Here is a 57,671-nt window from a genome sequence, read left to right on the forward strand (position 1 = left end):
ACACAGCCACAGGCCGGAGGATGACGCAGATTCGCAGATCAGCAGATGCGGGGCAGCGGCTCGTTATACGGAAGATCCAACAGCCTGGTCGCGCCGAAAATCCCCTGCACTTTCACCTGTTTTGCTTCTGTTACCTGCCCGATGGTACAGGCGTCCTGACCCAGAGGGCTGTTACGGAGGGCTGCCAGCACGGCGGCTTCGGCTTCCGGGGCTGTGACAATCACCACTTTACCTTCATTGGCAAAATTGAGTGCCTCCAGCCCCAACAGCTCGCACACACCACGTACTGCAGTTTTCAGCGGCAGTTTCTGTTCTTCGATATTCATACCGCATTGTGAAGCATCGGCAAACTCATGCAGGATAGCGGTGACGCCGCCACGGGTGGCATCACGGACAGCTCTGATGCCGTCAATCGCCCGCAAAGGTGCAAGCATCGGCTCCAGAACCGCACAGTCGCTGCGCAGATCAGCATCCAGCCCGAGGTTCTCGCGCAGATTGAGGATCGCCGCACCATGATCACCCAGTGTGCCGCTGACAATAATTTTATCCCCCGGACGGCATTGTGCTGCTGCCCAGTTCAACTGATGCGGGATCACACCGATACCGGCGGTATTGATAAACACTTTGTCTGCCGCACCGCGCGGCACCACTTTGGTGTCACCGGTCACAATCTGAATACCGTTGGCTTTTGCGGCTTCCGCCATACTGCTGACCAGCTGAGAGAGAATGTCAAACGACAACCCCTCCTCAAGGATAAATCCACAGGAGAGGTAGCGCGGGATTGCGCCACCGACAGACAGATCATTCGCTGTGCCGCACACGGCCAGTTTGCCGATATTGCCGCCGGGAAAAATAATCGGATCAATGACATAGCTGTCGGTGCTGAACGCCAGACGATCACCGGCGGCCTGTAATTCCGCCAGCGGTATTCGTGCCTGATCTTCTTTTTCATTCAGATACGGATTGGAAAATGCCTGCAAAAACAGGGAGTCAATCAGTTGCTGCATCCCCTGTCCGCCGTTGCCCTGGGCCAGGGTGATTTCAGTAATAGGTTTCATGTTATTCTCCGCGCCGATACTGATAATAAGCTGCGCAAGCCCCTTCAGAGGAGACCATCAGTGCGCCGAGTGCCGTTTCCGGTGTGCATGCGTTGCTGAACAGCGGACAGTCCGCCGGTTTGCAGCGGCCTGTTAATACATCCCCGCATCGCGCCTGCGGGTTATCGGCAACAGACTGCGGCTGCGGCCGGAAGCGGCGTTCAGCATCAAATTCATAGTAAGCCGGTGTCAGCTGAATACCGGAGTCCGCGATATTACCCAGTCCGCGCCACTCACTGCTGGCTTTCAGTTCAAAGACTTCCGCCAGTGCTTTCTGTGCCAGCAGATTTCCCTGCTCCGGCACAATGCGGCTGTACTGATTTTCCACCGCCATCGGCGCGTGTTTGTCCTGTGCCTGCTTTTTCAGCTGGCGGATAACCATCAGAATAGCTGTCAGCAGATCCAGCGGCTCAAAGCCGGTCACCACAAACGGTTTGGCGAATTCATCACACAGCGGCTGATACGGCGTGCAGCCAATCACCATACTGACGTGCCCCGGCGCGATAAAGCCGTCGATAAACACATCTTTCTGCTCCAGCAGTGTGCGCAGCGTCGGGATAATGGTGATGTGCTGACAAAAAACGGTGAAATTTATCAGTCCGCTTTTTTTCGCCAGCTGTAACGTGGCCGCCGTACCCGGCATGGTGGTTTCAAAACCAAGGGCGAAGAAGACGACCTCTTTATCCGGATTATCGCGGGCAATAGTCAGTGCATCCAGCGGGGAATAGACAATGCGGATGTCGCTGCCGTGACGGCGGGCATCCAGCAGCGAACCGCCGCGACCGGGAACACGCATGGCATCCCCGAAAGTGCAGAAAATCACCCCCGGGCAGGCCGCGATTTCCAGACAGGCATCAATACGCCCCATCGGCAGCACACAGACCGGGCAGCCCGGCCCGTGAACAAATTCCACGGAATCGGGCAGCAGTTTATCCAGCCCGAACTTAAAGATGGCGTGAGTATGACCGCCGCACACCTCCATAATCTGCAAAGGCTGTTTCAGCGGATGCGGCCACGAAGCCATCTCTTCCCGGATCTGCGCCAGCAGTTTTTCTGCCAGTGCCGGATCACGGAACTCATCAACAAAACGCATAGAAATCCCTTATTCCGCCGCACCGCGCTGCTGATTCACCTTGCTCAGGCGCTCCTGTAACCAGGCAACCCATTCATCCATTCCTTCACCGGTAGTGGCAGACAGAACAATGACATCGATATCCGGATTCACACGGCGTGCCGCATTCACACAGGCTTCAATATTGACATTCACATACGGCAGCAGGTCGATTTTGTTAATCAGCATCAGGTCTGCGGCAGCAAACATATGCGGGTATTTCAGTGGCTTATCTTCACCTTCTGTCACTGACAGAATTGCCACCTTATGCTGTTCACCCAGATCAAAACCGGCCGGGCAGACCAGGTTACCGACGTTTTCGATAAATAACAGGCTGTTATCTTTCAGTCCGAGGTGATGCATGGCGTCATGCACCATCTGCGCATCCAGGTGACACCCTTTGCCGGTATTGACCTGAATCGCCGGTACGCCGGTTGCGCGGATCCGCTCAGCATCATTGGTGGTTTGCTGGTCGCCTTCAATCACAGCACATGGAACTTTGTCTTTCAGGTAATTGAGTGTGCGGGTCAGTAATGTGGTTTTGCCGGAGCCGGGACTGGATACCAGGTTCAGCGCCAGAATGCCCTGCTCCTGTAAATGTTCGCGGTTATGGACGGCGATTTGGTTGTTTTTATCCAGCACCCCCATCTCAATCTGCACCATCCGTTTCTGGGTCAGGCCCGGCGCGTGTGTGCCCGCTTCGCCCATCCCGTAATGCATATTGTCTTTATCAATTACCGGCGCAAAAGCCGCTGCATGGTCATGACCGTGGTCGTGTTCATGTGAATGATGATGGTCGTGAGCATGTTCGTGCTCATGAGAATGGCTGTGGCCGTGCCCGTGATCATGAGTGTGTTCATGTCCGTGGCTGTGCTCATGACTGTGTCCGTGAGCATGCTCTTCACCGGCTTCACGGCCGTCATAATAATAGTGATTCACATCACCGTTATGATGATAGTGGTGGTGATGAATGATGACGGGGCGGGAATGGTTGTCATGTTCATGATGATGGTGATCATGGCCGTGGTGGTCGTGGCTGTGACCTTCAATCTGCACGTTTCCTTCGCTGCAACCGCATGTGCTGCACATAATCCTGACTCCTGCTCGATTTATTGGCTCCGGCGCGGCATTGTGGTCAGACTCGTGACAGGTGCGGAGCATCTGATCACGCTGTGTCGGGCAGTCAACATAAATAAAATATTACACATAAAAGCCGGTAAACCATTACCAGCTTTTATGTATCCGTTATTAATTATATTAGTAGCAAATCTGCGGAGTGCCCGCTTTGACTTTGCGCAGGTCAGATGGATTTTCCCTGCGCAAAGAGTGATGTGTTTACGCGAAACTCAGTGGACAAACACCACGTAAACGGCAGCAGCCACAATAAAGCGGTAGATAGCAAACGGGATAAAGGAGATACGTTTAATCAGTGACAGGAAGGTTTTCATGGCAATCAGCGCCACAATAAACGCAGCCAGGAAACCGACCGCAAACATCGGAATATCCGAGTTGCTCAGGAAATGCCAGCTCTTGTATAAATCCAGTGCTGTCGCGCCCATCATCATCGGTACGGCCAGAATAAAGGAAAACTCTGATGCAGTGTAACGGTTGATCCCCATCAGCATACCGCCGGAGATGGTGGCACCCGAACGGGAGAATCCCGGCCACAGAGCCAGGCACTGGAAACAGCCGATGGCAAACGCCTGACGGTAGCTGATATCATCAAGACCAGTAGCCTGCACCTTCTTCGGCTTAAAGACTTCAGCCACAATCAGCAGGATACCGCCCGCAACCAGCGCGTACATCACATTCACCGGATTAAACAGAGACTTAATCTGATCCCGCAGCAGTAAACCGAGAACCACCGCCGGTAACATAGCAATAATAATGTGGAGTAAATTCAGTTTTCCCTGAGTCTGTCCTTCATGGGGAACCCGGCCGAAGTGAATACCGATAAGGGCAAACATCCGCCGCCAGAACAGGAAAACCACCGCCAGGATGGAACCGAGCTGGATAACCACTTCAAACGTTTTTGCTTTATCGCCGGTAAAGCCGATAAGCTCAGCAACAATAATCATATGACCGGTTGATGACACCGGCAGAAATTCGGTTAATCCTTCAACAACCCCGAGAATCAATGCATGCAGTAAACTTGTGATATCGCCCATATAACGCCCTGTATGGCAGATAAAATAAGGCACTCCCGGACGCGGGAATGCCGGATACGGAGAACAGCATATGACGCAAGTGTGACAATTTCATGACACCCTCAGCGCTTTTATGACAGTTCCGCTGACGGCATTATGACAACATCAGGCCGCACTTCGTTCAATAATGACACCCACTTCTTCCGCCTGTGCCACCGCACCCGGTTTGGCCACGCGGATACGAACCCAAGGGGTGCCGAACTCAGTCAGTAATAATGACGCCACTTCTTCCGCCACACGTTCCACCAGAGCGAACTGTCTTGTCTGCACATAATCCAGAATTGCAGTGCTGACGCTGGCATAATCGAGACAATGTTCCACATCGTCACTCTCAGATGCGCGTTTGTTATCCCAGTGCATTTCGATATCGAGCACTAATTTCTGCGTAATATCCTTTTCCCAGTCGTAAGCACCAATCGTTGTAAAAACAACAAGTTTCTTAATAAAAACAACATCCATCCGCATTTACCTCGTTTTTTTATGCTCATCGGATATCACTTCCCATGAAATATGCGTATTATCCATGGAGGCCAATAACTGTAATTTACCGTCTGTCAGGAGAGAAGCATGAGTGGAATCGCGCTTGGTATGATCATCTTCGCTTATCTGCTGGGATCAATTTCCAGTGCGATCCTGATCTGCCGTCTTGCGGGACTGCCGGATCCGCGGCATCACGGCTCCGGAAACCCGGGGGCGACCAACGTGCTGCGCATCGGCGGCAAACTGGCGGCTGCCGGTGTCCTTATCTGCGACGTACTCAAGGGTATGCTGCCGGTCTGGCTCGCTTACCTCCTGCAAATACCGTATTTTTACCTCGGCATTATCGCCATTGCCGCCTGTTTAGGCCATATTTATCCGGTATTTTTCCACTTTAAAGGCGGAAAAGGCGTGGCAACGGCATTTGGTTCGATTGCCGCCATCGGCTGGGATCTGACCGGACTGGTTGCCGGAACCTGGCTGCTGACCGTGCTGCTGAGTGGTTACTCATCATTAGGCGCGATTGTCAGTGCGCTGGTGGCACCGTTTTATGTCTGGTGGTTCAAACCGGAGTTTACCTTCCCGGTTGCCATGCTCTCCTGCCTGGTGCTTATCCGCCATCATGACAATATTCAGCGGTTGTGGCGCGGACAGGAAAGCCGTATCTGGCAGAAGCTGAAGAAAAAGCGGGCCAAAACGGATAAAGAGATAATCCAGGAAGCGAAAGAGCAGGAAAAAGAGGATTAAAAAAGGCGCTGAAGCGCCTTTTTTGTGTCCGGAAATTATTTGTCCAGCGGCGGTAACTCAGCCAGCGGCCACCGCGGACGGACAGTCACGCCTAATTCACTGCGCATACCGCCTTTGAAGCGGATCATCCCGGCCAGCGCGATCATCGCACCGTTATCCGTACACAGTTCAGGGCGGGCATAGAACGCTTCTCCGCCCAGTTTTTGCAGTGTCTGCGCCATGCGTTCGCGCAGTGTGCGGTTTGCACTCACGCCGCCTGCCATCACCAGCCGTTTAAAGCCGGTCTGCTCCAGCGCGCGTTTGCATTTGATCACCAGCGTATCGACCACCGCGTCTTCAAAAGCACGGGCGATATCCGCCTTTGTCTGGTCTGAATCATCATTCTGATGAATGGTATTAGCGGCAAAGGTTTTCAGCCCGGAGAAGCTGAAATCCAGCCCCGGCCGGTCAGTCATCGGACGCGGGAAAGTAAAACGTCCCGGCGTGCCCTGTGCTGCCATGCGTGACAGTGCAGGCCCGCCAGGATAATCCAGACCCAGTAATTTGGCTGTTTTATCAAAGGCTTCACCGGCTGCATCATCGATAGATTCACCCAGCAGCGTGTATTCACCGATACCGGTCACACTGATTAACTGCGTATGACCGCCGGATACCAGCAGCGCGACAAACGGAAACTCCGGCTGATGTTCTTCCAGCATCGGTGCCAGCAGATGGCCTTCCATATGGTGAACCGGCACCGCCGGGACATTCCAGGAAAACGCCAGCGCACGGCCGACTGTCGCCCCGACCATCAGCGCCCCGACCAGCCCCGGTCCTGCGGTATAGGCCACCGCATCAATATCCTGTGCCGTCAGACCGGCTTCTTTCAGCGCAGCCTGAATCAGCGGCACTGTTTTCCGGATATGGTCACGGGATGCCAGTTCCGGCACCACGCCGCCGTAATCTGCGTGGACTTTGATCTGGCTGTATAACTGATTAGCCAGCAAACCGGCTTCATCATCATAAATTGCGATTCCGGTTTCATCGCAGGACGTTTCAATGCCTAACACTCGCATGGGACTTAACTCGCTGGAACAAAAACTGACGGGACTGGCGGCGGACAGCAGGAAGCAAATCCGTCTCCGCAAAGAGAACAGTGTATCACCATAATGGCGTGCTGACAGGTATTAAGGTGAAATACGGGGCTTTTCTGCCGTATTTTTATTCAGCAAAAACCGCTTATTCACAGGATGAACACAGTTATCCACATACTTTTCCCCTGCATAACGGATTTCTGTTGCTGACAAATCGCCGCGTATCCGCTATAATCTGCACCCTCTGTAAAACCCCTGTCGGGTGTGCGGATCCGGTCTTGGCGGTAACACCTGACCATATCCGGGGTATTTCTCTGTCTGATTATCCACAGCACTTTACAACGTGGGTCACATTGAAGTAAAATTCCGCACCATTTTAAAGACAACTGGCATAACGCCAGTACAGACCTATTTATTGAGGTGAGAGGCACATGCCGGTAATTAAAGTACGTGAAAACGAGCCATTTGACGTTGCACTGCGTCGTTTCAAACGTTCCTGCGAAAAAGCAGGCGTATTAGCTGAAGTACGTCGTCGTGAGTTTTATGAAAAACCAACGACTGTACGTAAACGCGCTAAAGCATCTGCTGTTAAGCGTCACGCTAAGAAACTGGCTCGCGAAAACGCACGTCGCACTCGTCTGTACTAATCGCTGCGGCCGCGCCGCAACTTAGTCAGACCGCAGTAGTTGCAGTTAATGGCCGTGTTTCCGGAAGGAAGCGCGGCTTATTATCGTTATCAGACAGGCGAAAAAGGGGTTATGGCCGGGCGCATTCCACGCACATTTATCAACGACTTATTAGCGAGAACCGATATCATCGATCTTATCGATGTCAGGGTGCCGCTGAAAAAACACGGTAAAAATCACCAGGCGTGTTGTCCTTTCCACAACGAAAAAACTCCCTCTTTTACAGTCAGCAGCGATAAACAGTTTTACCACTGCTTCGGCTGTGGTGCCCACGGCAATGCTATTGATTTTTTAATTAATTATGACCGGCTCGAGTTTGTCGAGGCGATCGAAGAATTAGCAGCAATGCACGGGCTGGATGTTCCTTATGAAACCGGAAGCGGCAGCAGCCAGATAGAAAAACATCAGCGCCAGAACCTGTATCAGCTGATGGAAAAACTGGACAGCTTTTACCGCCATGCATTACAGGCCGATAACGCCGGTCATGCCCGTGAGTATCTGAACCGCCGGGGTCTGAGTCAGGAAATTATCAGCCGGTTTGCAATCGGCTATGCCCCCGCCGGATGGGACAACGTTCTCAAACGCTTTGCCCGCAGTGAGGATGATCGTCAGCAGTTGCTGGATGCCGGCATGTTAGTGGTCAATGATAACGGCCGCTGCTATGACCGTTTCCGGGAACGTGTGATGTTTCCTATCCGCGACCGGCGCGGCCGGGTAATTGCCTTCGGCGGACGTGTTCTTGATGACGCACTGCCGAAATACCTGAATTCACCGGAAACCGATATTTTTCATAAGGGCCGCCAGTTATTCGGGCTGTATGAAGCGCAGCAGAATAACCGCGAACTGTCCCGCATCCTTGTGGTGGAAGGCTATATGGATGTGGTTGCCCTGGCACAGTTCGGTATTGATTATGCGGTGGCCTCACTCGGGACATCGACAACGGCAGAGCACATACAGTTGCTCTATCGGACATCTGATACCATAATTTGTTGTTATGACGGAGACCGCGCCGGACGTGAAGCCGCCTGGCGGGCACTCGAAACTGCTCTTCCCCATCTTAATGACGGGCGGCAGCTTCGTTTTATGTTTTTACCGGACGGCGACGATCCGGATTCACTGGTGCGCCGCGAAGGCCGTGAAGCCTTCGAGCAGCGGCAGAATGAGGCACACAGTCTGTCTCAGTTTCTGTTCGATACCCTGCTGCGCCAGGTGGATATGAGCACCCCGGAGGGGCGCAGCAAGCTGAATGCCCTCGCCATGCCGCTGATAAGCCGCGTGCCGGGTGAAGCCCAACAGGCGTTTTTATTGCAGGATCTGGGCAATTTACTCGGATTACCGGATATCACGCAGCTCAAACAGGCGGTCCGCCAGAGTGAAAACAGTCCCGGTTATCAGGCTCCGAAACTGAAACCGACTACCATGCGGATCCTGATTGCCCTGCTGGTGCAGAATCCGCAGTTTGCACAATTAGTGCCGCCGCTGGAATCCATTGATACCAGCCGTATTGCCGGTTTTTCATTATTCAGGGAGCTGATTGATACCTGTTTATCACAGCCCGGGCTGACCACCGGTCAGTTACTGGAACACTACCGTGATAATAAATTAGCGCCACAGCTTGAAAAACTGGCCGGATGGAACGATATAGAGATAGATGAGATAGCAGAAAAAACCTTCAAAGATGCCTTAAATCATCTGGTGGTATCTGCTCTCAATGACAGATTTAACTTCCTGATCGCCAAAGAGCGGACAGAAGGTCTGACCCCTGAAGAGCGCAATGAAGTGAGTCTTCTCGTGCGGGTCCGGCAATAAGTATTATTATTAAACTATGATGAATATAACGGCTTAAGTGCCGCAGACAGCAGGAACAGCCCTGCATGCCATGTCACCAAGGTTCATGGCCGAAGAAAAGAAATCCTTGATTGTTATTGTTGCTGGCTAAGTTGTTTTGCCGACCAACACAAACCTAAATACTCAGAAGTGTGGATACCGTCTTATGGAGCAAAACCCGCAGTCACAGCTGAAACTTCTTGTCACCCGTGGTAAGGAGCAAGGCTATCTGACCTATGCTGAAGTCAATGACCATCTGCCTGAAGATATCGTCGATTCTGATCAGATCGAAGATATTATCCAGATGATCAATGACATGGGCATTCAGGTAATGGAAGAAGCACCTGATGCTGATGATCTGATGCTGGCAGAGAATTCAACAGACACCGATGATGATGCAGCCGAAGCTGCAGCACAAGTCCTCTCAAGTGTAGAATCGGAAATTGGCCGGACCACTGACCCTGTACGTATGTATATGCGTGAAATGGGGACGGTAGAACTGTTGACCCGCGAAGGCGAAATTGACATTGCCAAGCGCATCGAAGATGGCATCAATCAGGTTCAGTGTTCCGTTGCTGAATATCCTGAGGCAATCACGTATTTACTCGATCAGTACGACCGCGTTGAAGCAGGCGAAGTCCGTCTTTCTGACCTGATTACCGGCTTTGTTGACCCGAACGCGGAAGAAGATCTGGCACCAACCGCAACCAACATCGGTTCTGAGCTGCCGGCCGAAGAATTAAACAAAGATGACGACGACGAAGACGAAGAAGAAGAGGATGACAGTGACAGCGATGACGATAACAGCATCGATCCTGAACTGGCTCGTCAGAAATTCGAAGCGCTGCGTGTGCAGCATGAAAAAGCGCGTCAGCAGATTAAAATTCACGGCCGCGACCACCCGAACACCAATGCGGAAATCCAGCAGCTCTCTGAAGTTTTCAAAGAGTTCCGTTTAGTTCCGAAGCAGTTTGACCATCTGGTCAACAACATGCGTGAAATGATGGATCGTGTCCGTCAGCAGGAACGCTACATCATGAAACTCTGCGTTGAGCAGAGCAAAATGCCGAAGAAAAACTTCATCACCCTGTTCACCGGCAATGAAACCAGTGATTCCTGGTTTACTGCTGCTGTCGCGATGAACAAACCGTGGTCTGAAAAACTGCAGGATGTCGCGGAAGAAGTTGAACGCAGCCTGCAACGTCTGCGTCAGATTGAAGAAGAAACCGGCCTGACCATTGAACAGGTCAAAGATATTAACCGCCGCATGTCTATCGGTGAAGCGAAAGCCCGCCGTGCGAAAAAAGAGATGGTTGAGGCGAACTTACGTCTGGTTATCTCTATCGCGAAAAAATACACCAACCGTGGCCTGCAGTTCCTGGATCTGATTCAGGAAGGTAACATCGGTCTGATGAAAGCGGTTGATAAATTTGAATACCGTCGTGGTTATAAGTTCTCAACCTATGCCACCTGGTGGATCCGTCAGGCGATTACCCGCTCTATCGCGGACCAGGCGCGTACTATCCGTATCCCGGTGCATATGATTGAGACTATCAACAAACTCAACCGTATCTCCCGTCAGATGCTTCAGGAGATGGGCCGTGAGCCGTCACCGGAAGAACTGGCAGAGCGGATGCTGATGCCGGAAGATAAAATCCGCAAAGTGCTGAAAATCGCCAAAGAGCCAATCTCAATGGAAACACCGATTGGTGATGATGAAGATTCGCACTTAGGGGATTTCATCGAGGATACTACCCTCGAACTGCCGCTGGATTCCGCCACCTCAGAGAGCCTGCGTTCCGCGACTCACGAAGTGCTGGCCGGCCTGACCCCGCGTGAAGCGAAAGTTCTGCGTATGCGTTTCGGTATTGATATGAATACTGACCACACGCTGGAAGAAGTAGGTAAACAGTTTGACGTTACCCGCGAACGTATCCGTCAGATTGAAGCGAAGGCACTGCGCAAACTGCGCCACCCGAGCCGTTCTGAAGTGTTACGCAGCTTCCTGGACGAATAATCCGCTTCAGGATCAGAGCATTATCAGGCGCCGTTTAACGGCGCCTTTTTTTATGCTTATTCATTGCCGGACAAGAAGTAATTCACTTACACAATTGATATTCAGAAATCATTTTTGACAGGCAATATTCCGCTCATAAAACAGTCAGATAGACAAGAAACGCTAGACCCCGCAGACAACTGGCAGTATAATCTCACCCACTTCGGCCCCTTAGCTCAGTTGGTTAGAGCACGCGACTCATAATCGCTTGGTCACTGGTTCAAGTCCAGTAGGGGCCACCAAATTTTTACTGATTTATCAGTGTATTAAGCCACTCTTCACAGGGTGGCTTTTTTACATCAGGTGCTGAGTGTCGCAAAAGTGATCCACCAATTTTTTGATTTGTGTGCCAATATCAGGCAGGTAATGCAAATATCCCTGCAAACCTTACTAATGATATTCATAAATCTCAGGGATATTGTTATTCTGAATATCTCTCGGAAACGAATGCAATATATTAAATCTTCTTTGTCAGGTTAATTTTCCGCCCAAACTTCGCTTCTTTGTATCATCTCCCGTTTGTTATTCAGATAACGATTTTTCCGCATCAAAAAACCGATTACACCGGATATTCTCCGATAATAACAGGCTGTTTTCATTTATTTTTCTGTTGGCCGGATAACATTGAATTACTTCTTTATTCCGTTACACTAAGTCAAATTTTTATTTTCTGTCTTCCTGTTTATTTAAGATTAATCCGTATAAGGACTGATATGACAAAGCAACGTAAACTGGGGCTTGCTCTGCTTATTGCTATTGCATTGTCCGGCGGGGCCTGGCTGACGTATTCTGTGACGTCCGGCAGCACCCCGGCAGATAAAGGCTATGAGCTGTATTTATCCGGGGATACTGACGGGGCATTCCGTTATTTTTCCGCAGAAGCGGAAAAGGATCCGCAGGCAGCCTATGCATTGTCTGTGATGTATCTCAACGGCTACGATGCACCGGCCAATGCGTTACTCGGTTATCAGTGGCTGGAACGGGCCGCGAATGCCGGTAATAAAAGTGCCTTATACAACCTCGGTTATTACCGCTATCACGGTATAACACAGGATACCGCGCGGGATCAGTACGGTATTACCTCCCTGAAAGCCGCGGCACAGGCCGGTGTCCATGAGGCTCAGGAATTACTGGGCACTATTTATCTTCTCGATAAATACGGCAATATTCCGTCAGATGCAGAACAGGCGCGGAAATATATGACAGCAGCCGCAGATCAGGGGTCGTTTTTTGCAAAATTCGCGCTGGGCTATATCGCGTATGAATATGATAAAGATTATAAAAAAGCGGTCGGTATTCTGACACCGTTGCTCAGCGAGCAATTTACCCTGCCTGCTATGCTGCTTTCCGGAATATATGAAAAAGGCGGTCACGGAATAGAAGCCGATCCCGGACAGGCAAAAAAATACCGCTATATGGCATTTTCACAAATCAGCTCACTCAGTGAAGATGATTTGATGCCGAAAGCATTATCCCTTTTTGGCTCAGAAACGGCAGATGAAATAACCGCCCGGCTGGCAAAACTGGAGAAAATGGCGGAGAACGGCAATCAGTATGCCCGTTATGCCCTCTATGACACTTATATGCAGGGAGCGGGTGTTATCGCAGATAAAGAAAAAGCCCTCCGCTATTTACAGCCGCTGATTAATCAAAAAGATCCGAAAGCCCTTTATACCTGGTATCTTGATACCAAAACAAACCCTGAATATCTGACAGCCGCAGCTGATGCCGGATATCCCGATGCCCTTTATCTCCTTTATCAAATCCACCGTAATATCCGTTTTGATGATGCCTTCGGTTATGACCGGGAACGTGCGGCGAAATACCTGAAACAGGCTGCGAATACCGGACATCACGATGCATTAATCGATATTATTGAGGATATTACCAGCAGCTATCAGTTTCCGGATAACGACACCAACGCACAGGTATCTGCCTATTTAGCCAAATTACTGGAAAAATATCCGGATGACCCGGAGGCGCTGATGCTGGCTTCCGCACGTTACGGTGATCAGGAAGGGAATATTTATGATCCGGTTCGCGCCTTTGAACTGAATAAAAAATCGGCTGAATTATCTCCCCTGCCGGATTCACAGGATCAACTGGCCTATAAGTACGCCAGAGGTATCGGTATTGAGCAGGATATGAAAAAAGCAATCGGGATCTATAAATCCCTGCTGAGAGATCCCTATTTTCAGGATAAGGCTTACCGGCGTTTAACAGATCTCTATTTTTCCTTTGATACCGGCGGTGAAATTGATGAAAAAGAGATTATCGCGTTCCTGAAAAAAGATATCGAAGAAAATGATAACTACCGCCAGGCGTATTTTTATGCCGATTATCTGTTGCAGGAAGATCCGGTAAAAAACCGTAAACAGGCTATGGAACTGTATCTGAAAGCCGGCGAATATACCCCCAGTGCCGATGTTCACCTGGCAAAATCGCTTATTTCTCTCAATACCGGCAATAATGAACAGGCTTTAAAGCTGGCGCTGGAAATAATGAAAAGCGGATATGCCCGCTCCCTGCTGACGGAAAAAGAATGGCATGATGTCACGCAGATTGTATTCTCCGAAGGCAAAAACAACCTCCTTGCCAGACAATTCTGGGTCCTGCTTGCCCTGCGGGATAATAACGCTGAAGCGCAGAAACTGATTGAACCGCTGCTGGGTCAGGATCCGGTTGTCACGTATTACTATGCGAAGCTGAAACTGGAAGATGCAGAAGATAAACCGGATATGACCGATGAGATCCTGCGTCCGGATATTGAGCTGATGATGAAAGCGGCAGCGCTGGGCAACACGGACGCCGGTGAATACATGGTAAATCGTCTGAAGAGCGCGACCCGCTCCGGTACACAGAGTAACCTGAATCAGACGTTTCTGCGGGTAACCGGACTGACGGAACGCGATATTGTGCCCCGGCTGACACAGTGTGCCGATGCCGGAGGATGGGCCTGTATGTATGAATTGGGCGAGATCTATTATGAGGGTAAATACGGTGTAAAAGCTGACCTGAATACCTCCGTCGCCTGGTACGAAAAAATTCCTGATCGCGATTACCGTTTCACAGAATCACGCCTGAGCAAAGTCAAAAAGAGCCGTGACACCCTGGCAGACCTGAATGCCCGTGTACAGAAAGGGGATGCTGAAGCCGCCTATGAATTATCTTATGCATGGAGAAACGGCAACCACGGCCTGATTCAGGATCCGGAAAAATCACGGTATTACCTGAAAATGGCAGCGAAAGGCGGTAATGAAGATGCCATCACCACACTGATTGATGACTACAAAAGCGCAGACACACTCAGCCCGGAGGATAAAAAACTGCTGCTGTCGCTGTACGACAAACTCCCGGGAACCGGCAATAACAGCTATCTGCGTGATCTGGGTACACAGTACCTGCAGGGCAGCAATCTTGTCAGCGCAGATCGTCAGAAAGCCCGTTATTATTTCAGCAAAGCCGGTGATTACGGTGCTCACGAGCTGAAAGCAATGGATCAGTTTGAAATAAATGTAAAACTGGCGGATGAAAGCCCGAATGCTGCTTATGAAACCGGTTATGCTTATTTTCTCGGACGCGGCACACAAAAAGATCTGCAGCAAGCCCTGCCATACTTGCAAAAGGCAGCAGATGCCGGTCATAACTATGCCACAATCCTGCTGGCAGATACCTATGAAAAGGGAGAGTACGATAAAGAGACACAGCGCCGGATTATCACACCGGACTGGGAAAAAGCCATTGTCCTGATACGTGCCTACAAAGGGCCGCGTGATGTATCAGAAAATATTGCATTCTATGAGGGTACGATAAAACCGGCACTGGCCGGAGACAGCAGCGCCATGAACGCCGCCGGGGAACACTATAAGAGCAGCGGCTATTATGATACCGCCCGCTACTGGTTTGAAAAAAGCGCGGAAAGCGGTTATCTGCCTGCATTCTGCGCTCTGGCCGGGGCGACTGAAACCAATGACGGTAAAATGGCGGTATTACGCCGCGGTGCGGAGAAAGGTGACAGTTGCTGCGATACCATGCTGGCCATCATGCAACTCAGAGAGAACAGCATTACACAGGATTCACCGGAGTGGACCGGTATTATCACCCGGGTGGAAAACGGTCTGAAAAACAGTGATGAAGAGGTGTCAAAAGCCGCGTTTGAAGCACTGACTCAGCTGTATCGCGGCACTCTCAGCGATGACAACGGCAGCTCTCTGTATAAGGCAGACAACAAAAAATATCTCACACTGCTGGAATCGGAGGCAGATAAACGGGCCGATGCACAAATCGACCTGTTCTATTATTACCGGCAGAATAATGACATGGATAAAGCACTGTCTTATCTGCAAAAAGGCCATGATAGCGGCGATATCGCTGCGACAGAAACACTCTACGAATACTATATGTCGCCGGAATATTGCCGCCGTGACGATGCCGATCCCGCTAAAGCGGAGCAGTATCTGACGGAGTGGCTGAAAAAATCGGACTATCCGGAAAATACCGATAACCATATGCTGATGCCGCCGGAAGAGCGGACCAAAGCCATGGGTGATGCGTGGCTTGAAGGCTTCTGTAACCGGGCACCGGATCCTGACAAAGCTATCGCGTGGTATACCCGCTCATTGACGTATAACAACACACATGCCCTGAAAGGTATGTATGACGCGCAGATAGTGAAGAAGAATGCTCCGGAAACCTATTACTACGGTTCACTCGCCGGTGTCAGCTCCCGGGAGGGGGACGACCTTATCGCCACACTGACGGATGCAGAACGCAACACCGTGCTGCAGCGTATTAAGAAAAAGCAGGTGTATGAGCAATACGGTCGTTATGAACAGGAAATTGAAGCGAAGCGGCAAAAAGCAGAAAGCGGTGACGGCCCGGCCGCATTCTCGCTGGGGGTAAACTATGCCCGTGGCGAACGCGTTCCGGAAGATACGGAAAAAATGATCTATTACTATGAGCTGGCCGGTAAAAACGGGTACGCCAGAGCCTACAACGTGCTGGGTAATCTCTACCGTAAACCGAATGAGCGCGGGATCCCGGTCGACGGTAAAAAAGCCCTCGCGTATTTTGATGCGGGGGCCAAACTGGGCGACAGCAATACCGCACACCTCGCCGGGGATATGCTCTATTTCGGTCAGGCCGGGCTGGAAAAAGATTATCCGCAGGCTGCCCGCTATTATGAAATGACCTCTCTTGAACAGGGCAGTCATCATGAAATGGCGAAATACAAAGTCGCGTGGATGTACTATCACAAAATGGCCGGTACCGGCAGCGATGATGATCTGCGAAAAGCACGGGATAACCTGATATTGTCGGCAAAATACGGCAATAAAGATGCCGAAGAAGCTTTAAAAGAGTGGGATTTCTCACGTATCAGCGATAAAAATAAATAAGCGGTTTTATTATCAGCGCTCTCCCGGAATGTGATTTGTTCCGGGAGGGTGTTTACAATTCACCTCTCCCTCACCCCCAGAATATCCACCTGAATCATCCGTGAATCGGCACGGCCGTGGTCATCCACGGCGCGGATACGGTAGCGTCCGGCGGCTTCCGGTTTCCATTCCAGCGGGCGGCGGCTGGTGCTGTTACCGAGGTATGCATCACCGGCAAACCAGTAAATCACACTGCTGTCATTATCGGCGGTGGCGGTAAAAAACAGGGAGGATGGCTGGTTTGCTGTCCGCCGCAGTGTGTAAGTGGTGTTGCGCAGCGGAGAGGTAATTTGTGGCGGAGTACTGCCGATCAGGCTGTTGCCGCCTTTGCAGTGTGCGACAGACGGCGGGGTTTTCTTCGGCAGACCGGCCAGGGCAAACACCCGCGCCAGGTCAGACGGCCAGTATTCATAGATATCAATATTCACCTGGTCAGGATCATAAGGCGGACAGACCACATCGCCGGTGATTTTATCCGTCGCCACCGGGCGGTAGATGGTATCAACCGCAATGGGGGATTTACCCGGGATAAACCAGGTTTTGCCCCGCCGCTGACACCACTGCGTCGGCAGGTTGCCGCTGGCCAGACAAACCTCCACCTGACGGAGATTTTCCGGCAGCGGAAAGTCAGGCTCCCGCAGTGCCGGGTACTCCGCCATAATGTTGTCGATAATATTGAAAAACAGCGGTGCGGCAGCTTCCGCACCAATCAGCGCACTGTTTCCGGTGCCGTCAAAGTTCCCGAGCCAGACCACCAGCACATACGGGCCGGTGATACCGCTGCTCCAGGCATCACGGAATCCCCAGGAAGTGCCGGTTTTCCAGTACACCGGCAGTGTCATCGGTTTTTGTGCGAGGGTGTTACCGGGGCGGCGGTGCTGCCCCAGCATATCCAGGGTGATAAATGCCGCTTCATCACTCAGCAAACGGACCGGCGCAGCCGGCTGTTCGGATTCAATCATCCGCAGCGGGCGCAGAACGCCCCGGTTTGCGAGGATCGCATAGAGTTTTGCCAGCTCCTGCGCGGTCACTTCACCGCCGCCCAGGACCAGCGACAGTCCGTAGTGCTTTTCCCCCGCCATCCCGGAGAGCCCGGCCAGACGGAGAAACTGATAGAGATTCGGTTTGCTGAGTTTTGCCGCGATATCCACCGCCGGAATATTACGGCTGTAGTTCAGTGCCTGTGTTGCCGGCAGCGGCCCCATAAAGCGCAGGTCAAAGTTCTCCGGCGCGTAGCTGCCGAAGGTGGACGGCACATCTTTAAGAATGGTCAGCGGATGCAGCACGCCCTGCTCCAGCCCGAGGGCGTAAATAAAGGGTTTCAGTGCCGAGCCGGGAGAGCGTTTGGCGTTGGTGCCGTTCACCTGGCCGTGGATCTCCGTGTTGTAATAATCCGCCGAACCCACCAGCGCCCGCACGCCCATATCACGGGTATCAACAAGAAGCACCGCCGCGTTGTGCAATCCCGCCTGCTGACGGCGGGCGATAAAAGCAGCCACCTGTTTTTCGGCAATACGCTGAAGATTCACATCCAGCGTGGTAACCACTGTCTGTGGTTTTTCAGCACTGAACCGGTTCTGCCGGGCTATCTGCTCAATCAGATGCGGGGCGATGTAAGGCATCTGTTCCGGCTGGCGCAGCATCAGCGGCAGTTCAAACAGTGCCGCCATATTTTCATCGTCCGGATGCTCTTCCCGCCAGTGCTGCCAGAGCCGGTTGCGTGCCTGCATCAGCGGCTGGCTGATATCCGCGCCTCCCGGTGTGACACGATATCCCGGCGACTGCGGCAGTACCGCCAGCGTCAGGGCTTCCGGCAGCGTTAAATCCGCCGGTTTTTTATTGAAATAGACCAGTGAGGCTGCCCCGGCGCTCTCAATATTCCGGCCATAGGGGGCATAGTTAAGATAGGCTTCCAGAATGTCGTGTTTGGAATAGCTCAGTTCCAGCTGCACAGCCCGCAGGATCTGTTCGGTTTTCCCCCGCAGGGTGCGGGTGTTGAGATGCCAGCGCATCCGTGCCAGCTGCATGGTGATGGTTGAGCCGCCCTGAAGCCGCTCCCCGCTGATATAACTGACAAAAAAACCGCGCGTGAGGCTGTACGGATTAAACCCGGGATGGAGATAAAACCAGCGATCCTCATAACGCAGCGTCCCCTCTGTCAGCAGGGGGGACATCTCTTCCAGCGGTGTCCACAGCCGGTAGCGGTCATCGTTTGCCAGCGTCAGGCGCAGCAGTGTGCCGTTGCGGTCATAATAGGCAACCGACAGAGGCACACCTTCTGACAACGGCGGATGCGGCCAGAGGCGGAATCCGGTCAGAAACAGCGCCAGCAGGATAATCACTGCCGCCAGGTTCTGTAAAATACGCCGGATGCCATTCATTCTGACCGATACCGCCCGTGTATTCAGGGTTTATCTGCAACAGGCGGCAGAACCGTAAAGACCCCGGCTGCCGCAGACTGCGCCTGAATCTCCCGGTCGTACATGGCTTCGCCGAACGCCGGCGGAATGATAAAGCGCCCTGTATTCACCGGTTTTATCTGATAGATAAATTCCTGACTATCCGCCGCAGCACTGCCGTAGATAAGCACTCTGTCCTCACGGGCATCCGTGAAGTCCGGCACCCAGCGGCGGCCGGTGCTGAACGGGAGCTGTGACAGTTGCAGGCTGTCCGTCGCTTCCGGATCCTGGCGCACCACCTCAAACCCGCCCGGCAGCAAATCCGCCACCACAATATTATTCAGCCCCTGTTTGGCATTGGCGCGGATATGCAGGCGAACGTAGACTTTTTCACCCTGCGCCGCTCTGGTTATCACCTCACCTTTTTCATTCAGATAATCACGGCTGATTTCCAGCCCTTTCGCCACTGCAGCCTGCGGCGGTGTGCGGTCAAAACCGAATTCTGTCACCACATACCAGGCCGGGTTATCCGACGGATTATCAAAGCGGATTTCACTGACACCGTCGCTGAATTTTCCGGTCGCGGAGGCATTTTTCATCACCGAAATCACTTCAGGCGCTTCTGTGCCTTTCAGAACGCTGATAGTGAGTTCACCGGCTTGTGCCCCGCTCTGCTGCATATGACGGCTGTAGTATTCCATTGCCAGAATACTCATGGCCGCTGAATAGGTGGTGTAACGCTCCTCTTTAAAGCGCAGCACCATGTTTTCCAGCAGTTGCGGCGGGATAGCAGACACTTTTTCCGGGAAGTGACGGACGATCAGATAGAGCCGTGTGCTGTCCTGCACCAGCGGATCGAGGTAGCTCCGTGTCCACCATGCTTTGCTGTAAGCCGTGTTCAGGGCTTTCCAGGTCGGCGCCAGCATCATATCCGCCTGTTTATCCATCTTCAGCATTTTGTAGGATGCCGCGAGATACAGCGCGCCAGGATCTGCCTGCCACGAATCCGGATAACTGCTCTGCATCCGTGTCTGCACCTCAGCCAGCAGCCCGGTGGTGACTTCGCCCTGACGGGTCAGCAGGTAGACAGCAAAGGCGCGCATCCGCAGATCATCCTGCGTATTGAGCATCGGGTTCGCCGCCACTTTCTTCAGGTAAATATTGGCGGAGCCGAGCAGCGATTCCTGCACCGGATACCCCGCGTCCTGTGCTTCCAGCAGGAACTGCACCACATACAGCGTGACAAACGGATCGGTTTCCGGCATCGCCTGCCATTCGCCGATACCCCCCTGGCCGTTCTGCCGCGTCAGCAGTGTGGTCATGGTCTGTTGCAGTTGTTTGCGGATCTCCGTCTGTGACTGCAGTGTGCTGATTTCCGGATTCCGCTGACTGAACAGCAGCGGAATGGCGCGGCTGGTGATCTGCTCCGAGCAGTTATACGGATAGTTATCCAGATACTGCGACAGCGCCTCACTCATCACCATCGGCGAGTATGACACCCGCGCATCCCGTTTGGCGTAGTTATCAAACATCTGCCGCAGCGCCGTCACCCGTTGCTGTTTACCGTCCATCCGTCCGAGAGACGAGCGGGTGCGGTAAGCCGAGGCCGGACGGACTGACAGGTTCTGCGTGCGGACCGCCGATTTGTCCCCGGAAGTGACACGGAAAGTGATATCCGCCGTACCCGGCAGCGCATTGGCTTTCAGGCGGAACGACAGTACCGTTTCTTTTTTCTCACCGAGCGTGATCTGCTCACGGTTGCTGCCGGTGATTTCCAGTGCCGGATCGGCGCTGACGGTGACATCCAGCGGCACCGCTTCGCCGTTCAGGCCGGTCAGGTTATTGACGATACCGAGAGAGACATCAAACTCATCCCCCGGAGAGACCATGGCCGGAATATTCGGTGTCAGCACAAAATCATCCCGTACCGTGGTGCTGCTCTGTGTGTGGCCGATGCGGTCAGGTGAAACCGATACTGCCATCACGCGGATCTTACCGTTGAAATAATCCGGCACCTGATAATTAAAGACCGCGTCGCCATCAACGGTGGTGATCCCCGACCAGTAGGCCACCGGTTCATCCCGCTTGCGTTTGAACGGATTAAGGTGCAGATCGATGCCCTCTCCGGCATCCCCGCCCGGTGCTGCGGTCAGCGCCATCATTTTGCTGAATTCCGGCAGGATCAGGTCAAGGATCTGGGTGCTTTTCACTTCCAGCGCCCGTTTGCGGAAGAAATAGTCGAGCGGATCTTTCAGGCGGTAACGCGCCACCTGCAATATGCCCTCATCAATGGCAAAGACCACCACATTCTGCGGCGAGGTGGTTTTCACATGAACCGCCAGGTTTTCACCCGGTTTCATCACATCCGGCGATGTCAGCGTGATCCCCGCGTTAAACGCCTCATGGCTGACGCGGAACGGCTGTACACCGAAGCTCAGCGGACTCATAAAGATTTCATCGGAGTTAATATCACGGACAAACTGCACGTTAACATAGCCGTTGCCGGTCAGTTCTGCCGGTACGCGGATTTTCTGCACCGAGTTGGTGGTGTCCGCACGGAACCACACCCACTGATACACTTTGTCGCGCTCAATGGTGATAATGCCGCTGCCGGTGTACGGTGCGCTGACGGCAATTTCAATCTCTTCGCCCGGTTTGAATTCCTCTTTATTCAGCGTCAGCTGCAGTTCCGCATTGCGATCCAGCGAGCGGGTGATGTTCGCGTTACCGGCGACGGTGTAGTCGGTTCTGTTCAGCACATTACCGTCCGCATCTTCCGCCTGTAAGATAAAGTGGCCGGGTTTCGAGGTGTTCAGTGTGATATCAGTGCCGGCGCTGCTGATGGTCAGCGGTTGCTCATCAATCCGGGTTTCTTTCAGTCCGGACTGATATTTGAAGACCCCGGACGGCTGGCGCATCAGCACGGAAATGTATTTCTGCTCCAGAAGTACCAGTTTCAGATTGCTTTTTTCAATACGGGTCAGTGACGGATCCACCGCAATCAGATTCAGCATCCGCACCGCATCCTTATTGATGTAATCCGTGTCACCGTCCGCTTTGATACCCACCAGCGAATCATGCGGAGAGACCAGTACCCGCGCCGCTGCCGTGACTGAACGGCCGCTGCCCGGCTCAAATGCTTCGGTGAACAGCTGTAACTGATAGGTCGCTTCCGCGTAGTTTTCCAGCCCTAACGCCAGCGGGGCGGCACCGTTTTCATCGGTGGTGCGCTCTTCCAGCTGCGTTTCAAAGTTATCCGTACTGCGGCTGTTTTCATAGAAACGGTAATCCGGATACTGCGTGAATGACGGATAAACCGGCCGCATGGTCATTTTTGTCGCAATACGGCGATTCTGCGCCGGGGTGCCGAACAGGTTCTGCACATCAACCGCCGCCTGTAATTCCTCCGGTTTCACCCAGCCCTGCTGACGATCCGGTGTCAGTTTCAGCGCCACTTTCATGCTGTCCGGCTCAAACTCTTTCACCACCACGGTGGTGGTGCCGAGCAGGCGCAGATCATCTTCATCTTTACCTTCCAGATAGAGATAGATATTCCAGTCGCCGGTCGGAGAGTTTTCCGATGTGGTGTAGCTCAGTTCGCTGAAACCGGTGGCATCCAGAATAATCTGCTGTGAATGCATCAGAGTATCACGCGGGTCGCGGATCTCCGCCCGCAGCGGGATGCCGGTCAGCGGGGTTTTCCAGTCATAGGTGCGGGTGATAAGACCTGCATGAAAGGTTTCCCCCGGCCGGTAAATACCGCGATCAGAGAAGAGATAGCTGCTGAGGGTGCGCGGATCTTCCGGGGTTTCGTCGCCGTAAATATCAAAGCGCGAGAAATCCGGCTGGCGGTCATACCAGGCGTTGACCGGCAGGAAGGAAACATCCCCCTCTTTTTCCGCCAGGAACATCACCGCCATCTGCTCATTGCGGAAATCATGCAGCGGCGGGAATGCGGCGTGGCCGTCACTGCCGGTTGTACGGCTCAGCAGTGTGGTGCCGTTTTTGGCCACTACAGAGACTTTCGCACCACTGACCGGCTCGCCGGTATACACGGACTGTACGAACACATCCCGCGAGCCGTCGGGGGAGGATTTCGCGATGATCCCCATATCAGTGACCACCACAAAGCGCGAGTCGAGAACCGCATCCTCTTCGTAATCCTCATCCCCTTCGTCATGGCTTTCCGCTTCCGGGGTTTCCGCCGGTTTAGCCGGATCCCATGCCCGCAGGCTCAGCAGGAATATGCCGCGTTTTGCGGACGGGTCGGCTGAGAGGTATTTGCTCAGGTCGATACCTTTGTACTGAATATCACCGGGGTTGGCGGCAGACAGCGCCGTCTGGTAAGTAAAGTGCTCTGTAAAGTATTCATCACTCAGACGGTTAAAATCCGTTGAGGTAAAGTTTTTATCCTTAAAGGAGACGATATGCTGTAACTGGCCCGGGATCACCCGTTTCACATCCAGCTGCAGGCCCGGGAAGTTACGTGCCGCGACGGTGATCTGTTTTTCACCTTTCATCGACAGCAGTGCCCCGTCAGACATAAAACGCAGTGTTTTCGGGTAATCCGGGATGCGTACCGGCAGATAGCGTGATGTTTTCAGGTAATAACCGCCCGCCGAACTCATACCGCCGGTGATTTCCACCAGCAGCCAGCGGTTGGCCGGGGCGTTATAACTGAAGCTGAATGCCGCCTGATTCTCCTGCTCGCTGTCATCCGGAGTCAGCGTCACCGGCTCTGATAAGGCAATGACTTTTTCGCTGATATCATCTGATTTCCAGTCGTCGTAAATCCCCTCAGAATTATAATCAGGGTGTTTTTCCGGCAGCAGACGGGCACGAACCGCTTTTGTGATCTGTTTTTCATTCACCGGGTCAGAGAATGACACAATCAGGGCGCGGCGATCTTTTCCGTCATCTGATTCCACCAGCTGACTATCGATGCCCGTCACATCCAGACTGTAGCGGTTCGGCACGATCACGCGGAAGGTTTCATCTTTGTCCGTGGTATTGGCCGGAACGGCCGCCCCGACACCGGCTCTGACTGTCAGCAACACTTCGCTGTCTGTATCATTGAGTGCCAGCTGCCCGGAGTGGATCCAGGCTTTGAGTTTTTTATCATCATAAGTGACGGTATACGGCACCGGCTTGCCGTCACGGGTCATAGACAGACGCGATTCCAGATTTTTGACATCAGCGGGGGCATTGAAGGTCAGGCCGATGATGGCGTGTTTTTTCATCGGATCTTGCGGATCCTGATAGAACTCCGCCCGGCCGCCACGATAATAAAACTCAGGGGTGGTAAAGGTTTTTTGTTTCTCTGTTAACGCCACCTGCGGAGCCAGCAGTGTTTTGGCATCCATATCGACGGTGTAGGTTTTCCCCATCGGGAAGGTTTTTTTCGCCGTGAATACCAGCTTGCGGTCATTACGCCACTGCCATTCACCTTCCGTTGCCGGGGTCAGGGTAATACCGGCGGTGACCGGTTTGCCGATCAGCGTTACCGGTGCGGCAGAGCGGGAGAATGTCACCACAACAATCTGCGCTGAATTATCATCACGGTTATAATTAACCGCCGAAGGGCGCTGCACAGACGCGGAAATATCCTGCACCACCAGCGGCGCAACATCCACCGGCTTCGGTTTGTTCTGATACCAGTGCCAGGTGTAATAACTGCCCGCTGCCACCGCAGCAGTCAGCAATAATAAGGCAGATATGGTTTTCGGATAGCGGTTTACACCCCGCTCCAGCCGGGCAAGCTGATTACCGGCAAAGGTCACCCAGCCCGGCACCGCCCAGCGGATCCGTCCGGTGAACGGGCGCAGCAGAAAACCCAGCAGAGTAAAGAGATAAACAAGACTGCGAGCCGCCAGACGCAGCAAAATAAAAGGTAAGCGGAGGATAAAACGCAGAACGTCCATGACAACATTTTCCTCTGTGTGTTGAGACTGACATCAGTTTGCCGCAGCACACAGTGAAATCCGGTTCAGCCGGAAGCTGTCAGTACCCGATACTCTCATCCTCCATAAAACAGCCCATAAAGCAAATTATTGTATAAGGAATAATCTTAAATTACGGCCCCGGCGTATCCGCAGGGGCCTGTTCAGGGAAAAAATTATTCCAGTGCACTCAAAATAGCCTGTGCGGCTTTGACTCTTTCGGTATTCGGGTAGTTTTTATTCGCCAGAATCACAATCGCCACCTGTTTTTCCGGAATAAAGGCCACATAGGCGCCGAAACCAGTTGTTGCCCCCGTTTTATGCACCCAGGAAGCACGGTTATACGGCTGAACCTGGTTGTCTGTTACCGGGTGCGGCTGCAATGCGACCTCGTTGGTCACGCCGTTAATGATCATATCTTTCTGCTGCGGCCAGTCATACATTTCCCAGCCCAGCCCCTGGTTAATCGCGGCGGTTTTATAGTAGCGGGTCTGTGCAAGATACATTGCCATTTCCAGATCCGCATTACCGGCCCGTGACGGCTCCATATTCATTTCCGCCCAGCGCAGCATATCTTTTGAGGCGGATTTCACGCCGTAAGATTCCGCATCAAGCTGTCCCGGCGACACGCGGACCGGTTTTTTGTTTTTATAACCGTACGCATACTGGCTTTGCGCACTTTCCGGCACAGTAATAAAGGTGTGAGATAACCCCAGCGGTGCCAGGATCCGTGCAGTCAGCAACTGCTCATACGGCATCCCCGCCGCGTTTGCGGTCAGAGCACCAAACAGGCCGATACTGCTGTTTGCATACAGACGCATATCGCCCGGTTTCCGGGACGGCTGCCACTGCTGATAGAAATTCAGCAGATCCGCACGGCTTTTTACCGCATCCGGCACCTGTAACGGCAGTCCGCCTGCGGTATAGGTAGCCAGATCCAGCAATGTGATCCCCTTCCACTGCGGCAGAGCCAGCTCCGGCTGGTATTTTGCCGCCGGATCATTCAGCGCCGTCTCTTTTTTCGCCACAGAAACCGCACCCAGCACACCTGTGAAAGTTTTACTTACAGATCCGAGCTCAAATAGTGTATTTTCAGTGACCGGCTGTTTTGCCTGAATATCGGCAAAACCATAATTGAAATAATAGGGCTTACCCTTTACGGAGACGGCAACCGCCATCCCGGGAATATCCTGCTGTGCCATCAGCGGTTTAATGGTGCTGTCCACCACCGCCGCGACATTATCAGCGGCAGAAAACCCCGGGGCGGAAAACGCCAGCAGAGCGGAAATCAGTGTTGCAGATAACGATTTTTTCATCAGAATTAACCTTCCGTGTGTGAGTGACGGCGGCAAGTATCGTCAGATTCACCAGACAGAACAAACGGTTAATTATAACAAGAGCCTAAAGAAAAACTTACAGGTGGATTATGGTCAGACGTTATCTCCCCCTTAACCCGCTGCGCGCCTTTGAGGCCGCCGCCCGTCATCTCAGTTTTACCCGTGCGGCGATTGAGCTGAATGTCACCCATGCCGCCGTCAGCCAGCAGGTCAGGGCTCTGGAAGAACAACTCGGCTGTGTGCTGTTTACCCGCGTCTCACGCGGACTGGTGCTGACCCATGAAGGTGAGGGATTACTGCCGGTGCTCAATGAGGCGTTTGACCGGATTGCGGATACTCTGGAGTGTTTTTCTCACGGGCAGTTCCGTGAGCGGATGAAAGTCGGTGCGGTGGGAACATTTGCCGCAGGCTGGCTGCTGCCGCGTCTGACCGGATTTTATGACAGCCATCCGCATATTGATCTGCATATTTCCACCCATAATAACCATGTGGATCCGGCGGCGGAAGGGCATGATTATACGATCCGTTTCGGTAACGGCGCGTGGCATGAGTCAGATGCGGAACTGATTTTCAGTGCACCACACGCTCCGCTGTGCTCACCGGCCATTGCAGAACAGTTACAGCAGCCGGATGATGTTCACCGCTTTACCCTGCTGCGCTCATTCCGCCGGGATGAATGGAGCCGCTGGCTGGATTGTGCGGGCGGCACACCGCCTTCCCCGTCACAACCGGTAATGGTGTTCGATACCTCACTGGCCATGGCCGAGGCGGCACAACTGGGTGCCGGGGTAGCGATCGCACCGGTATGTATGTTCAGCCGCCTGTTACAGTCAGGCGCACTGGTACAGCCGTTTGCCGCAGAAATCACCCTCGGCGGCTACTGGCTGACCCGGTTACAGTCCCGTACGGAAACCCCGGCCATGCAGCAATTCGCCCGCTGGCTGCTGAATACGGCGGCGGAGTAAAACTCACTCACCTTCCAGGCTTTTTACCCGTAAATCATCACCTTCACTGATGCGCAGCCGTTCACTGCCGCAGTGCGGACAGCATCCGGCGTGCTGCATGATTTCGGCCTCACGGCTGCAATCCCAGCACCATGCCTGTGCCGGGATAACATCAATATGCAGTGTGCAGCCCTGCGCCACGGTATCACGGCAGGCGATATCAAAACAGAAATGCAGTGCACTCTCCTCAACATCCGCCAGTGCGCCGACTTCCAGCCAGACATCCGTTACCCGCGCAATGCCGTGCTGTTCAGCCTGTTCGCGGATAATGTCCGCCGCACTCATGCACAGGGATAACTCATGCATGCCGGGGTACCGGTTTTCCGGTAAACAGCGCCCTGCGCCCGGCCATCGCCGGAGCATCCGGGTCCGTAACCGGCAGTGAAAGCAGCATACGCGCACTGTCATCCGCCAGCCGCATCCCTTCCTGCGGTGACAGTGTATGCGGAAGCGGCGACAGCAGCGAACACGCCAGATACTGAGATACGCCCTCCAGCTCACCGACGGTGAATGTCATGATGCCGTACGGCAGCCGCAGGCCGATTTTTTCACTGACTTTACGCTGCGGCCAGAGCTGCTCCGGCCCCGGAAAAATCACGGCACTGAACATCCACGGCGTGATCACACAACCCGTCCACTGCCCTTCAAACAGCGTCAGTTCCGTGACATAAACCGGCATTGACGGGTGCAGGAAGGTGAGATCGTGCATAGTATCCGCCGCTACTTTTTCAAACGCGTTGCGGATCTGCTCTGCCGGGCTGTGCATAACGCCCTGAATATCCTCAGACATCTGCCGTCTCCTTCTTCACCGCCTCAACACCTGATTCACGCAGTACAGCCAGCACCTGCTGCAGTACCGGTTCAACGGCAGCCTGCAGTTGCGGGGTCAGACCGATATCCGGCTCCAGCGAGGCCGGAACCACGCCCACCAGCGTCAGTTTGGCGGGGAATTCCCCGGTAAACCGCAGCGCGGACAAGACATCGGATAACCCCAGCTGATGCGGGGAGATTTTATTAGTGAACAGCGCCGGAACCTCCTCATCCCGCAGAATGCGGATGGTGCCCGGGGCGCTTTTCGCCGTCACAATAGCGTCAGTGATAATCAGATGATCCCGCCCGGCCATGCTGTCGAGCAGTTCCATCCCCGCCGTGCCGCCGTCCATCACTTCCACATAATCCGGCAGGATATAGCGCTCCGCCAGTGCTTCCGCGATATGCACGCCGATGGCTTCGTCAGTCAGCAGAATATTGCCGACACCTAATACCAGAATCCGCATTACAGCACCTTCACTGATACCGTTTCACGGCCATCAACATCAACAATATGAACCGCACATGCCATACACGGGTCGAATGAGTGGATAGTGCGCACTACTTCCAGCGGTTTTTCCGGATCAGCAATTTTCAGCCCGACCAGCGACTGCTCATACGGCCCCGCCACATTATCGTGATTGCGCGGCCCGCAGTTCCAGGTGGACGGTACCACCGCCTGATAGTTCTCAATCACGCCGTCTTTGATCACCACCCAGTGCGATAACATGCCGCGTGGTGCTTCCAGGAAACCCACGCCTTTTATCACGCCGGTGGCCGGGAATTCCGGTTTCACATAAGTGATATGATCCCCGGTACCGATATTGGCGATCAGCGCGGCATACTGGTTCTGCAACACCGCCTGTAATTCACAGCAGTGCACCGTACGGCCGATAATCCGCCCGAGTGTGGAATGCAGCTGTTTCACCTCCAGCGTGTTGCCGGTCAGGGTCTGGTAAACCGCGATAATTTCATTCAGTTTTTCGGCTGTGCCGGGGTGTTTTGCCGCCAGTTTACAGAACATATTGGCCAGCGGGCCGACTTCCACGGTTTTGCCGTACAGCGTCGGTGATTTCACCCACGAGTATTTACCGTCCGGATCCCAGCCGGTGTATTTCGGCTCAGTTGTGCCTTCCCACGGTTTCTGCGGCGCTTCATCCTGATACCAGGAGTGCGGAGAACTTTCCTGAATCCCTTCCAGCAGGAAAGCATCCGTCTGGGAATCGATCGGGCGGAAAGTCGCTAAGTCAGTGTTTTCAATGTAGCCGCCCGGGAACAGGAAACTGCCGTTTTTGCCGTCGGTCGGGAATTCCGGGGTGCTCAGGTAGTTCACTGCGCCCTGCCCGGTTTCAAACCACTGCGGGTAAAATGCAGCAATGACCGCAGTATCAATTTTATAAACCTGCTCAACGAAATCATTCAGCTTGTCGATAAATGATTTGATATACATCAGGCGTTCCAGGTTCAGCACACCGATACCGTCGGGGTTAATCGGGTTTGCCACGCCGCCGACCGCCAGGTTCTGAATGTGCGGCGTTTTGCCACCCAGCAGCGCCACAATACGGTTAGCATCGCGCTGGCATTCCAGCGCCTGTAAATAGTGTGCGACGGCAATCAGGTTCACTTCCGGCGGCAACTGCATCGCCGGGTGTCCCCAGTAGCCGTTGGCAAAAATCCCCAACTGCCCGCTCTCCACCAGTGCTTTGATTTTATCCTGCACTCTGACGAATTCCTGCGTGCTGTTAAGCGGCCAGTCAGACACATCGTTCAGCATGGCAGAGGCTTTTGCCGGATCCGCTTTCAGTGCGGAGGTAATATCCACCCAGTCCAGCGCGGAGAGCTGATAAAAGTGGACGATATGGTCATGGGTGGTGTGCGCCGCCAGAATGATATTGCGGATATACTGCGCATTAACCGGCACATCCAGGTTCAGGGCATTTTCCACGGCACGCACCGATGCCAGCGCGTGTGTGGTGGTACAGACGCCGCAGATGCGCTGGAGGATCATCCACGCATCACGCGGATCTTTCCCTTTGACGATTTTTTCCATTCCGCGCCACATGGTGCCTGACGCCCAGGCTTTGGTGACCACACCATCGCCGATTTCACAGTCAATGCGTAAATGTCCTTCGATACGGGTAACCGGATCAATCGTAATTCTCTGGCTCATGACTTGCTTGCCTCATGATAAGGGTGAGCTGCGGTTTTATTGACTGCAGGGAGTATCGGTAACAGGCGGATCAGGAAAAGGTAAGCGCAGATCTCAACAGCCACGAAACCAATGGAAATTAACAGTTCTTCCGTCGCCGGGAAGTAGTGATAGCCATTGCCGGGATCAAACGCCAGCAATGAATAGGCGAGACGCCATGCCGCACAGCCGAGCATCATGCTCAGTGCGCCAATGTAGAGCAGCCGGGAGTCACGGCGGAACGCCGGGATACTGAAGACCGCCAGTGCAATCACCATCAGCACAATCTCGCACCAGAACAGCACAGAGTAATAATCCCCCGCGAAAGCCAGTCCGAGCTTGCCGCGGTAGATCAGTTCCCCGAAGCGCAGCACCAGAAACAGAGCCATCAGCACACTGACGGTCAGTGCCAGCTTGCCGAACAGGCGTTTTTCATCGTGGCCGTTGCCTTTCAGGCCGCTCTGTACCAGGGAGCCCTCAAATACCACAATGGAGAATCCCATAATAAAAGCGGTGAGCAGAGAGAACAGCGGCAGCATTTCATAGCTCTGCCACAGCGGATGCACTTTATAGCCCGCCGCAATCATCAGGGAACCCATTGAAGACTGGTGCATGGCCGGTAACAGTGCGCCGAGCGCTATCACAAAGAACATGATTTTGTTCAGCCGCTTAAGGGAGACTTTCCAGCCCATGCGCTCACAGAACGCCGGTGCCAGTTCCAGTGCCATCACGCCGATATAAATCGTCATACAGACCGCGGTTTCCAGCAGGACGGAGTTAACGTTGAAAATACCCGGAATAAAGAAGTTCGGCATATTCCAGTAACGGCCGAGGTCAATGGTGATAGACAATCCGCCCAGTGAATACCCCAGCAGGCTTGCCAGCAGCGCCGGACGCACCAGCGGGTGATATTCCCCTTTGTTGAACACATACACCGCCCACGCCAGCGCCCAGCCGCCGCAGGCAAAACCGGTGCCGATCAGCAGGTCAAACGCAATCCAGATCCCCCACGGATAACCGCCGTTCAGATCAGAGACTGACCCCAGCCCGAAGACCAGACGTTTGACGATAAGCAGAACGCAGAGGATAACAAGCGGCCCGAAAATGATGATCGGCTTACTGAATAATTTGCCGCCGAGGGGTTTGGGATCATGACTCATGATCATCACCTCCGTCGTGAGTGTCATTTTTGCTGTTGCGGCGCACCAGCACAGTGAGCCCGGCCAGTACCGCCAGCGGCAGGATCATCCCTTTGTACAGCGTGTGCTGGATGTTTTCAGAGCGGGCTCCGGTGGAGAGTTCAGCCAGTTCCGGCAACTGCAGATTTTTATACGGCACGCCGGTCAGTACCATCACCTGGGTTCCGCCACCCTCTTTTTCACCGTACAGATGCGGGTAATAGGAAGGCACGGGATGTTTGTAGTTATCGCCGGTTTTCAGTGTCTGGCGCGGATAGGCATATTCCTCTCCGGCTGTCAGCCCGAGACGGTTTTTCGCCTCACTCATCAGATCTTCGCGGGTGCCGAAGATAATCGCCCCGGTCGGACACACTTCCACACAGCCGGGTAAACCACCTTTATCGAGCAGTTCAACACCCTTCTGGTTACAGAGTTCACACTTGTGGATCATACCGAACGGGTTGTCGTAATCGTATTTCGGCACATCATACGGGCAGCCGACCATGCAGTAGCGGCAGCCGGTGCAGATATCTTTGTCATAATGCACAATACCGGTGACCGGATGCTTTTTCAGCGCACCGACCGGGCAGACGGAGACACAGTTCGGATCGACACAATGCATACATTGCTTCTTGATGTAGGCATAGCCGTCCTTTTCCTGATCTTTGTGTTCGCCGGTACCGCTCGTCCACACCTGGATAATGTTGTTGGTGTACGGCGACAGCTTGTCATTGTTAGACCACGTCTGCGCCCCTTCCGGATTACGGCCGGGGAAGTTGATATCCTGGCATTTGGTCACACACGCCTGGCAGCCGACACACAGAGTGGAGTCATACAGCATGCCTAATGCACCGGGGATAGGCGGGCGGTTCTCCGCCGCCGCGTGGCTCACGGATGTATTACCCAGCAGTAATGCCCCGCCGGAAGCCACTTTAATAAAGTCACGCCTGTTCACAGTTACTCTCCCCGCGGATCGCCGGACCGGTTTTTCTTCTGCTGGCGGCCCAGCTCACGGACAGCCATCACACTGACACCGGCCACCAGACCAACCACGCCGCCAAGCAGACCGATAGCGCCGCCCGATACCGAACCGCCCTCTTTCAGTTCCACATCCGGTTTTTCAGAACGCGGTGTCTGGTTCTGTACCCCGGCGAGCTGGTGGATCCCTTTGTGGAAACCCACTCCGGCCTCGTTACAGCCATAGCAGGGATGCCCGATAGCCACCGGCCACACGCCGCCGACATCACAGAACTGCAGTGTGGAGCAGTTGCCGTGCGTTTCCGGTCCTTTGCAGCCGAGGTGATAGAGGCACCAGCCTTCACGGTGACCGTGGTCGCCGAATGCTTTGGCAAAACGTCCGGCGTCAAAGTGAGCGCGGCGCTCGCAGTGTTCGTGGATCAGACGACCGTAAGCAAACAGCGGCCGGTTTTTGTCATCCAGCCCCGGGGCTTTGCCATAAGTGATGATGTGGGCAACCGTTGCCAGGAAGTTATGCGGGTTAGGCGGGCAGCCCGGAATATTAATCACGGTTTTGCCGGGCAGAACCGCTTCCAGTGATGCCGCGCCGGTCGGGTTATCACCGGCAGCAGCCACACCGCCCCAGGCGGCACAAGAGCCGATGGCAATAATTGCGGCAGCGCCCTCCGCTGCCCGGCGGATGTGATCGGCAATCGGCTCGCCGGCAATCATGCAGTAAATGCCGTTATCCTTCAGCGGTACAGAGCCGTCCACCACCAGCACATATTTGCCTTTGTATTTCTCAATCGCATTGTGCTTATTGGCTTCCGCCTGATGACCGAATGCTGCCGAGAGTACCTCGTGGTACTCCAGCGAAATCATATCAAGGATGAGATTTTCGATGGTCGGGTGCGTCGCCCGGAGCAGGGACTCAGTGCAACCGGTACACTCCTGTGCAGATATCCAGATGACGGGGGGACAATCCTTACGGCTGACGGACGCCGCGATTTCGGCAGATGCATTTGCACTGAGACCCATGGTGGCCGCTAAGGCCGCACAGAGTTTCAGAAAGCTTCGCCGGTCAATACCCTCAGAAGTGATATCAGAAGTAATAAAGGTATTATCTTCGATCATTCTCTATATTCCATTGTGTTAATTTAATATTAATATAATCCGGTTATTATTAAATTACTGAGACACGGAACATAATCAATAAACAAAAAAATAAAATCTGAAATATTATTTTACAGATAATGAGAATTTTTTCTATTTTTAACATTTAATCTATTTATCGGTTTTATTAATTTATATCAATTTAATATATAGCGCACCGGCTACCCGCAATGAGAATGGCGGAATTTTTCACTACCGACAGGAAAACAGGCAGCATTTACCATCTGCTTCTCACCCGTTATTCAGATACAACCCTGCGTGTTTTCAGAATTAACTGAATCAGGGTGAATAATGAATTTCACATAACCACAGCCATTTAAAATAAAAATGAAATACATTCTCATCCGGTGTTATTTAATCGGTTAAGCTCAAATAAATGCTATTTTCAATAAAGTCACGCAGTTATTTATCACTAAAAAAATCAATTTCCATAATATGGAGAGTTATTTATTTTGATTTAAATCAATTAATATTAAATATCTTATTTTTCTTCCGGGATAAATCAAATCTAATTAATCAGCTATTATCACCACAAAAAGAGTAAAAATAGTGAATAACACCTGAAAATGCATAATAAGACGATTATCCTTGTAAAACAGTCAGCTATTTATACGTAGGCGGACAATTTATATTCTGTTTATTATTCGTTTTAATAGTGATGATCACCTGAAACAATCATTTCATTTTCATCCTTTCTGTCTTTTTTAATGAGATGAGCATCAAAACCGATGCCGCCCGCTCATTCAGCGGCTTCCCGGGGGGGAATTACCGGTTCTGATAGTCAGTAAAACACAACGGCCCGGATCCCGGGCCGTTTTTCTATCTGTTACTAACTGATCAGACCGTGTACCAGAATCACACCGATACAGATCGGTCCCACATAACGCCAGACCAGTAATAAACTCTGACGTTTCAGTCCGGTAATATTTTCCGGAATCAGCGCATTCGCTTTACGTGACCAGCCGAAAATCAGGCAGACAGCAATACCGAACAGCGGCATCAGAATATTGGATGTCAGGTAATCGAGGATATCAAAAATCGTTTTCCCGCCAAGCGTCACATCACTTAACGGCCCGAAAGATAATGACACCGGGATCCCCATCAGCATAATCGATGCCGTCACCACCAGGCCCGCTCTGCGGCGTGTCCACTGAAAACGCATCTGAACATACGCCACAATGTGTTCCAGCAGTGAGATAGCGGATGTCAGCGCCGCCATCAGCAACAGGACAAAGAACGTCACTGCCAGCACAGATCCGCCCGGCAGATGGGCAAAGTACACCGGCATGGTCATAAAGGTCAGACCCGGACCGGCATTCGCTTCCAGACCGGCCGCCGCTAATGCAGGGAAAATCATCAGTCCGGCCAGCACACACACCATGCAGGAGAGGATCACCACCCACATACTGGAGTTGGCAATGCTTTTGTTATCAGACAAATACGCGCTGTATGTAATGTGGATCCCCAGACCGATAGAGAGGGAGAAGAAAGCCAGCCCCAGCGCATCCAGCACGCCTTTGCCGGTCAGTTTGCTGAAATCCGGATACAGGAATAATTTCAGTCCGGCGGATGAGCCGGGTAAGCTAATCCCGACGATAATCAGCACGATCATAATAATAAACAGTAACGGCATCATCACTTTCACGGATTTTTCCAGTCCGCGCTGCACCCCGGCCAGTACCACAAAGCAGGTCATCCCCGCAAACACCAGGTGAGCAATCACCGGCCACCACGGGTTACTGATAAAGCGGGTGAAAATGCCGGTCAGCTGGCTGCTGTCGGTAATGTTCAGCTCACCGGCGGCGGCCATTACGGTGTAACCGATAGTCCAGCCGCCGACCACGCTGTAGAAGCTGTAAATACACCAGGAGCTGAATACACCAATCACCCCGATCCACGCCCAGTGGCGTCCCATCATTTTTTTAAAGGCGTTGACGGCTTCACTGCGGGTGCTGCTGCCGAGGATATTTTCAGCCAGTAATACCGCGAGACCGATAACAAAGCTGAATAAGAGGAAAACAACCAGGAAGGCGCCACCGCCGTTATTGGCGGCTACATACGAAAATTTCCAGATGGCGCCGATGCCGATGGCAGACCCGGCAGCGGCTAAGATATGACCAAAACGGGATGTCCATTGCTGACTCATACGGCCTCCTGCGGTGTTATCTGAGAGACAGAAGCGGCGGCAGAACAACAGACCGATCGTGAAACTGCGCTGATAATAATCCTTGCGGTAAAACCTGACATCATAGGAACTCTCCCGAAAAAAACAGTTCCACCAGCAGGTTTACACGCACAAAAAAGCCACCTTACTGGTGGCTTATGAAGAAAAACAGATAAACGAAGCCACCTAACTGAGTAGTAGGTTTAGGCTTAGCTGACGGTTCATCATGCGGTTCATCGGTTTACTCTTCTCTGAAAATCATTAATTTTTGCTTCACAGGCAGTGCCGTTATATGACACTGCCTTGACGCTCTTTTTCTCTTATACCACAAACAGAAAAGAAAAAAACACCCTTTTTTATTCTGCACTCATGGTTTTAAGCATTTTTGCAAATGCATCGATATGATGACGCTGCGTCACCGGGTTCATAAAGACCGCCTTTTCCCCCGGAATATACGCGAACCGGTTATGCTCCGCATAGGCCGAGCAGGCGATAGAATCCACCCAGTTGGTAAACAGTCCTGCTTTACCGCGTTTCAGGAACAGCTCACGATGCCAGCGGCTGTTGCGCACCATCATGTCATAGGCCGTTTTATCTCCGGCACAGGTCAGTTCGTGTGCAAACATTGCCTGCGGATCATTCACCAGTTTCGGTGAATAGAGACGGAAACCGACACTCGGACCCTGGTTTTCCGGCACCATCACACAGGCATTGCCCATGGATAGCAGTTGGTTGCGCATGTAGTTCGCATTTTGCAGACAGTGCGCAATGATGGTCTGATAACCCTCAACCCCCAGATAATGCAATCCGGCATAAGCCCCGAACACACCGACACCGCTGCGGCTGCATTCAATGGTGGATTGCAGGTGAGTCTGCCCTTCCAGCGCATGCTCAAAATAGGTGAAGTTTTCCGGGTCATTTTCCAGTGCTTTGAAATCATCACCGTCACGCACCATCACCAGACTCGAGGTATACGGCACATAACCCCATTTGTGGAAGTCGATAGTGATGGAATCTGCATATTTCAGCTGTTTAAATTTCTCAACATTGTGACGCAGACCAGCCAGGGTGGCATCGTTAATCGCCAGCGGGTTGGTGTTAAAATCATAATCAATAAAGAAAATAATCGGCCAGCCGACCGCCGCATCCACGTGAATATGCGGTTTTTCTGTAATTTCGAACTCTTCACACAGGCGGTTGCGCAGATCATAAACCTGTTTGATTTCATCGACACCAAAGGTATCGGTTGTTCCCGCGGTCAGCAGGATCACCGGGATCTTACAGTGGACGGTATAGCAGGCACGGATTTGCTGCTCCAGATCCGCCAGGTCAATGGTGTTATCTGACGCCACCCGGATACGGATTGTTTTATTTGTGATATCCACACCTAACAGGGACAGGTTAGTCATATTGGAGTAGTGACCGCCCTGTGAGTTGATGATCCGGAAATCCTGATCAACGGACATCCCGAGATGTTTTGACTGTTTCAGCGATTTACGGATCCCGAAGAGATAGCCGTACAGATTGCACATGGTTCCGCCCTGGGTGAACAGACCGGATGCTTTGTCCGCATCATAGCCAATCAGATTGGCCACTTTACGGATAACGGTTTTTTCCATGTTATCCGCCACACCGGAGTATTCGCAGTACACCATGTTCGGGTTACCCAGCAAGCCCAGCATAGAGCCGTAAACTGCCGGGTCTGACGGCATGGCGATAACGTTTTCCACGGCCAGCGGGTTTTCCCAGTTTTTGCACAGCGCGGACGCAAACACCAGTAAATCATCCTGCCCTTCTCCCGGACGGATCACGTTCTGACGGACATGTGACTCACCGGCCAGTTGTGCAAAAAGATCCTTACCCTGCGGATAGCGGTTGATCTGCTGCACATCCGCGTCGGTGGTCTGGCGGAACTGAGTAATTGCCTGAATTTGCGGGTGATTAAAAATCGGCCATTTGCCGGGATCCCGGCTGAAGAAATCACTGATGACGTTTTGGTATTTAACTTCGAAATCTTTATTTAACGCATTCGCAGAGGCGAGCGTGATAAGTTCTGACTGATTCACAATGAGCTCCAAAATAGTAAATTACGCTGAGGTAATGTCATTACTTTGCGCCAAACTCATTGCATTTTAAATGATCTCAGAACTATAAATCACGTTACGAAATTAATAATAAAATCATAAATATCAATAATATATATACATTCAATGCATTTTATGATGACTAATAATTTTTCATAAATGTCGATACGATCACAATTTTTTACTCTGTAAAATAAACATAATTCAGTTTTTAAATTCATAAATTAAGCGAAAATACAGTTTTATATTCCACAAAACAAAGCAAATTACAAATTATTAACAGAAAAAAGAAGACGGGTCATTAATATTGTTTAGTTTTCATTACTATTTTTCTCTGTTGTTATTTCTCTTCTGCTGAAAAACCACGGTTATTTTGCCGGTTTTTCCGTTTTTTGCAGTGGTTATTCCCTCCGGCAAGATAAAATACCGGCGGATAATAAAAATCCCCTGAATATTACTAATGAATCCCGGCAGCCCGTTTTCCGTCGGTGGCAGCAAATACACGAATAACAGTATGATTTTAAATAATAATTTAATTTTCATCGTATTTACCGGTGATAATACAACCAATTGTTGTATTTTTGTAACAGCCGGATTTCCACGGAATCCTTAAATTCCGTTAAGACTGCTGCCCGGCGATAAGCTTTTTTTAATTTTTATCTTTATTCTGCCGTTAAAATGGGTGAATTGTTTCACTGTGTAATAATTTCATTCATTAAAGGCACTACTATGTCCGGCCTCCTGCTGTTCAAACAACTACTCACCAAAGAATGCTGTCCCGGTATGCACTGGGACTCCGCCCGTAACCGCTTAAAATTCGCGGCCCGCAGCCTGTTTATGCCGCTGTCCACCATGAAATACCTGTCCGGCCTGACAAACACTGCCTGCTGTGATGCTATTCTGAAAAAGCAGCCGCTGCTGCCGACCAAATTACAGCGCCCGTATCTGAGCATTAATTTTCACCGGAAAAACAAATCGGCGGCTATCTGCGACCATTACCGGATCACCAAAGCCGTTCTGCCACCGGCTGTATTCAGCCGTATCTACAGCAATGAGCAGTTTTATCTCTGCCCGGTTGAAGGAAAAGAGAGCCTCTGTCACCTCTGGCTGGATGTGCAGGATGCATTTAACAAAGAGGGCGAGCTGACGCTGGAAATGCGGGATGATGCCGGTGAGATCCTGGCCCGCAGTGCATTCACCCTGCTGAACCTGAATGAAAAACGGTCACTGTTTATCGGCGCGCTCCAGGGCGGCGTCAGTGAGCAGGCTCACAATGCTATCCGGGCGGCGACTAAAAACTGTCACGGTGTATTCCCTAAACGCATTCTGACGGAAGTTATCTGCCTTATCGCCTCACTGTTTCAGTGTCAGCAGATTATTGCCACCAGTAATGAGACCCATATTTACCGCAGCCGCCGTTACCGCCATAAAAAACTGACACAATGGGTGGCCGATTATAATTCGTTCTGGGAATCTGTCGGTGGCACCGCCAATCCGCAGCACGAATATGTAATACCGCTGACCCTGCCGCGTAAACCCATTGATGAAATAGCCAGTAAAAAACGTGCCGAATACCGCCGCCGTTATCAGTTACTGGATAATGTGGCGCAGGCCGTCTGTGAACGCCTGCAACTGCCGCAGCCGGAAAATAAAACAGATGTTCAACATAACATTATTTAAGAAAAATCCTTCATTTACAGCAGGTTTGACCGGTAATTGACATTTCATTACAGAACTTATTGATTTCCCGTAAAATATAATCTGCAAAAGGCTGAATTTAATCTTAATATTGTTTCGGGGCTGCGGGAAAAATTCACTGTCTCCGCTACCCCTAATTTGCTAAAGTGGCCGGATTTACCAGTGTATATATCAGGGGTTCCGGTCATATCCGCAGAAATGCCCCATAACATGAAATAAGCTTACTTCAGATCCGGGAATAATTGATGGAAACAATGCAGCAACTTTTTTTCGCCCTCTGGCATCAGGACTATGAAACCCTGTCAAACCCGTCCCTGCTGTGGGCGATTTACATTATGCTGTTTGCCATTCTCTTCCTGGAAAACGGCCTGCTTCCCGCTGCGTTTTTACCCGGCGACAGCCTGCTGATTCTTGTCGGGGTACTGATCGCCAAAGATACTCTCGATTTCCCGACAACCCTGATTGTCCTCACCGCCGGTGCCAGTCTCGGCTGCTGGGTGGGCTATTTACAGGGGCGCTGGCTCAGTAATACCAAAATAGTGAAAGGCTGGCTGTCTCATCTGCCGCCGCATTACCATCAGCGGGCACACAGTTTATTCCACCGTCACGGCCTTGCGGCGCTGTTAGTCGGCCGTTTTCTGGCGTTTGTCCGTACCCTGCTGCCGATGCTGGCGGGGATCGCCGGTCTGAATTCACGCCGTTTTCAGTTCTTCAACTGGCTGAGCGGCTTCCTGTGGGTCGGTATTTTAACGTCTCTCGGTTACTGCCTCGGTATCAGCCCGATTTTCCGAAAATATGAGCATCATCTGATGAATATTCTGATGCTGATCCCGGTGGTGCTGCTGGTCTTTGGTTTACTCGCCAGCCTGTGGGTGGTGTGGAAACGCAAGCGGACAAAAACGTCTGACGACACTCACGCACAATAAATTACCAGACTATTTTTCCGGCCGGTGCAATTACAGCAGCCGGCCGGGAAACATTATCTCTCTGTCCGCCGTTTCAGCGTCATTTCCTCTGAATTACCCCGTCATCACCCGCAATGTGCAGAACAATACCGGAAAATAAACTATAATTTACCTTTAATTGCAGATAAAAAGCGGTTACTTTGAATCTGTTACGCTATAACCACCACGAGGAGTTCCTATGTCACATCATACAAATGAAGAGTTACGCGCTGAACTGAAATCATTGGCTGACACCCTGGAATCTGTGCTGAATACGGCAGAAAGTAAATCCAAAGAAGAAGTGGATTCACTGAAGAAAAAAGCACAGGCCGCGCTGGAAAATTCCCGTACCCGTCTCGCGGAAGGGAAAGAGCAGGTTGTGCAGCAGACAAAAGAGATCGCAGGCAAAGCCGATAATTATGTCCGCGAAAATCCGTGGACCGGAGTCGGTATCGGTGCCGCTGTCGGTGTGGTGTTAGGTGTTTTACTGGCCCGCCGCTGAGTTATGACCGATCAGGAGCGTCCGCAGGGGCCCGGCAAAGGGCTCCTTGATACACTGACACGTATCGCCGCCATCGTTATCAGCATGGCAGAAACCCGGCTCAGGCTTGTCGCCACTGAGCTGGAGGAAGAGAAATCCAACCTGATCCAGCTGATTCTGCTGGCCGGTGCCGCTCTGCTGCTGACAGCATTCGGTCTGATGAGCCTGATGATTCTGGTTATGTGGGCCGTTGATCCTGTGTACCGCCTGACCGCGGTGATTATCATGACATCTGTTCTGCTCGGCGGGGCACTGATTTTCGCCCTGTGGGCCGTCCGCAAAGCCCGCCGTTCATCCCTGCTGGGCGCAACCCGCGAACAGCTGGCGATCGACAGGCAACTGCTGGAAAGAAAAAAGCAGGAGCAGGATCATGAATAAGCATCTGCGTGCTGAACGCGCCCGCAAAAAGCAGGCACTGATTGACACTATCGCTGCCCAGCGCAGCGATTTGTCACAGGCCACGGATCAGTGGCTGAAAAAAACCGAATCATTTGACCGCACCTGGCAAACATTGTCACAACTGCGTCCGCTGGTTGTCGCCGGTGTCAGCCTGTTTTCCGTCTTTGCTGTCCGCCATCCGAAAAAACTTATCCGCTGGGGACAACGCGCCCTGGGACTGTGGGGTGTTTTCCGCACACTTCAGAGCAGTTTCCCCCGTAACAGGCAGAACTGACGTATCCCGCCCCCCGGATTCAAAATTTTTGATGTTGTTTATTAAGAATTCTTGCTAACAATCCTTCTCATTCGCACTTACTATTATCCCAACGAAACGGATTGGCATATCGTGCCATTTAAACAAAAGAATATGTGACTCAATCGTCATATTTACTATTCAGTATTGTTGAGCTAATAAGGATCTAACAATGAACAACTACGCTATTTTAGTCGCACGTATCATGATGCCTGTCTTATTTATTGTGGCCGGATACGGCAAATTAGGGGATGCTTATGCAGGAACTCAGCAATATATGCAGGCAATGGGTGTTCCGGGGGCATTGCTGCCGTTAACCATTCTGCTTGAACTGGGCGGCGGCCTGGCCATCCTGTTTGGTTTCTTAACCCGCACAACCGCGATTTTCACCTTTGGTTTTACTGTGCTGACCGCCCTGCTGTTCCACAGTAATTTTGCGGAAGGTGCCAACCAGTTAATGTTTATGAAAAACTTTACCATTGCAGGCGGTTATTTACTGCTGGCTGTTACCGGACCGGGTAAATTCAGTATCGATTATTTACTGAAAAAGAAATGGTAATTGCATTCAGGCAAAGCCACACAGCAATATAATAAATAATACTATTGTGAAACATCCGCTCCGGCGGATGTTTCTGAACAGATTTATCAAAAATATGCATCATTTTTTCCGCATAACCCCGGTTCACAATATAGGCATTGGCACAATATGCATATTTAAGGCTGAGAGAACAAATATCCGCTTCATGCTCATAAACGTTGTAATAATTTCCGCCTAATAATGCAACATCCCACTCTCTTTTCTGAAGCGCGGATAAAAAGAGATTAGCCTGCAGAATATGTTCATCATCGCAATAAAAATTGCAGTCATCCTCAACAACCAGCACCGGTCCCCAGTCATTTTCAGCGATCATTTTCATCACAGCGGCATGAGAAAGCGCACATCCCAGAAATCCCGGTTTTTTCTTAACCGCATTAAAGCGGATAATTTTATGGTGGGGGATTTAAATACTTTCCAGTGCTTCCATAATATCGTTTTTGCGATCCGGCCGGGATTCCAGATTGATATAAATGACTTTTTCAATAAAGCTGTGGTCGAGTGCAAAATTCTCATCCGACATAAACCGTTTCAAATCCATGCTGCCTCCTGCAAATACACTGATGACATACCCTTTATTGCCTGTAAATATCCACTGAATGCTAACGGATAAATATCACCGGTCAATCGCTGTTGTTCTTATTATTGATTAACACATTTCCCGGCAGACACCACAACCGGGCTCCGGCACACAAAAAAATACCTGCCGCGGATAGCCGGGCAGGTATCTGATAATGACCGGTGATAGTGCCGGTTTATTTTCCGCTGAACAATTTCGGAATTTCCCGCAGACACCAGGCTTTGGCCTCACCCATGCTGTCGCGGCGCCACGCCATAATTACATTGGTTTCGTGGCTGTATTCGGAACCGATCACTTTCAGGCGGCCTTCCTGAATATCTTTTTCCACCAGCGGGTACGGCATGCTCGCCACACCCAGCCCGGCAAGCAGGGCACGGCGTTTATCATCAATAGAGCTGACCGTCAGGCGCTGTTGTTTGTCCAGCAGTAACACCGTCAGTACCGGACGTTCGCGGGCAGTATCCGCCACGGCAATTCCCCGGTATTTCACCCGGGTGGTATCGGATAACGGCTCCGGCTCTTTGTGGATCGGGTGATCCGGTGCCGCCACATACACATTCACCACAGAATAGAGCGGGCGGGAGTTGATTTCAGAAGAAGTGCGGAAATGCATATCCGGCGCAATCACGATATCGGCACGCCCGGTTTCCAGCCGCTCCCAGGCACCGGCAAGCACTTCGGTGGCAAGGGTCAGCTGAGTGGTGGATTTCTGTGCCAGTTTGTCCACCAGCGGGAACAGCGAGGCCGTCGGGATCAGCGCCTCACAGACGATGGTCAGATGCGGCTCCCAGCCTCTTGCCAGTGCTTCCGCATCACTGGTCAGTTTATCCGCCGCTTCCAGCAGCAGGCGGCCGCGCTCCAGCAGCATCCGCCCGACATTAGTGAATTTTGTCCGGTGACCCGAGCGGTCAAACAGAACAACATCCAGCTCTTCTTCCAGTTTCTGCATGGTATAGCTCAGGGCGGACGGTACACGCCCCAGTTCTTCCGCCGCCGCCGCAAAACTTCCCCGGCGGTCGATGGCATCCATCACGCGCAATGATTCCAGCGTTAACGCTTTGTCTTTACTCATCATTATCTCAGTCAGAAATTTTGAATGTCGCCACCAGATTAACTGGCTAACAATTCAGCGTCCAGCCCTTTATTATTTCACCATGTAGAATAACAGGCAGACCATTATGATTATACACAGAACCGCCGGACAGGCCGGGTCCGCCGACTATGGCTGGTTACAGGCGAAATATGCTTTCTCTTTCGGGCACTATTTTGACCCCGGATTTATGGGGTACGGCCCGCTGAAAGCACTGAATCAGGAGGTACTGGCTCCCGGTGCCGGTTTCCAGCCCAAATCCTATCCCGATGTGGATATTGTAAACCTGATCCTCAGAGGGAAGCACGATATTCGTGATAATGACGGACTGTATCTGGAGAGCAGACAGGATGAGTGTCTGTTTTTCTCACCGCGCAGGGATGTCAGTTACACTGAAACCAATCCCTGTGAGAAATCACCGCTGACCCGGATTCAGATCTGGCTGAAAGCTGCACGCGGCAGCCTGCGCGGCAGTTCACAAAAACTGATGCTGACACAGCAGCCGGTACAGCTGATTGCCTCGCCGGATGGTGAAGACGGCAGTCTTGATTTACAGCAGGGGGTGCGGATTTCCCATATCCTGCTTCCTGCCGGTGAATCCCTGACACTGCCGTTGTACGGTAAACGGGCATTCTATCAGTCGGTTCACGGTACAGTGACGGCGGATGACGGGCAGAAACAGGGGATAATTGAATGCGGTGACGGCGCGTTTATTCAGGACAGCCGGGAAGTGACCTTTCAGGCGAAAACGCCCTGCCGGGCACTGCTTATTGATATTCTGGCCTGACACACGGCCTGAAATGAAACAACCCCGCGTCAGACGCGGGGTTGTGATAGTGAGGAGTCAGCCGTTAAGCCGGGTTCTGTCGTGGACAATCATTCCTCTGGGCCAGCACTCACGCACTGGCTCAAGCAGCCTACCCGGGTTCAGTGCGGGCCGCACCATATGAACCCCTATTTGGCCTTGCTCCGGGTGGAGTTTACCGTGCCACGGACTGTTACCAGCCGCGCGGTGCGCTCTTACCGCACCCTTTCACCCTTACCTGTGCCCTTACGGGCCATCGGCGGTTTGCTCTCTGTTGCACTGGTCGTAGGCTCGCGCCTCCCAGACGTTATCTGGCACCCTGCCCTGTGGAGCCCGGACTTTCCTCCCCTTTACCCGTCTCCCGGAGGGACTACGATAAAGCAGCGATTGCCTGGCTGACTCCGCTGCGGATTATAAGCAGCTTTCCCGCTGATGTACAGAATAACTCCGCTCCGGAAGAGCGGATGGCGGAAAAGGCATCACTCTGCGGCAGAATCCCCGTCCAGGGTGTAACGGTAAAGAGCATTTTTCTTCACGCCGTACAGTTCCGCCACCACCGCAGCCGCTTTTTTCGGCGGCAGTTCTTTCTGCACAATCGCCAGTGCACGCAGAATTTCCGGGCTGAATTCCTCATCCTGCACCGGCTTAGCACCTTCCGCAATCAGTACCATCTCCCCTTTGCGGCGGTTTTCGTCTTCCTTAATCCAGGCCAGCAGTTCCCCGACCGGTTTCCCCTGAATGGATTCCCAGGTTTTGGTCAGCTCCCGCGCCAGCACCACATAACGGTCTTTCCCCCAGACGGTGACCATATCGGCCAGTGTATCCAGAATGCGGTGGGTGGATTCATAAAAAATCAGCGTACGCGGCTCATCGGCCAGCGTCCGCAGTGTGTCCTGCCGGCTTTTGGTTTTGGCCGGCAGAAATCCCTCGTAACAAAAACGGTCAGAGGGCAGACCGGCAGCACTCAGCGCGGTGACAGCCGCACAGGCACCGGGCAGCGGGATCACAGTAAGCCCCGCATCACGGGCGCGGCGGACCAGATGGTAACCGGGATCGTTAATTAAAGGTGTACCTGCATCGGACACTAATGCGATACTGATCCCGGACTGTAATTTGGTAATTAATTGATCTGCTTTATACTGTTCATTATGATCATGCAGCGCAAACAACCGGTTATTAATACCGAAGTGCGAAAGTAATAAGCCGGTATGCCGGGTATCTTCCGCTGCAATCAGATCGACATTCGTGAGCACCTCAAGAGCACGTGCTGTGATGTCATTCAGATTACCGATCGGTGTCGGCACAACATAAAGTGTCGCTGCCGCAACCACGGCTTGATTAGGTTGATTCATTGTTTCGTCCAGATGATCACATTAGAATTGAGCTTTCAGAAAACTATAACCGGGTACAGTATGTTTTCCTTAACTTTATCGCGTTACCGCAGGCAATTACTTTGTACCGCACTCTTTTCCACGCTGGTTCTCTCAGGCTGTACACTTGAGAACCGGCATGCGGGCACAGCCGGCAAAGGCCAGCCGGAAACACAGGTTCAGCAATATCAGAAGATTATTGATGCAGCCGCCGGAAAGCCGTCCGTTGACGCAATCCGTGCTTATATCGCTCAGGAGCCGCTGCTCACTGATCCGGATGCACATCAGCAGAATATTGATGAAACCTGGCTGATGCTAACACGTTTTACCCCCGAAGAGCGCAATAACATTCAGGTTAACGCTGATGAAAGCGTCTTACAGGGCTGGGTTGATCTGCTTATTCTGTATCAGAACAACCAGCAGGATCTGAAAGCGCTTTCCGCCGCACTGGGTGACTGGCAAATCCGTTACCCGGATAACCCGGCCGCCAAATCCCTGCCGCAGGACCTTATCCAGACCCTGAGCAGCACCTACGGCCAGACCGGTAAAAATGCCCGCGTTGCCCTGTTCCTGCCGCTGAGCGGCCAGGCGAAACTGATGGGTGATGCTATCCGTCAGGGCTTTACTGATGCACAAAACGGCGCGGTATACAGTACCGGTTACCGGGTTGCTGATATTCCGGCCGCACAGCCGGTCAGCGCCGTTCCGGCACAGACCACCCTCAGCCCGGCAGATCCGGATAAAGATATCACCACACCGGATGAAGCAAACGGTGCACCGTCAAATGACAGCACCGCAGACGGCGCAACCGCCGCAAGTCCGGTATCTGCCCCGCAGGTACTGCCGTACAGCGGTGAGTCCCGCACTGTCACTGACGTGAAAATCTATGATACCGACAGCAAACCGCTGGCAACTCTGCTGGCGCAGGCACAGGCTGACGGCATGGACCTGATTGTCGGGCCGCTGCTCAAAGGGGATGTGGCCACACTGGCAACCGCAAACACCCCGCTGAACATTCTGGCGCTCAATGAATTAGATACACCAATCGCCCGTCCGAATGTCTGCTACTTCTCACTTTCACCGGAAGATGAAGCCCGCAACGCCGCACAGTTTATCCGTCAGGATAACAAAACCGCGCCGCTGGTACTGACACCGGATAACAGCTTCGGCCGCCGGATCGCACAAAGCTTTGCCGATGAGTGGCAGAAAAATGGTGGTGGTTTGGTACTGCATCAGACCTTCTCCGGCAATCCGGGCAGTTCACTTTCACTGACCGGCGTGCCGGTGCAGCCATCCTCATCAGCGGCAGCGCAGCCGGACGGTACCGTGGTACAGCCGCAGCCTGTCAGCGGCGGTGTGGACTCTGTCTATATTATCGCCACCTCTGATCAGCTGATTTACATCAAACCGGCGCTGGAATTTGCCACCAGTGCGCGCGGACGCCCGGCGTTTTATGCCAGCTCCCGCAGCAATAAAGCCGGAACCGGCAAAGATTTTCAGTTTGAAATGGAAGGGCTGAAACTGACAGATATCCCGCTGATTGCGGGCGGTAATCCGCAGTTACTGAGTCAGGCAGCCGGGAAATTCGGCAACGACTATACCCGTGTCCGCCTCTATGCGATGGGCATGGATGCATGGCGTCTGGCGAATCAGTTCGGTGATATGCAGCGTCATACTCTGCGCATGAATGGCGCCAGCGGAGACATTACTGTCACTGATAACTGCACCGTTTACCGTCACCTGCCGTGGCTGGAGTTTAAGCAGGGTAATCTTGCCCCGCTGGGTGCCGCAAACTAGTCTTTGTCTGAATTTTACAGGTGACAGGATGTCACCTTTATATTGCTGATATACAGGGAACGTATTTATGCTTACGTGGCTGACAGGCCGTCGTCATGAACAATTTGCCCGGCGCTGGCTGGAACAGCAGGGACTGACATTTGTTGCGCAGAATGTCCGTTTCCGCCGGGGCGAAATTGATTTAATTATGCGGGACAGCGGCACCTGGGTGTTTACCGAGGTCCGCTACCGCCGCAATGCACACTATGGCGGAGCGGCTGCCAGTGTCACAAAAACCAAACAGCGCCGCTTACTTTATGCGGCTTCCTGCTGGTTATCTCAGCAACAGCTGAGTATGCTGACCTGTGACTGCCGTTTTGACATTTGCGCCATAACCGGTGACCATATCGACTGGCTGAAAAATGCCTTTGGTCACGCCGACTTTTGTTAATGTCGTTATCCGTTGCTGATAGCAGGACTTATACGTGTTAGACAGAATTAAACAGTGTTTTACTGAAAGTATTCAGACGCAGATTGCAGCCGCAGAAGCCCTGCCGGATGCCATTTCCCGGGCGGCCATGATGATGGTTCAGTCGCTGCTCAACGGCAATAAAATCCTCTGCTGCGGTAACGGCGGGTCGGCGGCGACAGCTTCGCGCTTCGCCACCAGTATGATCCACCGGTTTGAAACCGAACGCCCTAGCCTGCCCGCACTGGCACTGAATACGGATAATGTGGTGATGACCGCAATCGCCGCCAACCGGCAGCAGGATGAAATTTATGCCAAGCAGGTCCGCGCCATCGGCCAGACCGGTGATGTGCTGCTGGCGATATCCACACACGGCAACAGCCGCAATATTATCAAAGCGGTTGAAGCTGCGGTGACCCGTGATATGACCATTGTGGCCCTGACCGGCTACGACGGCGGGGAGCTGGCTGGTCTGCTGGGTCCGCGTGATGCGGAAATCCGCGTACCCTCACAGCACAGTGTCCGCATACAGGAAGTGCATATGCTGACGGTGAATTGTTTATGTGATTTAATCGACAATACCCTTTTCCCCCACCAGGAAGACTAAGGAGATATTATGAGAATTGTGCCCGTGGCAGCACTAATCTGCAGCGCGTTACTGTTACAGGGATGTATCGGCGCAGCACTTGTCGGATCTGCGGCAGTTGCGACCAAAGCCGCATCAGACCCCCGTTCTGTCGGCACACAGGTCGATGACGGCACACTGGAAGCCCGTGTCAGTGGCCAGCTCAATAAAGATAAAGATATCAAACAGCAGCGGATTATTCCGGTGGCTTATCAGGGGAAAGTCCTGCTGATTGGTCAGGCGGAAGATCTCTCTCTGGCTCGGCGGGCAAAAGAGATTGCCGCCAAAGTGGACGGTACCGAACTGGTGTATAACGAAGTCCGCCAGGGAACACCGATTGATTTGGGGACTGCCTCCAAAGACGCCTGGATTACGACAAAAGTCCGTTCCAAGCTGCTGACCAGTGATGCGGTAAAATCCGCGAATATCAAGGTAATCACTGAAAACGGTGAGATTTTCCTGTTAGGGGTGGTTACCCGTCAGGAAGGGGCTGCCGCGGCGAAAGTAGCCAGTGAAACGGATGGCGCGAAAAAAGTCACCACCGCCTTTACCTGGCTGAATTAATTCCGTCTGCTTTCGGAAACCGATAAGAAACCTGACTTAATGTCAGGTTTTTTTATGCCCGTGCCGGATGCCTGCTTTCTGCTCATCCGCCTGAATGCAGATAAAATGCAGGATATATCAATAAATAACAAATAATAAGAATATTATACCAAAACAGTCTGAGCTGCGGTCATTATTATATTTACTTATCATTTTTGTAAAAAAACAAATCAGTAAGATAAATTCATTATACTGCGGCTAATTATCAGCCAGATTATTTTTCTTCAGGAACGTTGTTCCGCCCAGCAACTGCATCTGATGCAATATCCATTGCTGACGCTGGCGGAGATACGCGGAAGGTTTATCCGCATGCAACCGGTGGGGATTCGGCAGCACGGCAGCCAGTAATGCAGCCTCAGCCGCCGTCAGATTTTTCGCGCTTTTGCCGAAAAAGTGCTGCGCCGCCGCTTCGGCACCGAAAATTCCCGGCCCGAACTCCGCGATATTGAGATACACCGTCAGGATCCGTGACTTTGACCAGACCAGCTCAATACCGGGCGTCAGCAGCGTTTCCAGCCCTTTTCGTACCCAGCTGCGGCCATCCCACAGAAACAGGTTCTTGACCGTCTGCTGGCTCAGTGTGGATGCACCGCGTGCCGCCCGGCCTTTCTTACCGCTTTTTGATAGTGCGTCGGAGATAGCACCAAAGTCAAAACCGTGGTGGTGCGGGAAATTCTGATCCTCAGACGCAATCACCGCCAGCTTCATCTGCGGGGAAATAGCGTCTTCACCCGCCCATGTACTGTGAGCGACATAAGAAAAATTGAATGTTGACCATGCCGAAAGCTGCCTTTCCAGCATCACCATAGAGTAAGGGACAGGGAGGAACGCGAACAAAATTATCATTGTTACCCATAACAACATAACAAAAACAACTATTTTTCGCAGAAACCGCAATATCCTCCCCATCATTTTCCTCATTCTTTATCAGGCCATTCCGAGCACTTTCTTCACGAGTTTATCAATCCCGATCTGTGCCTGTGCGATATTCTCAGCCAGCATATAGGCTGGGGTTGTCACGATTTTATGGGTTTCATCTACGACGATATTATCCACCGTGCAATTGACATGTACGCCGCCCATTTCCGCGATCGCCGCCGCAATATCAGAATCATTGCCAATGGTAAGTTGTACTGATGAATTAACGATTTTCGGGATCATCACCGGTGCAATACACATAAATCCCATCGGTTTGCCCTGAGATAACATCCCACGCGTCAATAATAAAAAATATTTATCTATTTCGCAGTCAGCACCTTTTACGGCAAAATCGCACAGATTTTTTGCCGCACCGAAACCGCCCGGAACAATCAGTGCATCCAGCTGTGACGCATCCGCTTCGGCCAGCGGACGGATTTCTCCGCGTGAAATCCGTGCTGACTCTTCCAGCATATTGCGCTTTTCTGATTTTTCCTCACCGGAAAGATGATTGATAACAGTGCGTTGAGGTTCATCCGGTGCAAAAAAATACACCTGTGCGCCGGATTGGGTTAAACTGAGCAGCGAAAGAACGGATTCATGGATTTCACTACCGTCGAAAACACCGCATCCGCTTAAAACGATACCAACAGATTTCATATCTGACTCCTTTTGTAGTAGATTAATGCTTAACCCTTTAGAGGTGCAAACACCAATCTTCATCACAGTTTTTAATGAATCTTGTAACAAAAATACTTATCTTTGCTATGTTGAAGCCTGTATGATGTAAGAGCCTATTTCATCACTCGCCTAAATAACGATAAATAGTTGTCGCGGGTGAACCAGTTTCCCTGGTGTTGGCGCAGTATTCGCGCACCCCAACCTCGGTTGGGGTTATTTTTTACCTGCGATTTGCCAGCCAGTTTCTTAAAATTCCCACCTGACTTTCCCAATCGTGATTCAGTTCATCGACCCACTCCTGCACGTTATCGTCCCATGCCGGTAATTCCGGTGACTGAATCTGCTGTGCAACCTGCCGCAGATGGATAAGCCCGACTGACCCGGCGGCGCCTTTGATTTTATGTCCCTCTTCCGCAATGCCTTTGCGGTCTTTCGCCACCATGTTGGAATTGAGGATCGCCAGATAGCCCGGCATCATTTTTTCAAACACATCCAGGCTGTCTTCAATCAGTTTCGGTCCCACCAGTTCGATGTACTGATTCAGCATCTCCAGATCCAGTGACTGCGCATACACGTCCTCAGACGCCGCTGAGCCGCTTTCCTCCGCAGGCAGTGCCTCACTACCGTCTCCCCAGAATTTCGCTATCATCTGCGTCAGAGCGCCCACAGCGAGAGGTTTGCTCAGCACGTCATCCATACCGGCGTCCAGATACTCTTTTTTATCCTTCAGCACATTGGCGGTCAGTGCCACCAGCGGCGGTAAATCATCCGCCTGATAACGCTGATGCAGCTCACGGGCGATATCCAGTCCGCTCATATCCGGCAGCTGAATATCCAGCAGCACAAGGTCGTACTCCTCCGGCGAGAACATCGCCAGCGCGTCACGGCCGTTCATCGCGACATCCACCGTATTACCCAGTTTTTCCAGGACAGAGCGCGCCACCACCACATTCAGCTCGATATCTTCCACCAGCAGGATATTCAGGGCCGGCAGCAGCAGACCGTCATCGTCCTCCTCCTCCGGAGCCTCCTGGGCCGGTGCGCAGACCGACAGCGTGAAGCAGGAGCCTTTGCCCGGCTCACTGGTCACGGTGATATCACCGCCCATTGCCTGTGCCAGACGGCGGGAGACCGCCAGGCCGATACCGGTACCGGTGGCAGGGCGCCCGCCCGCGCTGTCCGTTACCTGGTAATACATGGCGAAGATTTTTTCCAGCTCATCCTTCGGAATGCCGATACCGGAATCCCGCACCTCAAAGCAGAGCATATCATTGGCTTCACGCCACACTTTCACCGTGATACCGCCTTCGCGGGTGAATTTCACGCCGTTGCCGATAAGATTCCACAGGATCTGGCGCAGACGGGTACCGTCCGCCATGATCACAGACGGTACCGGCTGGATCAGGTCGAGGGTGAACTGCAGCCCTTTCGGCTGCACCAGCAGGCCGGACAGATTTTCCAGATCAGAAATAAATTCGGTGAAATTGACCGGCTGGGTATCGAGGCGGACGTTGCGCCGCTCCAGTTTGTCCATCTCAATCACGTCATTGAAGATATTGCCGAGGGTGACGGCGCTGACATGAATAGTTTTCAGGTAATTTTCCTGTTCCGGATTGAGATCCGTATCCAGCAGAATGCGGCTCAGCCCGACAATCCCGTTCAGCGGCGTACGCAGTTCGTGACTGATGGTGGAGATAAAGGTGGTTTTCTCGCGGCTGGCGTTTTCAATCGCTTCCTGATAACGCTTGCGCTCGGTGATATCACGACCAAAGCCCATCAGGCCGTGGCGTTTGCCGACACTGTCATAGAACGGCACTTTGCGCAGCTCAAAGCAGGCTTTGCGCCCGTCCGGATACACCAGCCACTGCTCATAGGTGAGCGAGACATTATGACGGAATACTTTTTCATCCGTTTCCATCACTTTATCAGCGATTTCCGGTTCATAAATATCGCGCGGGGTCAGGCCGCGCAGCAGTTTTTCACTGCGGCCGGTAAGCAGTTCCATCGCGCGGTTACAGCCGGAAAACTCATTTTTCTCATTGCGGTAATAGACCAGGTCCGGCGAGGCATCAAGGAAAGAGCGCAGCAGGACAGATTGCTGTTCAAACTCGAGCTGGGTCTGTTCGCGGCGGCTGATCTCTTTCTTCAGTTTATCCAGCAGAACAACCTGTTCATCCTCAACTTTTTCGCGCTCGGTAATCTCCTGATTAAGTTGGGTAATGTTCTCTTTCAGCTGTTCGTTGAGTTCGAGATCCCGCTTGCGCATCACTTCCAGTTTACTGACCAGTCTGGACAGGCGCTGGCGGGATTCCTCCAGCTGTTCAACCACCACAGACATAAAATAGACCGCCCACGGCGTGATCAGCAGGCCGAAGAAGACAGAGCGCACCAGGTCAATGCTCTGCACTTCCCCCTGGAGCAGCATGGTGACAGCAATCTGCACCACCATCGCCAGCACCACCAGTCCCGATGCCAGCAATAACGAAAACCGGACCAGGCCCAGTTTCATCAGTAAATCAACATAATATTGTGCTAAACCGCGTAGCAATTTCATATCTGCTCCACCCGCTGAATGAGGGTTAGTATCATAACGTAAAATTGGCGGATAACAGCGTTTCCGGCGCGGATTAAATAAAAAATCAAATTAACCGGTGTTACACGCATCTTCCGCCGGATAATATGGCCGGATTACCACCCGGTACTGTTTTTTTATCTGAATAAAATTAAAAACACGACATTTATCTGCAAATTAGCAGAAACAGAGCAGATAAAATCAGGTTATAAATAAAAATGCCCATGCTGCGCGGTAATAACCCGCAAAAAACAGTGATGTACATCACACAAAAAATCGGCGCTCCGGTTGCGGAATCAGCGGATTAAAATCCTGAAAATAGTTTTTTTTCATTAAATTATCGCAAAAACCATGCTCACATACTGTCAGTTACCTGATATTTGACCGTCACCGTATTTCCCGGTAAGTTGAAAAACGACGTTCCGGATCACCTGTGGTCAGCACCGATATAATAATTATTCGCTTGCCGGTCGCGGCACAAACACACATCACAATACCCTTTGCTGAGATATCTGTCGTCAGCAGGGCTGACTGAGGCCCGGAAACAGCTTTGCCGCAGAAATGCGGCCTAATGTGAGACATGCAAAAGGGGCCACTTATGCTTTATAACCCGTCACAGGATAAGGACAACTGCGGTTTCGGCCTGATTGCCCACCTCGAAGGACAACCCAGCCACAAAGTCGTGCGTACTGCCATCAGCGGGCTGGCGCGGATGCAGCACCGCGGTGCGATCCTCGCCGACGGCAAAACCGGGGACGGCTGCGGTTTATTATTACAAAAACCCGATCGTTTCTTTCAGATGATTGCTGCGGAGAATGAATGGCGGCTGGCGCGTAATTATGCAGTCGGGATGCTGTTTCTCAGTCAGGATCCGGTCATTGCACAAGCCTGCCGCGATATTATCGAAGAAGAGCTGGCGGACGAAACACTGTTTATCGCAGGCTGGCGTAAAGTGCCGGTCAGACCGGAGATCCTCGGCGAAATCGCCCTCGCCGGTATGCCGCAGATTGAGCAGGTCTTTATCAATGCTCCCGCAGGCTGGCGGGCACGGGATCTGGAACGCCGCCTGTTTATGGCGCGCCGCCGGATTGAAAAGCGCATCAGCGACCCGGATTTTTATGTCTGCAGCCTGTCCAATCTGGTGACGATTTATAAAGGGTTGTGCATGGCCGCCGATCTGCCGCGTTTTTATCCGGATCTGGCCGATTTAAGAATGGAATCCGCTATCTGCCTGTTTCACCAGCGTTTTTCAACCAATACCGTTCCACGCTGGCCGCTGGCACAGCCCTTCCGCTATCTCGCCCATAACGGCGAAATCAACACTATCACCGGTAACCGCGAGTGGGCCCGTGCCCGTGCTTATAAATTCCGCACACCGCTGATCCCGGATCTCATCACCGCCGCCCCGTTTGTTAATGAAACCGGTTCGGATTCCAGCTCGCTGGATAATATGCTGGAACTGTTTCTCAACGGCGGGATGGATCTGGTGCGTGCCATGCGGCTGCTGGTGCCGCCTGCCTGGCAGAATCACCCGGATATGGATGATGATCTGCGCGCCTTTTTTGATTTTAACTCCATGCATATGGAGCCGTGGGACGGCCCGGCCGGAATTGTTATCTCTGACGGGCGCTATGCCGCCTGTAACCTCGACCGCAACGGGCTGCGCCCTGCCCGTTATGTCATTACCACAGACAAACTGATCACCTGCGCCTCTGAGATCGGTATCTGGGATTATCAGCCGGATGAAGTCACTGAAAAAGGCCGTGTCGGGCCGGGCGAACTGCTGGTGATTGATACACAGGAAGGCCGTATCCTGCATACCCGCGAGACCGATAACGATCTCAAAACCCGTCATCCGTACAAAGCGTGGCTGGAGAAAAATGTTGTGCGGCTCACGCCGTATCAGGATCTGATGAATAAAACACCGCCGCAGCGCGCCCTCGGTGATGCACAGCTGGCGGTGTATCAGAAGCAGTTCGGTTATACCCTGGAAGAGCTGGAGCAGGTTCTGCGGGTGCTGGGGGAAAACGGCCAGGAAGCCGTGGGTTCAATGGGGGATGATACTCCGTTTGCGGTACTCTCTGCCCGCCCGCGTCTGATTTATGACTATTTCCGCCAGCAGTTTGCCCAGGTAACCAACCCGCCGGTCGATCCGCTGCGGGAAGCCCATGTTATGTCGCTCGCCACCAGCATCGGCCGGGAGATGAATGTCTTCTGCGAAGCGGAAGGCCAGGCACACCGGCTGAGCATGGCCTCACCGGTACTGATGCACACAGATTTTGAACAATTGCTGAGCCGTGATCCGGATTATTACCGCGCGGAACATCTTTCACTCTGTTTTGATCCGCGGGAAACCACACTGGAACAGGCGATCCGCACCCTGTGTGATAATGCGGAAGCCGCTGTCCGCGCCGGTGCTGTACTGGTGGTACTGAGTGACCGGCAGATTTCACCGGACACCCTGCCGATCCCGGCACCGATGGCGGTAGGTGCGGTACAGCAACGACTGGTCAGCCAGAACCTGCGCTGTGACGCCAATATCATCGCCGAAACCGCCGGTGCCCGTGACCCGCACCATTTTGCCGTGCTGCTCGGGTTCGGCGCTACCGCCATCTATCCTTATCTCGCCTGTGAATCCCTGCTGAAACTGTGCAGCGATAACGTCCTCACGCACTCACCGGCTCAGGTATTGCTCAACTACCGCAACGGCATCAACAAAGGACTGTATAAAATCATGTCCAAAATGGGGATCTCTGCCGTCTCCTCATACCGCTGTGCCAAACTGTTTGAAGCGGTCGGCCTGAGTGATTCTGTGGCAGAACTCTGTTTCCGGGGTGTGCCGAACCGGATCGGCGGCGCGGATTTCAGTGATTTCCAGCAGGATCTGCATAACCTGTCCCGCCTCGCCTGGCTGCCGCGCAAACCGCTCGATGCAGGCGGTCTGCTGAAATACATTCATAACAGTGAATATCACGCCTATAACCCGGATGTGATCGCCACATTGCAAAAAGCCGTTCACAGCGGAAATTATGCGGATTATCAGCACTATGCTGCTCTGGTAAACGGCCGTCCGGCAGCCATGCTGCGTGATTTACTGGCACTGCGCACCGATACACAACCCATCAGTATTGATGAAACTGAATCGGCTGAATCCCTGTTTTCCCGCTTTGATACCGCAGCCATGTCTATCGGCGCCCTCAGCCCGGAAGCTCATGAGGCACTGGCTGTCGCCATGAACCGGCTCGGCGGCAGCTCTAACTCCGGCGAAGGCGGTGAGGACCCGGCGCGGTTTGGTACAGAAAAAAACTCTAAAATCAAACAGATGGCCTCCGGCCGCTTTGGTGTGACACCGGGATATCTGCGCAGCGCGCGGGTTATTCAGATTAAAGTGGCACAAGGCGCGAAACCCGGCGAAGGTGGTCAGCTTCCCGGTGATAAAGTCACGCCGTATATCGCCTCGCTGCGCTATTCTGTGCCCGGCGTCACCCTGATTTCCCCGCCGCCGCACCATGATATTTACTCTATCGAAGACCTGGCTCAGCTGATTTTCGATCTCAAACAGGTCAATCCGGAAGCACTGATTTCCGTCAAACTGGTCTCGGAGCCGGGCGTCGGTACCATTGCCACCGGCGTGGCCAAAGCCTATGCCGATTTCATCACCATTTCGGGGTATGACGGCGGCACCGGCGCCAGTCCGCTCACCTCTGTCAAATACGCGGGTACCCCGTGGGAGCTGGGGCTGGCAGAAGCCCAGCAGGCACTGG

43 protein-coding genes, 1 tRNA gene and 1 other RNA gene (1 of these 45 running past the window's edge) are annotated in these 57,671 nt (G+C 52.4%); 19 read left to right on the forward strand and 26 right to left on the reverse strand.

The window, feature by feature from the left end; genetic code table 11:
* Positions 1 to 38: 38 nt before the first annotated feature.
* The 5 genes from hypE to folB all read right to left on the reverse strand — a co-directional run bounded on the left by hypE (position 39) and on the right by folB (position 4,874).
* Positions 39 to 1,058, reverse strand: coding sequence for a hydrogenase expression/formation protein HypE (gene hypE, locus HMPREF3119_RS10110; RefSeq protein ID WP_049243306.1), 1,020 nt, complete (start codon positions 1,056 to 1,058; stop codon positions 39 to 41).
* 1 nt (position 1,059) lies between these two features.
* The gene (gene hypD / locus HMPREF3119_RS10115; protein WP_070579604.1) at positions 1,060 to 2,190 is read right to left on the reverse strand and encodes a hydrogenase formation protein HypD; all 1,131 of its coding nucleotides are present in this window, start codon (positions 2,188 to 2,190) and stop codon (positions 1,060 to 1,062) included.
* Between the two features lie 9 nt (positions 2,191 to 2,199).
* Positions 2,200 to 3,297, reverse strand: coding sequence for a hydrogenase nickel incorporation protein HypB (hypB, locus tag HMPREF3119_RS10120; RefSeq protein WP_083297271.1), 1,098 nt, complete (start codon positions 3,295 to 3,297; stop codon positions 2,200 to 2,202).
* A 257-nt stretch (positions 3,298 to 3,554) separates the two neighbouring features.
* On the reverse strand, positions 3,555 to 4,376 hold the full coding sequence (gene bacA / locus HMPREF3119_RS10125) for an undecaprenyl-diphosphate phosphatase (RefSeq protein ID WP_004236400.1): 822 nt from the start codon (positions 4,374 to 4,376) through the stop codon (positions 3,555 to 3,557).
* Between the two features lie 144 nt (positions 4,377 to 4,520).
* Positions 4,521 to 4,874: a bifunctional dihydroneopterin aldolase/7,8-dihydroneopterin epimerase gene (gene folB, locus HMPREF3119_RS10130; RefSeq protein ID WP_049243310.1), complete on the reverse strand. Its 354-nt coding sequence runs from the start codon at positions 4,872 to 4,874 to the stop codon at positions 4,521 to 4,523.
* 108 nt (positions 4,875 to 4,982) lie between these two features.
* Here folB and plsY point away from each other — a divergent pair, with 108 nt between their 5' ends.
* On the forward strand, positions 4,983 to 5,639 hold the full coding sequence (gene plsY / locus HMPREF3119_RS10135; protein WP_004240442.1) for a glycerol-3-phosphate 1-O-acyltransferase PlsY: 657 nt from the start codon (positions 4,983 to 4,985) through the stop codon (positions 5,637 to 5,639).
* 35 nt (positions 5,640 to 5,674) lie between these two features.
* Here the strand turns inward: plsY and tsaD are convergent, their stop codons facing one another.
* Positions 5,675 to 6,694: a tRNA (adenosine(37)-N6)-threonylcarbamoyltransferase complex transferase subunit TsaD gene (tsaD, locus tag HMPREF3119_RS10140; protein WP_004240443.1), complete on the reverse strand. Its 1,020-nt coding sequence runs from the start codon at positions 6,692 to 6,694 to the stop codon at positions 5,675 to 5,677.
* Positions 6,695 to 7,143: 449 nt separating this feature from the next.
* On the opposite strand from tsaD, the gene rpsU reads away from it, so the two are divergent.
* The 5 genes from rpsU (at position 7,144) to HMPREF3119_RS10165 (ending at position 16,677) form a co-directional block, all read left to right on the forward strand.
* Positions 7,144 to 7,359 carry a 30S ribosomal protein S21 gene (rpsU, locus tag HMPREF3119_RS18825; RefSeq protein ID WP_004240446.1) on the forward strand — a complete coding sequence of 72 codons (216 nt, stop codon included), beginning with the start codon at positions 7,144 to 7,146 and terminating at the stop codon, positions 7,357 to 7,359.
* Between the two features lie 111 nt (positions 7,360 to 7,470).
* Positions 7,471 to 9,207 carry a DNA primase gene (gene dnaG / locus HMPREF3119_RS10150; protein WP_024474555.1) on the forward strand — a complete coding sequence of 579 codons (1,737 nt, stop codon included), beginning with the start codon at positions 7,471 to 7,473 and terminating at the stop codon, positions 9,205 to 9,207.
* Between the two features lie 136 nt (positions 9,208 to 9,343).
* On the forward strand, positions 9,344 to 11,242 hold the full coding sequence (gene rpoD, locus HMPREF3119_RS10155) for an RNA polymerase sigma factor RpoD (RefSeq protein WP_223302412.1): 1,899 nt from the start codon (positions 9,344 to 9,346) through the stop codon (positions 11,240 to 11,242).
* 204 nt (positions 11,243 to 11,446) lie between these two features.
* Positions 11,447 to 11,523 (forward strand) — tRNA-Ile (locus HMPREF3119_RS10160).
* Positions 11,524 to 11,994: 471 nt separating this feature from the next.
* Positions 11,995 to 16,677 (forward strand): tetratricopeptide repeat protein, encoded by a 4,683-nt coding sequence (locus tag HMPREF3119_RS10165; RefSeq protein ID WP_070579607.1) that lies wholly within the window; start codon positions 11,995 to 11,997, stop codon positions 16,675 to 16,677.
* A gap of 59 nt (positions 16,678 to 16,736) precedes the next feature.
* On the opposite strand, the gene pbpC is transcribed toward HMPREF3119_RS10165, so the two are convergent.
* The 3 genes from pbpC to blaDHA form a co-directional block, all read right to left on the reverse strand.
* Positions 16,737 to 19,097: a penicillin-binding protein 1C gene (pbpC, locus tag HMPREF3119_RS10170; protein WP_070579609.1), complete on the reverse strand. Its 2,361-nt coding sequence runs from the start codon at positions 19,095 to 19,097 to the stop codon at positions 16,737 to 16,739.
* 23 nt (positions 19,098 to 19,120) lie between these two features.
* Positions 19,121 to 25,036 (reverse strand): alpha-2-macroglobulin, encoded by a 5,916-nt coding sequence (locus HMPREF3119_RS10175; RefSeq protein ID WP_070579612.1) that lies wholly within the window; start codon positions 25,034 to 25,036, stop codon positions 19,121 to 19,123.
* Positions 25,037 to 25,230: 194 nt separating this feature from the next.
* Positions 25,231 to 26,370, reverse strand: coding sequence for a DHA family class C beta-lactamase (blaDHA, locus tag HMPREF3119_RS10180; protein WP_070579616.1), 1,140 nt, complete (start codon positions 26,368 to 26,370; stop codon positions 25,231 to 25,233).
* A 110-nt stretch (positions 26,371 to 26,480) separates the two neighbouring features.
* On the opposite strand from blaDHA, the gene ampR reads away from it, so the two are divergent.
* Complete coding sequence (ampR, locus tag HMPREF3119_RS10185) at positions 26,481 to 27,356, forward strand: LysR family transcriptional regulator AmpR (RefSeq protein WP_070579619.1); 876 nt, start codon at positions 26,481 to 26,483, stop codon at positions 27,354 to 27,356.
* A 3-nt stretch (positions 27,357 to 27,359) separates the two neighbouring features.
* Here the strand turns inward: ampR and hypA are convergent, their stop codons facing one another.
* The 9 genes from hypA to HMPREF3119_RS10230 form a co-directional block, all read right to left on the reverse strand.
* Complete coding sequence (gene hypA, locus HMPREF3119_RS10190) at positions 27,360 to 27,701, reverse strand: hydrogenase maturation nickel metallochaperone HypA (RefSeq protein WP_004193196.1); 342 nt, start codon at positions 27,699 to 27,701, stop codon at positions 27,360 to 27,362.
* The gene (gene hybE, locus HMPREF3119_RS10195; protein ID WP_070579621.1) at positions 27,694 to 28,185 is read right to left on the reverse strand and encodes a hydrogenase-2 assembly chaperone; all 492 of its coding nucleotides are present in this window, start codon (positions 28,183 to 28,185) and stop codon (positions 27,694 to 27,696) included. Before hybE ends, hypA begins: the two co-directional genes overlap by 8 nt.
* On the reverse strand, positions 28,178 to 28,672 hold the full coding sequence (locus tag HMPREF3119_RS10200) for a HyaD/HybD family hydrogenase maturation endopeptidase (protein ID WP_070579624.1): 495 nt from the start codon (positions 28,670 to 28,672) through the stop codon (positions 28,178 to 28,180). Before HMPREF3119_RS10200 ends, hybE begins: the two co-directional genes overlap by 8 nt.
* Positions 28,672 to 30,375 carry a hydrogenase 2 large subunit gene (hybC, locus tag HMPREF3119_RS10205; protein WP_070579627.1) on the reverse strand — a complete coding sequence of 568 codons (1,704 nt, stop codon included), beginning with the start codon at positions 30,373 to 30,375 and terminating at the stop codon, positions 28,672 to 28,674. Before hybC ends, HMPREF3119_RS10200 begins: the two co-directional genes overlap by 1 nt.
* Positions 30,372 to 31,553, reverse strand: coding sequence for a Ni/Fe-hydrogenase cytochrome b subunit (hybB, locus tag HMPREF3119_RS10210; protein ID WP_070579631.1), 1,182 nt, complete (start codon positions 31,551 to 31,553; stop codon positions 30,372 to 30,374). Before hybB ends, hybC begins: the two co-directional genes overlap by 4 nt.
* Positions 31,543 to 32,526, reverse strand: coding sequence for a hydrogenase 2 operon protein HybA (gene hybA, locus HMPREF3119_RS10215; RefSeq protein ID WP_036416591.1), 984 nt, complete (start codon positions 32,524 to 32,526; stop codon positions 31,543 to 31,545). The genes hybB and hybA overlap by 11 nt, the downstream gene beginning before the upstream one ends.
* A gap of 2 nt (positions 32,527 to 32,528) precedes the next feature.
* Positions 32,529 to 33,662 (reverse strand): hydrogenase 2 small subunit, encoded by a 1,134-nt coding sequence (gene hybO, locus HMPREF3119_RS10220; protein WP_024474542.1) that lies wholly within the window; start codon positions 33,660 to 33,662, stop codon positions 32,529 to 32,531.
* 868 nt (positions 33,663 to 34,530) lie between these two features.
* Entirely contained in the window at positions 34,531 to 35,847 is a 1,317-nt protein-coding gene (locus HMPREF3119_RS10225) for a sodium-dependent transporter (protein WP_004236374.1), read from the reverse strand.
* A gap of 374 nt (positions 35,848 to 36,221) precedes the next feature.
* Positions 36,222 to 37,931, reverse strand: coding sequence for a pyridoxal phosphate-dependent decarboxylase family protein (locus HMPREF3119_RS10230; RefSeq protein WP_004240468.1), 1,710 nt, complete (start codon positions 37,929 to 37,931; stop codon positions 36,222 to 36,224).
* Positions 37,932 to 38,678: 747 nt separating this feature from the next.
* On the opposite strand from HMPREF3119_RS10230, the gene HMPREF3119_RS10240 reads away from it, so the two are divergent.
* The 6 genes from HMPREF3119_RS10240 to HMPREF3119_RS10265 all read left to right on the forward strand — a co-directional run bounded on the left by HMPREF3119_RS10240 (position 38,679) and on the right by HMPREF3119_RS10265 (position 42,382).
* Positions 38,679 to 39,629: a VirK/YbjX family protein gene (locus HMPREF3119_RS10240; RefSeq protein WP_004236371.1), complete on the forward strand. Its 951-nt coding sequence runs from the start codon at positions 38,679 to 38,681 to the stop codon at positions 39,627 to 39,629.
* A 263-nt stretch (positions 39,630 to 39,892) separates the two neighbouring features.
* On the forward strand, positions 39,893 to 40,573 hold the full coding sequence (locus HMPREF3119_RS10245) for a DedA family protein (RefSeq protein ID WP_004236370.1): 681 nt from the start codon (positions 39,893 to 39,895) through the stop codon (positions 40,571 to 40,573).
* A gap of 217 nt (positions 40,574 to 40,790) precedes the next feature.
* Positions 40,791 to 41,093 (forward strand): ElaB/YgaM/YqjD family protein, encoded by a 303-nt coding sequence (locus HMPREF3119_RS10250; protein ID WP_004236369.1) that lies wholly within the window; start codon positions 40,791 to 40,793, stop codon positions 41,091 to 41,093.
* Positions 41,094 to 41,096: 3 nt separating this feature from the next.
* Positions 41,097 to 41,510: a phage holin family protein gene (locus HMPREF3119_RS10255; protein ID WP_004236368.1), complete on the forward strand. Its 414-nt coding sequence runs from the start codon at positions 41,097 to 41,099 to the stop codon at positions 41,508 to 41,510.
* Positions 41,503 to 41,805, forward strand: coding sequence for a YqjK-like family protein (locus HMPREF3119_RS10260; RefSeq protein WP_004236367.1), 303 nt, complete (start codon positions 41,503 to 41,505; stop codon positions 41,803 to 41,805). The genes HMPREF3119_RS10255 and HMPREF3119_RS10260 overlap by 8 nt, the downstream gene beginning before the upstream one ends.
* 190 nt (positions 41,806 to 41,995) lie before the next feature.
* Positions 41,996 to 42,382: a DoxX family protein gene (locus tag HMPREF3119_RS10265; RefSeq protein ID WP_004240479.1), complete on the forward strand. Its 387-nt coding sequence runs from the start codon at positions 41,996 to 41,998 to the stop codon at positions 42,380 to 42,382.
* Here the strand turns inward: HMPREF3119_RS10265 and HMPREF3119_RS10270 are convergent.
* From HMPREF3119_RS10270 to HMPREF3119_RS10275, 3 genes are all read right to left on the reverse strand, one after another.
* Complete coding sequence (locus tag HMPREF3119_RS10270; RefSeq protein ID WP_318670397.1) at positions 42,348 to 42,824, reverse strand: glycosyltransferase family 25 protein; 477 nt, start codon at positions 42,822 to 42,824, stop codon at positions 42,348 to 42,350. The two genes, HMPREF3119_RS10265 and HMPREF3119_RS10270, sit on opposite strands and share 35 nt — an antisense overlap.
* On the reverse strand, positions 42,825 to 42,959 hold the full coding sequence (locus HMPREF3119_RS19950) for a hypothetical protein (protein ID WP_256364898.1): 135 nt from the start codon (positions 42,957 to 42,959) through the stop codon (positions 42,825 to 42,827). It lies immediately after the preceding gene.
* A 214-nt stretch (positions 42,960 to 43,173) separates the two neighbouring features.
* Positions 43,174 to 44,070, reverse strand: a complete 897-nt coding sequence (locus HMPREF3119_RS10275; protein WP_015422972.1) for a LysR family transcriptional regulator — start codon at positions 44,068 to 44,070, stop codon at positions 43,174 to 43,176.
* A 106-nt stretch (positions 44,071 to 44,176) separates the two neighbouring features.
* Here HMPREF3119_RS10275 and HMPREF3119_RS10280 point away from each other — a divergent pair, with 106 nt between their 5' ends.
* Positions 44,177 to 44,875: a pirin family protein gene (locus tag HMPREF3119_RS10280; RefSeq protein ID WP_004236363.1), complete on the forward strand. Its 699-nt coding sequence runs from the start codon at positions 44,177 to 44,179 to the stop codon at positions 44,873 to 44,875.
* A 49-nt stretch (positions 44,876 to 44,924) separates the two neighbouring features.
* Here the strand turns inward: HMPREF3119_RS10280 and rnpB are convergent.
* Positions 44,925 to 45,296, reverse strand: an RNA gene (gene rnpB / locus HMPREF3119_RS10285) — RNase P RNA component class A.
* 76 nt (positions 45,297 to 45,372) lie between these two features.
* Positions 45,373 to 46,245, reverse strand: a complete 873-nt coding sequence (gene rsmI, locus HMPREF3119_RS10290; RefSeq protein ID WP_070579633.1) for a 16S rRNA (cytidine(1402)-2'-O)-methyltransferase — start codon at positions 46,243 to 46,245, stop codon at positions 45,373 to 45,375.
* Between the two features lie 60 nt (positions 46,246 to 46,305).
* On the opposite strand from rsmI, the gene HMPREF3119_RS10295 reads away from it, so the two are divergent.
* The 4 genes from HMPREF3119_RS10295 (at position 46,306) to dolP (ending at position 49,697) form a co-directional block, all read left to right on the forward strand.
* The gene (locus HMPREF3119_RS10295; protein WP_070579637.1) at positions 46,306 to 48,060 is read left to right on the forward strand and encodes a penicillin-binding protein activator; all 1,755 of its coding nucleotides are present in this window, start codon (positions 46,306 to 46,308) and stop codon (positions 48,058 to 48,060) included.
* Between the two features lie 67 nt (positions 48,061 to 48,127).
* Entirely contained in the window at positions 48,128 to 48,490 is a 363-nt protein-coding gene (locus tag HMPREF3119_RS10300; protein ID WP_004236359.1) for a YraN family protein, read from the forward strand.
* 34 nt (positions 48,491 to 48,524) lie between these two features.
* A complete protein-coding gene (gene diaA, locus HMPREF3119_RS10305) occupies positions 48,525 to 49,115 on the forward strand; it encodes a DnaA initiator-associating protein DiaA (RefSeq protein ID WP_004240488.1) in 591 nt (196 codons plus the stop codon).
* A gap of 9 nt (positions 49,116 to 49,124) precedes the next feature.
* Complete coding sequence (gene dolP, locus HMPREF3119_RS10310; protein ID WP_004236357.1) at positions 49,125 to 49,697, forward strand: division/outer membrane stress-associated lipid-binding lipoprotein; 573 nt, start codon at positions 49,125 to 49,127, stop codon at positions 49,695 to 49,697.
* A gap of 237 nt (positions 49,698 to 49,934) precedes the next feature.
* Here the strand turns inward: dolP and mtgA are convergent, their stop codons facing one another.
* From mtgA to arcB, 3 genes are all read right to left on the reverse strand, one after another.
* Positions 49,935 to 50,657, reverse strand: coding sequence for a monofunctional biosynthetic peptidoglycan transglycosylase (gene mtgA, locus HMPREF3119_RS10315; RefSeq protein ID WP_024474531.1), 723 nt, complete (start codon positions 50,655 to 50,657; stop codon positions 49,935 to 49,937).
* 6 nt (positions 50,658 to 50,663) lie between these two features.
* Positions 50,664 to 51,314 carry an isoprenoid biosynthesis glyoxalase ElbB gene (gene elbB / locus HMPREF3119_RS10320; RefSeq protein WP_004236355.1) on the reverse strand — a complete coding sequence of 217 codons (651 nt, stop codon included), beginning with the start codon at positions 51,312 to 51,314 and terminating at the stop codon, positions 50,664 to 50,666.
* A gap of 241 nt (positions 51,315 to 51,555) precedes the next feature.
* The gene (arcB, locus tag HMPREF3119_RS10325; RefSeq protein WP_004236354.1) at positions 51,556 to 53,889 is read right to left on the reverse strand and encodes an aerobic respiration two-component sensor histidine kinase ArcB; all 2,334 of its coding nucleotides are present in this window, start codon (positions 53,887 to 53,889) and stop codon (positions 51,556 to 51,558) included.
* A 616-nt stretch (positions 53,890 to 54,505) separates the two neighbouring features.
* On the opposite strand from arcB, the gene gltB reads away from it, so the two are divergent.
* Positions 54,506 to 57,671, forward strand: the 5' portion of a protein-coding gene (gene gltB, locus HMPREF3119_RS10330; RefSeq protein WP_070579640.1) for a glutamate synthase large subunit. It continues 1,292 nt past the right edge of the window; the window shows 3,166 of its 4,458 coding nt (coding positions 1-3,166); the start codon lies at positions 54,506 to 54,508; its stop codon lies beyond the right edge, outside the window.

Origin of the sequence: Morganella sp. HMSC11D09, assembly GCF_001807955.1 — a bacterium.
GTDB lineage: Bacteria > Pseudomonadota > Gammaproteobacteria > Enterobacterales > Enterobacteriaceae > Morganella > Morganella morganii.

Excerpts from the sequence above, each read along its gene's own strand:
- rpsU (WP_004240446.1), top strand. The coding sequence starts at position 7,144 with ATGCCGGTAATTAAAGTACGTGAAAACGAGCCATTTGACGTTGCACTG.
- hypA (WP_004193196.1), bottom strand. The coding sequence starts at position 27,701 with ATGCATGAGTTATCCCTGTGCATGAGTGCGGCGGACATTATCCGCGAA.
- blaDHA (WP_070579616.1), bottom strand. The coding sequence starts at position 26,370 with ATGAAAAAATCGTTATCTGCAACACTGATTTCCGCTCTGCTGGCGTTT.
- HMPREF3119_RS10245 (WP_004236370.1), top strand. The coding sequence starts at position 39,893 with ATGGAAACAATGCAGCAACTTTTTTTCGCCCTCTGGCATCAGGACTAT.
- HMPREF3119_RS10260 (WP_004236367.1), top strand. The coding sequence starts at position 41,503 with ATGAATAAGCATCTGCGTGCTGAACGCGCCCGCAAAAAGCAGGCACTG.
- hybB (WP_070579631.1), bottom strand. The coding sequence starts at position 31,553 with ATGAGTCATGATCCCAAACCCCTCGGCGGCAAATTATTCAGTAAGCCG.
- hypD (WP_070579604.1), bottom strand. The coding sequence starts at position 2,190 with ATGCGTTTTGTTGATGAGTTCCGTGATCCGGCACTGGCAGAAAAACTG.
- hybO (WP_024474542.1), bottom strand. The coding sequence starts at position 33,662 with ATGATCGAAGATAATACCTTTATTACTTCTGATATCACTTCTGAGGGT.
- hybE (WP_070579621.1), bottom strand. The coding sequence starts at position 28,185 with ATGTCTGAGGATATTCAGGGCGTTATGCACAGCCCGGCAGAGCAGATC.
- dnaG (WP_024474555.1), top strand. The coding sequence starts at position 7,471 with ATGGCCGGGCGCATTCCACGCACATTTATCAACGACTTATTAGCGAGA.
- HMPREF3119_RS10165 (WP_070579607.1), top strand. The coding sequence starts at position 11,995 with ATGACAAAGCAACGTAAACTGGGGCTTGCTCTGCTTATTGCTATTGCA.
- HMPREF3119_RS10175 (WP_070579612.1), bottom strand. The coding sequence starts at position 25,036 with ATGGACGTTCTGCGTTTTATCCTCCGCTTACCTTTTATTTTGCTGCGT.
- tsaD (WP_004240443.1), bottom strand. The coding sequence starts at position 6,694 with ATGCGAGTGTTAGGCATTGAAACGTCCTGCGATGAAACCGGAATCGCA.
- folB (WP_049243310.1), bottom strand. The coding sequence starts at position 4,874 with ATGGATGTTGTTTTTATTAAGAAACTTGTTGTTTTTACAACGATTGGT.
- bacA (WP_004236400.1), bottom strand. The coding sequence starts at position 4,376 with ATGGGCGATATCACAAGTTTACTGCATGCATTGATTCTCGGGGTTGTT.
- pbpC (WP_070579609.1), bottom strand. The coding sequence starts at position 19,097 with ATGAATGGCATCCGGCGTATTTTACAGAACCTGGCGGCAGTGATTATC.
- plsY (WP_004240442.1), top strand. The coding sequence starts at position 4,983 with ATGAGTGGAATCGCGCTTGGTATGATCATCTTCGCTTATCTGCTGGGA.
- HMPREF3119_RS10265 (WP_004240479.1), top strand. The coding sequence starts at position 41,996 with ATGAACAACTACGCTATTTTAGTCGCACGTATCATGATGCCTGTCTTA.
- ampR (WP_070579619.1), top strand. The coding sequence starts at position 26,481 with ATGGTCAGACGTTATCTCCCCCTTAACCCGCTGCGCGCCTTTGAGGCC.
- HMPREF3119_RS10225 (WP_004236374.1), bottom strand. The coding sequence starts at position 35,847 with ATGAGTCAGCAATGGACATCCCGTTTTGGTCATATCTTAGCCGCTGCC.
- dolP (WP_004236357.1), top strand. The coding sequence starts at position 49,125 with ATGAGAATTGTGCCCGTGGCAGCACTAATCTGCAGCGCGTTACTGTTA.
- HMPREF3119_RS19950 (WP_256364898.1), bottom strand. The coding sequence starts at position 42,959 with ATGGATTTGAAACGGTTTATGTCGGATGAGAATTTTGCACTCGACCAC.
- HMPREF3119_RS10295 (WP_070579637.1), top strand. The coding sequence starts at position 46,306 with ATGTTTTCCTTAACTTTATCGCGTTACCGCAGGCAATTACTTTGTACC.
- HMPREF3119_RS10250 (WP_004236369.1), top strand. The coding sequence starts at position 40,791 with ATGTCACATCATACAAATGAAGAGTTACGCGCTGAACTGAAATCATTG.
- HMPREF3119_RS10255 (WP_004236368.1), top strand. The coding sequence starts at position 41,097 with ATGACCGATCAGGAGCGTCCGCAGGGGCCCGGCAAAGGGCTCCTTGAT.
- HMPREF3119_RS10200 (WP_070579624.1), bottom strand. The coding sequence starts at position 28,672 with ATGCGGATTCTGGTATTAGGTGTCGGCAATATTCTGCTGACTGACGAA.
- HMPREF3119_RS10240 (WP_004236371.1), top strand. The coding sequence starts at position 38,679 with ATGTCCGGCCTCCTGCTGTTCAAACAACTACTCACCAAAGAATGCTGT.
- hypE (WP_049243306.1), bottom strand. The coding sequence starts at position 1,058 with ATGAAACCTATTACTGAAATCACCCTGGCCCAGGGCAACGGCGGACAG.
- rsmI (WP_070579633.1), bottom strand. The coding sequence starts at position 46,245 with ATGAATCAACCTAATCAAGCCGTGGTTGCGGCAGCGACACTTTATGTT.
- arcB (WP_004236354.1), bottom strand. The coding sequence starts at position 53,889 with ATGAAATTGCTACGCGGTTTAGCACAATATTATGTTGATTTACTGATG.
- HMPREF3119_RS10300 (WP_004236359.1), top strand. The coding sequence starts at position 48,128 with ATGCTTACGTGGCTGACAGGCCGTCGTCATGAACAATTTGCCCGGCGC.
- mtgA (WP_024474531.1), bottom strand. The coding sequence starts at position 50,657 with ATGAGGAAAATGATGGGGAGGATATTGCGGTTTCTGCGAAAAATAGTT.
- HMPREF3119_RS10275 (WP_015422972.1), bottom strand. The coding sequence starts at position 44,070 with ATGAGTAAAGACAAAGCGTTAACGCTGGAATCATTGCGCGTGATGGAT.
- hypB (WP_083297271.1), bottom strand. The coding sequence starts at position 3,297 with ATGTGCAGCACATGCGGTTGCAGCGAAGGAAACGTGCAGATTGAAGGT.
- HMPREF3119_RS10280 (WP_004236363.1), top strand. The coding sequence starts at position 44,177 with ATGATTATACACAGAACCGCCGGACAGGCCGGGTCCGCCGACTATGGC.
- elbB (WP_004236355.1), bottom strand. The coding sequence starts at position 51,314 with ATGAAATCTGTTGGTATCGTTTTAAGCGGATGCGGTGTTTTCGACGGT.
- hybC (WP_070579627.1), bottom strand. The coding sequence starts at position 30,375 with ATGAGCCAGAGAATTACGATTGATCCGGTTACCCGTATCGAAGGACAT.